We start from the raw sequence: 57671 nt of genomic DNA on the forward strand, positions 1-57671 counted from the left end.
GTGCGGGCTGCGCCAGCATCTCGCGGGCGGAGGCGTGGCCCAGCGCCTCGCTCATCTCGCCGGCGCGGATCAGCGCCGGATCGGCGGCGATGCCGTGGCGGGCCAGGGCGCCGGCATAGCCGTCGCGGCGGCGATGCGCGTAATCCATGCCGTCGGGCCCGTTGACCAGCGCGATGCGGCGATGGCCGAGCCCGATCAGCAGCTCGGTGGCGCGGTCGAAGGCGCGGCGGTTGTTCATGTCGATCCAGGAATAGGGCGCGCTGACATCCGAGGCGCGGCCATGCACCACGAAGGGCAGGCCGAGGCCGTTGAGCAGGTCGATGCGGCCGTCCGACAGCATTGGGCCGTGCACCAGGATGCCGTCGACATTGGCCTTGGCGCGGATGCGGCGGTAATGGTCCTCCTGATCGGCATCGTCGATCAGCGACAGGACCAGCTCGTAGCCCGCCTCGCGGTAGGTTTCCGAGGCGCCGGTGATGAAATCGCCGAAGACCGGGTTCACCATCTCGTATTTCTTCGAGGTCGGAATGACGTGGCCGATCGCCATGGCCCGCCCGGTGGCGAGCCCCCGGGCGCGCAGATTCGGGGTGTAGTTGAACTTGCGCGCCGCCGCCTCGACCCGGAGCCGGGTTTCCTCCTTGACCTCCGGGTAGCCGTTGAGCGCCCGGCTGACCGTGGTCTGCGACAGGTTCAGATGCGCCGCGAGCTCCTTGAGATTCATGTCCGGCCCTTCAAAGCGCTTTCAATCGGTCGGCATTCTGGCGCAAAGCGTTGGCGCGGAAAAGGGCTTTCTGACCCCCGGGCGGATCCGGAAAACCCGAAAACTTCCGTTGGCTTCCCTCGGAAACCCATTGACGTCGCCGCCCCGGCCTGAGAATGCTTGCGAAAGCCAAAGCGCTTTGGGTGTGTCAGCGCATCTGCGGGCGTCTATCTGGTGAAACCAGCGATCCAGGGAGGATGTGAGGAATGAGACGGAGTTTGACGGCAAGCGCGGCCACGCTGGCCCTGCTCACCGGGGCCGCCGCGGCGCAGGAGTTGATGACGCCGGTGGGCGAGGGCGACTACACCTGGGACGGGTTCCAGGATTTCGCCGACGCGCATGACCTCTCGGGGGAGACGCTGACCATTTCCGGGCCGTGGACCGGCAAGGAGAAGGAGAAGGTCGACAAGGTGTTGGAATACTTCACCGAGGCGACCGGCGCCGCGGTGGAATATTCAGGCTCCGACAGCTTCGAGCAGGACATCGTCATCTCCGCGCGTTCCGGCTCGGCGCCCAACCTCGCGGTGTTCCCGCAGCCCGGCCTGCTGGCCGACATGGCGAGCCAGGGCCTGCTGACGCCGGTGCCCGACGATCTCGGGCAATGGGTGGCCGAGAACTACGCCGCGGGCGAGAGCCTGGTCGACCTCGCCACCTATCCCGGCGAGGACGGCGAGGAGGATCTCTTCGGCATGTTCTGGCGCATCGATGTGAAGTCGCTGGTCTGGTACAACCCGATCACCTTCGACGAGTTCGGCTTCGACGTGCCCGAGAGCATGGAGGAGCTGAAGGAACTGACCGAGGAGATGGCCGACGAGGGCATCACGCCGTGGTGCATCGGCCTGGGCTCGGGCGCCGCGACCGGCTGGCCCGCGACCGACTGGGTCGAGGACATGATGCTCCGCCTGCACACGCCGGAGGTCTACGACCAGTGGGTCGCCAACGAGATCCCGTTCGACGATCCGCAGGTGATCGCGGCGATCGAGGAATTCGGCTGGTACGCCCGCAACGAGGACTTCGTCTCGGGCGGCGCCCAGAACGCGGCCACCACCGATTTCCGCGACAGCCCGGCGGGCCTGTTCACGATCCCGCCGGAATGCGCCATGCACCGGCAGGCCTCGTTCATTCCGGCCTTCTTCCCCGAAGATGCGGAGCTGGGCGAGAATATCGACTTCTTCTACCTGCCGGCCTTCGAGGAGAAGGATCTGGGCACGCCGCTGCTGGGCGCCGGCACGGTGGTCGGGATCACCAATCCCTCCGATGCCGCCAACGTCTTCCTCGAATTCCTCAAGCTGCCGGTGGTGCACGAGCTGTGGATGACCCAGGGCGCCTTCCTGACCGCGCATAACGGCGTCAACATCGACCTCTATGCCGACGACGCGCTGAAGCGGCAGGGCGAGATCCTGCAGGACGCCACGGTGTTCCGCTTCGACGCTTCCGACCTGATGCCGTCGGAGATCGGCGCCGGCGCGTTCTGGAGCGGCATGGTCGATTACGTCACCGGCAGCGAGGCCGCCGACGTCGCGGCGCAGATCCAGCAGCGCTGGGATTCGCTGAACTGATCCCGAGGGGCGGCCCGCGCCGGGCCGCCCCCGCCCCGCGACGGGCGCCGTCAGAGCGCCGCGCCAGCACCCGGAGGGACAGATGCCACCGCTCTTGCAAGGCTTCGTGACGATCGTGATCGGCGTCGGCGGCTGCGCGCTGTATTTCTACGCCTCGAACTGGGTGCTGGACCGGCTGATCTTCCCCGCCCGCAACGACGATCACGGCCGCAACGTGGCCCGCGCCACCTCGGTCCGGCCCTGGCTGTTCCTGTTCCCGGCGATCTTCTTTCTCGGGCTCTACCTCGTCTACCCGGTCGTGGGCTCCTTCATCCGGTCGCTCTACAACCGGTCGGGGGCGCAGTTCGTGGGGCTCGAGAACTACCTGCAGATGTTCGCCGAGGAAGGCTTCCGCACCGCCCTCTTCAACAACGTGCTGTGGGTGATCTTCGTGCCCGCGGCCTCGACCTTCTTCGGGCTTTTGGTGGCGCAGCTCACCGACCGGCTGAAATGGGGCTCGATCGCCAAGTCGATGATCTTCATGCCGATGGCGATTTCCTTCGTCGGCGCGTCGCTGATCTGGAAGTTCGTCTACGCCAACACGCCCGAGATCGGCATCATCAACGCCACCCGCGACTATTTCGGCATGGACCCGGTGGACGTGCTGCAGATCCCGTTCTGGAACAACTTCTTCATCATGTTCATCATGGTCTGGATGCAGACCGGCTTCGCCATGGTGATCCTGTCGGCGGCGCTGCGCGGCATCCCCGAGGAAACGGTCGAGGCGGCGATCATCGACGGCGCCAACCCGTTCCAGATCTTCTTCAAGATCAAGGTGCCGCAGATCATGCCCACCATCGTCGTGGTCTGGACCACGATCACCATCCTGGTGCTCAAGGTGTTCGACATCGTCTACGCCATGACCGGCGGCAACTTCGATACCGAGATCCTGCCCAGCTACATGATGGATTACATGTTCCGCGACGACGGGCGCGCCACCGCGGTGGCCTTCGTGATCATGGTCATCGTCACCCCCGTGATGGTCTGGAACATCGTCCAGGCCCGCCGGGAAATGCGCTGAGGGAGGCGGAGCAATGGACAATATCGCCGGCCAGAAAAGCGGCCTTTCCATCGTCACCAACATCAGCGTCATCCTGCTGGTGCTGGTCTGGCTGATCCCCACCGTCGGGCTGCTGGTGTCGTCGTTCCGAGAACGCGCGCAGATCTCCGAAAGCGGCTGGTGGCGCGCGCCGTTCCCGGTGGAGCAGGCCTTCCGCATCTCGCCCGCCGCCGACGGCGCGGTGCAGGAGGGCGATCTCTGGGTGCTCGAGGGCAACCTCTTCGGCCCCGAGGGCTCGGGCCGGGTCTCGGCCTTCGGCATGACCTCGCGCGATCCCGGCGCCGCCGAGCCGGGCATGACCTATGCCCGCTACGAGGTCGCGATCCTCGAGGATCGCGAGCCCGACGACACCCGCATCGAGATCGCCCACCCGGCCGACGCGGCCCCGGACTTCCCCGAAACCGACGAGGACGGCAACGAGATCCTCGCCGATCCGGCCCCGGTGCTCGACCGGGCGCTGACGGTGATGGAGAACGGCGATTTCCGCTATGTCGACGTGGACGAGATCGACCGCGCGCCCTCGGTCTACATCACCGCGGCGCAGCCGCCGGAATTCACGCTCGACAATTACGAGACCATCCTGGCCTCGGACAACATGGACCGGGCCTTCATCAACACCCTGACGGTGGCGATCCCGGCCACCATCATCCCGATCCTGGTCGCCGCCTTCGCGGCCTACGCGCTGGCCTGGATGGACTTTTCGGGCCGCGGCCTGCTGATCGCCTGCGTCGTGGGCCTTCTGGTGGTGCCGCTGCAGATCGCCCTGGTGCCGCTCCTGACGCTGCACAACGCGGTCGGCATCGGGCAGAGCTTCCTCGGCGTCTGGCTGGCGCATACCGCCTTCGGCATGCCGCTGGCGATCTACCTGCTGCGCAACTACATGATCGGCCTGCCGCGCGACATCATCGAGTGCGCCAAGGTCGACGGCGCCACCGACTTCCAGATTTTCACCCGCATCGTGCTCCCGCTCAGCTTCCCCGCTTTGGCCAGCTTCTCGATCTTCCAGTTCCTGTGGACCTGGAACGACCTGCTGGTGGCCAAGGTCTTCCTGCCCGCCAATTCCGAATCCTGGGTCATGACGGTGAAGATCGCCGACGATCTGCTGGGCTCGCGCGGGGGCGATTGGGGCATCCTCGCGGCCGCCGCCTTCGTGTCGATCGCGGTGCCGCTGGCGGTGTTCTTCGCGATGCAACGCTACCTCGTGCGCGGCCTGCTGGCCGGGTCCGTGAAGTAGAGAGGAACCACATGAACAAACCGGCGGAATTCCAACAGCCCCCCGAGGCCGGGGCCGATGTCCAGTGGTGGCGCGGCGCGGTGATCTACCAGATCTATCCGCGCAGCTTCCAGGACAGCAACGGCGACGGCATCGGCGACCTCCTGGGCGTGGCCCAGCGCCTGCCGCATGTCGCCTCGCTGGGGGTCGACGCCATCTGGATCTCGCCCTTCTTCACCTCGCCGATGAAGGATTTCGGCTACGACGTCTCGGATTACTGTGACGTCGACCCGATGTTCGGCACGCTGGCGGATTTCGACATCCTGATCTCCACCGCGCATCGTCTGGGGCTCAAGGTCTTCATCGACCTGGTGCTGTCGCACACCTCCGAGGAGCATCCCTGGTTCAAGCTGTCGCGCAGCTCCAAGGACAACGAGAAGGCCAACTGGTATGTCTGGGCCGACGCCAAGCCCGACGGCACGCCGCCCAACAACTGGCTGTCGATCTTCGGCGGCTCGGCCTGGCAATGGGACGGCACCCGCTGCCAGTACTACATGCACAACTTCCTGACCGAGCAGCCGGATCTGAACTTCCACGAACCGCAGGTCCAGGAGGCGCTGCTGAAGATCGCCCGGTTCTGGCTCGGCCGCGGCGTCGACGGCTTCCGGCTCGACACGATCAACTTCTACGTCCACGACGCGCTGCTGCGCGACAACCCGCCGCTCGCCCCGGAGGAGCGCAACCCGATCACCGCGCCGGCGGTCAACCCCTATACCTGGCAGAACCACCTTTACGACAAGACCCAGCCGGAGAACCTCGAATTCCTGCGCAAGCTGCGCAGCCTGATGAACGAGTACAACGCCGCCGCGGTGGGCGAGGTCGGCGAGGATCTGCGCGGGCTCGAGGTGCTGGGCGAATATACCGGCGGCGACGACAAGATTCACATGAGCTATGCCTTCGAGCTGCTCTCCGACCACATGCCGACAGCGCATTACATCGCCACCGTGTTCGACCAGGTGGAGGCGGTGGCGGCCCAGGGCTGGGCCTGCTGGGCGTTTTCCAACCACGACGTGCCGCGCCACATCTCGCGCTGGAACCTGACCGAGGCCGGGGCGCGCTGCTTCACCACCCTGATGATGTGCCTGCGCGGCTCCTGCTGCATCTACCAGGGCGAGGAACTGGCGCTGCCCGAGGCCGAGATCGCCTTCGAGGATCTGCAGGACCCTTACGGCAAGAAGTTCTGGCCCTCCTTCAAGGGCCGCGACGGCTGCCGCACGCCGATGGTCTGGGAGCCGACCAACCAGAATGGCGGCTTCACCTCAGGCCGGCCCTGGCTGCCGGTCAGCCACGAGCACCTGAACCGTGCGGTCTCGACCCAGGAGCAGGACCCGGCGGCGATCCTGCATCATTACCGCCGCGCCATCGGCTTCCGCCACGCCCACGAGGCGCTGCGCACCGGGGCGCAGAACGGCATGCGGGCCGAGGGCGACGTGCTGATCTTCCACCGCTCGAAGGACGAGGAGGAGATCTTCTGCGCCTTCAACCTGAGCGGCGATCCCGGCCTGATCGACCTGCCGGCGGGCGCCTGGCGTCAGATCGGCGTGGAGCTCGGCTCCACCGGGCCGGCGCCCGACGGCAAGCTGCATCTCGGCCCGTGGCAGCCGGCGCTGCTGCTGCGGACCGGCGAGCATCACTGAAGGGGAGGGAGCCTCGCGATGGCCAATCTGAAACTGACCGGCGTCGAGAAGACCTATGGCGGGGCCGTGGAGGTCCTCAAGGACATCAATCTCGACATCCGGCAGGGGGAACTGGTGGTCTTCGTCGGGCCCTCGGGCTGCGGCAAGTCGACCCTTTTGCGAATGATCGCGGGGCTGGAGAAGATCACCGGCGGCACGCTGGAGATCGACGGCCAGGTGGTCAACGAGGTGCCCCCCGCGCAGCGCGGCATCGCCATGGTGTTCCAGTCCTACGCGCTCTACCCGCACATGACGGTGCGCGACAACATGAGCTTCGCCCTGAAGCTCGCCAAGAAGTCGAAGCAGGAGATCGACGCCGCGGTCACCAAGGCGGCGCGCATCCTGCAGCTCGAGCCCTATCTCGACCGCCTGCCCAAGGCGCTGTCGGGCGGCCAGCGCCAGCGCGTGGCGATCGGCCGCTCGATCGTGCGCGATCCCAAGGTCTATCTCTTCGACGAGCCGCTCTCGAACCTCGACGCGGCGCTTCGCGTGGCGACCCGGATCGAGATCGCGCAGCTCAAGGAATCGATGCCCGACAGCACCATGATCTACGTCACCCACGACCAGATCGAGGCGATGACGCTGGCCAGCCGCATCGTCGTGCTGGCCAACAAGGGCATCGCCCAGGTCGGCGCGCCGCTCGAGCTCTACGAGCGGCCGAACAGCGAGTTCGTGGCGCAGTTCATCGGCTCGCCGGCGATGAACCTGCTGCCGGGCCGGGTGGTCGAGACCGGGGCGCGCACGGTGGTGGAGATGGCGGGCGGCGGCCGGGCGGTCTCGACGGTGCCGACCGGGGCGGAGGATATGGGGCTGACGGTGAATGTCGGGGTGCGGCCCGAAGACTTCATCGAATGCGGCCCCGAGGAGCCGCATATCTACGAGGGCCGCGTCGACATCACCGAGGCGCTGGGCGAGGTCACGCTGCTCTATTTCGAGGCCGCCGGCGGCGAGCCGGTGATCGGCAAGCTGCCGGGCGTGCATGCCGACCTGCGCGGCCGTTCGGTGCGCATGGGAGCGGCGCCGGAGAAGGTGCACCTGTTCTCCGAGGGCCGGTCGCTGCTCTACCGCTGAGCGCCGGCGGCGCCGGGGCTACTTGCCATGCGCCGCCGAGGCGCCGTTCAGCCAGTGCAGGATCTCGCCGCGATTGCCGTCGAGATCCGGGGCGGCGCCGCGCGCCGTGCGGTCGGTGGCGTCCGAGAGCTTGATCGGGTTGCCCGCCGCCTTGAAGGCCTGGCGGCCGTTGCGGTCGAGCACGTCGACGATCATGTTGCGCGCCGCCAGCTGCGGGTCGCGCAGCACCGCGGCCCGCGACTGCACCGGCGCCACCGGGATGCCTGCCGCCTCGAGCAGCGCGATCCAGTGCGCCCGCGGCTTCTCGAGTGTCACCGTCTCGATGTGACGCGTCAGCAGGCGGGCATTGCGGCAGCGCGACGGGTTGTCGGCAAAGCGCGGATCGTCGCTCAGCGGCAGCGACAGGGTCATGCAGAGCTTCTCGAACAGGCGGTCGTTGCTGGCCGCCAGAGCGAAGCGGCCATCGGCGGCCTCGACCAGCCCGGAGGGGGCGCAGGAGGGGTGGCCGGCCGGCGGCAGGTCCGGCCCCTCGGCGGCGCCGAGCCAGGCCACGGCGTGATCGGCCACCGCCAGCTGCGCATCCAGCAGCGCCACGTCGACATGGCGTCCGGGCCCGCCGCGGGCGCGGTCGAAGAGCGCCGCGAGCACCCCCTGGGCCAGGAACAGCGCCCCCGCCATGCCGGTGCCGCCGGTCCCGGTGGCGGCATCGGCCAGCGCGCCGGAGCGGGCGCGGGCGGTGACCTCGCAGCCCGGCCGGCGCGCCGCCGGCCCGGTCTGGCCATGCGCCGAGAGCGAGCCGAGGATCAGGTGCGGATGGTCGCGGTGCAGCCGGCTCCAGCCGTAGCCGAGCCGCTCCAGAACGCCCGGGCGGAAGCTTTCGAGCAGCACGTCGGCGCGCCCGATTAGGCCCTCGAGGATGGCGCAATCGGCGGCCGCGCGCAGGTCGAGCGCGATCGACGACTTGGAGTGGTTGAGCGCCGCGAAATAGGCGCTGCGGCCGTCCTTCACCGGCAGGGTCTGGCGCGCCGGGTCGCCGGTGCCGGGGCGTTCGACCTTGATTACGCGGGCGCCGAGATCGGCGAGGGTCAGCGCGGCGAAGGGGCCCACCGTGTCGCGCGTCAGGTCGAGCACGGTGACGCCGGAGAGGGTTTGGGTCATGCGGCCTCCCGACCGAATGTGTGGACTGCTCGCCCTAAGGGTGAGCGCACTCGGGGCCGGTCTCGCAAGCTCAATCTGCCGTCCCGGCCCGCGCCGCCGCATTCCGTGCGGATCCGTGTCCCGGGCGCGACTTGCCGCTTCGCGGCGGCTCTAGTATCACACCCGCCAGTCGAAAGGGCAGGTTGGATCATGCGGGCCGAAATCGAGAACATCGTCGAACGGATCGAGAAATCGCTGGACCTGCTGGGCCAGCGGCTGAACTGGGAGACCGCCCAGCACCGGCTCGAGGAATTCAACGCGCGGGTCGAGGATCCGAATCTGTGGAACGACCCCGCGGCGGCGCAGAAGCTGATGCGCGAACGCCAGATGCTGGTCGACCAGATGGAGACCTACCGGACGATCAAGCAGGATCTCTCCGACCAGGTCGAGCTGATCGAGCTCGGCGAGGCGGAGGGCGACGACGAGGTCGTCACCGAGGCCGAGGAGGCGCTTAAGGCGCTGGCCGGGACCGCGGCGACCAAGGAGCTCGAGGCGCTGCTCGACGGCGAGGCCGACGGCAACGACACCTTCCTCGAGATCAATGCCGGCGCCGGCGGCACCGAGGCCTGCGACTGGGCGCAGATGCTGCAGCGCATGTATGTCCGCTGGGCCGAGAAGAAGGGCTACGAGGTCGAGCTGCAATCCGAGGAACCGGGATCGGAAGCCGGCATCAAGTCGGTCTCCTACAAGATCTCCGGCCCCAACGCCTATGGCTGGCTGAAGACCGAGAGCGGCGTGCACCGATTGGTGCGGATCTCGCCCTTCGGCAAGGGCACGCGCGAGACCTCGTTTGCCAGCGTCTGGGTCTACCCGGTGGTCGACGACAACATCGACATCGAAGTCAACCCGGCCGATATCCGCATCGACACCTACCGCTCCTCGGGGGCCGGCGGCCAGCACGTCAACACCACCGACTCGGCGGTGCGGATCACCCACCACCCGACCGGCATCGTCGTGACCTCGTCGGAGAAGTCGCAGCACCAGAACCGCGACATCGCCATGAAGGCGCTGAAATCCCGGCTCTACCAGCTCGAGCTCGACCGCCGGCATGCCGAGATCAACGCCCAGCACGAGGCCAAGGGCGAGGCCGGCTGGGGCAACCAGATCCGCTCCTACGTGCTGCAGCCCTACCAGATGGTGAAGGATCTGCGCACCTCGGTGGAGACCTCGGACACCCAGGGCGTGCTCGACGGTGCGCTCGACCAGTTCATGGCGGCGACGCTGGCGCTCAAGGTCTCGGGCAAGAGCCGGGCCGACGCCCAGGCCGAGTGAGGCGCCGGGCGCCGGGCCTCAGCTCTCGACGGTCTCGGTCTTGAGCTGGGTGCGGTGGAACACCGGCAGCGCCTCGGCGCTGCACAGCCCGGTCTCGCGAGCCGCGCCGCGGACCCGGTCGCCACGGCGGCCGAGATATTCGTAGACCAGCCGGGTGACGCGGTGGCCGGAGGCCGATTCCGGCACCGTGCGGGTGACGTAGCCGACCCAGTAATTGTTCTCGAAGGACGGCACCCGCGACAGGAAGTTGAACGAGATGGTGAGCGCGTCGCGCCGGCTGACCAGCGCCGCGATGCCGGATTCCTGGGGCATCAGGAAGCCGCGGAACTCGCGGTTGCGCGGCGTCGGGGCCAGATCCTGCTGGCGCATCGCTTCCTTGGCCTCGTAGCCGCGGATGAAGGCGTAGCCGTCGCGGCGGTAGACGTAGACCAGCCCGCGCAGGTAGCGGTCGGGGGCGACGAAGCTCCGGCGCGAGAACCGGTAGAAGCCGGAGGGGAACTGGCTTTCGTCGAGCACCACCGAGCCGGCGCCGACGAATTCGGCGATCTCGGGATGGTGCAGCAGGTCCACCGACGTGGCGCGCAGCTTCTCCACCGGCTCGAGGAGAATGCGCGCATCGACGTCGAAATACCGGCAGATGCGGTAGAGCACGTCGGGGCGGGGGAAGCTCTCGCCGGCGCGGTAGCGGTTGAACTGGGTGCGGTTGATGCCCAGTTCGCGGCACAGCGCCGAGATCGATTCCGCCGAAGCTGCGAGCAATTGCAGGTTCGCTCCGAGCATGTCGCGCAGCTCGGCCGGGCTGCGCTCGTCAGCCATCATCCTCATCGGCGTTCTCCCCGAAACCCCATTCGGAACCATGAAACCCACTCGGTGCCGCGACGCCCCCGTTTCGACGCTGATCGGCGTCATGCCTGACGCGGTACCGCTTCAATTAAGCCCCCGTTCCGGCACAAAATGCAACCCCGCTGTTACAGGCGGCCGCCTGACTTGGCTCCCGCCGGCTCCGTAGACTGACCACGTGGCACAGGTCGGTACGGGTTGGATGTTTGGGTTGAGGGGTGCCTGGAATGGCGAAATCTCTCCTGCTTGGGGTTGTCATCTGGTGCGATGATGCGGATGGCCGCGCGGTCATCTGGTGCGACGACCATGGCGATCTTGCATATCTCGGCGCCAGTCCGCCGCTTTGCGGAACGCGCCCGACGCTGGCGCCGGGCGATCTGGTGCGGTTCCAGCTGCGCGAGGAACGCGCGCCGCGCCGGGTGATCGATCCGGAACTGGTGGAACCGGCGGGCTTTCCCGACCTGCCGGCGCGGCTGGCGCGGGTCCGCCCGGCCCCCGCCGGCACCCGGCGCAGCGCCTAGCCGTCGCAGCGCGGCGGCAACTCTCTCACAGACCGGAGCGCGCGCCCGGCGCGCGCCATGCCAGGCTCGGTCGCGCGCCCGCCATACAGGCAGAACGCGCGGTCCCGCCGGGGAGCCGCGCGCTCGTGCAGTGTGGTGGTTCGGGGCCCGGGGCAGCGCCCCGCGGGACGCGCCAGCGCTCAGGCGCCGCGGGCCAGCGCCGCGACGCCGGTCCGGGCGATCTCCTTCAGACCCAGCGGGCGCATCAGGTCGGCGAAGGCATCGACCTTTTCCGGCGTGCCGGTGATCTGGAAGACGAAGCTCTCGAGCGTCGAATCCACCGCCTGGGCGCGGAAGATGTCGGCCAGGCGCAGCGCCTCGACGCGCTTCTCGCCGCTGCCCTCGACGCGCAGCAGCGCCAGTTCGCGCTCCACCGACGGGCCTTCGGCGGTGAGGTCGTGCACGTCGTGCACCGGGATCATCCGCCCGAGCTGCGCCTTGATCTGCTCGATCACCTGGGGCGTGCCGGTGGTGACGATGGTGATGCGGCTGAGATGGCCCTGGTGGTCGACCTCGGCCACGGTGAGGCTCTCGATGTTGTAGCCGCGCCCCGAGAACAGCCCGATGACCCGCGCCAGCACCCCGGCCTCGTTGTCCACCAGCACCGCCAGCGTGTGGGTCTCGAGATTCTCCGAGAAGGTCGGGCGGAGATTGTAGGCCGAGTGTTTCGTCGAGCCCTTCTTGATGTTGAGTGCGTTCATCGCGTCGTGGTTCCTGAAATTCTGTTCGGGCAGGGCGGAGAGGGGGCGCGGCGGACCGCGCCCGGGGCGCTCAGACCAGCACCGCGCCGCCCGACTTGATGGCGTCCTTGGTCGAGGCCTCGCCGAGCAGCATCTTGTTGTGCGGCTCGCCCGACGGGATCATCGGGAAGCAGTTCTCGTGCTTCTCCACGAGACAGTCGAAGATCACCGGGCCGTCATAGGCCAGCATCTCGGCAATCGCGTCGTCGAGATCGGCGGGATCGTCGCACTTGATGCCCTTGGCGCCGAACGCCTCGGCGAGCTTGACGAAATCTGGCAGGGCCTCGGACCAGGAATGCGAATAGCGCTCGCCGTGCAGCAGCTCCTGCCATTGCCGCACCATGCCCAGCCGCTCGTTGTTGAGGATGAACTGCTTGACCGGCAGGCGGTACTGGATGGCGGTGCCCATCTCCTGCATGTTCATCAGCCACGACGCCTCGCCGGCGACGTTGATCACCAGCGCCTCGGGATGCGCCACCTGCACCCCGATCGAGGCCGGGAAGCCGTAGCCCATGGTGCCCAAGCCCCCGGAGGTCATCCAGCGGTTCGGATCCTCGAAGCCGAGATACTGCGCCGCCCACATCTGGTGCTGGCCGACCTCGGTGCAGATGTAGCGGTCGCGGCCCTTGGTCAGCGCCTCGAGCCGGGCCACGGCGTGCTGCGGCTTGATCGCGCCTTCCGAAGGCTTGAACTTCAGGCAGTCGGTCTTCTTCCAGTCCTCGATCTGCGCCCACCAGCGCTGCAGGCCCTCGCGGTTGACCTTGCGGCCGCGCGCCTTCCAGACCTTCAGCACGTCCTCGAGGATGTGGCCGACATCGCCCAGAAGCGGGATGTCGGCGCGCACCACCTTGTTGATCGAGGAGGGGTCGATGTCGATATGCGCCTTGGTCGACCGCGGCGAGAAGGCGTCGATGCGGCCGGTGATGCGGTCGTCGAAGCGGGCGCCGACGTTGATCATCAGGTCGCAGCCATGCATCGCGAGGTTGGCCTCGTAGAGCCCGTGCATGCCCAGCATGCCGAGCCAGCTGCGGCCCGAGGCCGGATAGGCGCCGAGCCCCATCAGCGTCGAGGTGATCGGAATGCCGGTGGCGTCCACCAGTTCGCGCAGCAGCTGGCTCGCCGCCGGGCCGGAATTGATCACGCCGCCGCCGGTGTAGAAGACCGGCCGCTCGGCGGTCTCCAGCGCCTCGACGAGACGGGTGATCATCTCCATGTCGCCCTTCACCTTGGGCTGGTAGCGCGCGGTCTTGGCGCGCGCCTTGGGCTGGTACTCGGCCGAGGCGAACTGCACGTCCTTGGGGATGTCGACCAGCACCGGGCCGGGCCGGCCCGACGTGGCGACGTGGAAGGCCTCGTGGATAGTCGCGGAGAGCGATCCGGTATCCTTGACCAGCCAGTTGTGCTTGGTGCAGGGCCGGGTGATGCCGACCGTGTCGGCCTCCTGGAAGCCGTCCGAGCCGATCATGAAGGTCGGGACCTGGCCGGTCAGGACGACCAGCGGGATCGAATCCATCAGCGCGTCGGTGATGCCGGTCACCGCATTGGTGGCGCCGGGGCCGGAGGTGACCAGCACGACGCCCGGCTTGCCGGTGGCGCGGGCATAGCCCTCGGCGGCATGCACCGCGGCCTGTTCGTGACGCACGAGGATGTGGCGGATGTCGTTCTGCTGGAAGATCTCGTCGTAGATCGGAAGCACCGCGCCGCCGGGATAGCCGAAGATCACCTCGACGCCCTGATCCCTGAGGGCCTGCACCACCATCTTCGCTCCGGTCATCGCCTTGGTCATCTCATCCGCTCCGTTTCAGGCGTCGTTCGCGGCATCTGGGCATCCCGCCGCGCACAAAAAAGCCCCCGAGGGTCGGTCGGGGGCGCATCGGTCCGATCAGGGGTCCGTCACCGGCCCATGCGCCACAGCCTTACATCAATTACGATAAGAGGGAACATGGACCTAACCTTTCCGTGCCATCCGTGCATACGACCGTGCTCCGGGGGCGTCAACCACGATTTGCGCGAAAAGATGTGCGCAGGGGTGGGTTTTCTTTCCATTTGTTGCGCGCGACGGGTGCGATGCGAGGAATCCGGAAATCCGCGCGCGCCGTTGCCGGCCCGGGGGCGATGCGATTCGGATGCGCCGTGCGTCGCGCCCGCGCCCGGTGCTATTCGCGCCCGCGCCCGGTGCTAGTCGGGCGCGGTGACGCGGAGCGGCAGCCGGGCGATGACGCGGTCGTCGCGGCCGAGATGGTAGCGCAGTTCGTACGCGCCGGGGATGTCCGGGGCGCGCAGCACCAGCGGGCTGTCCTGGCTGGTATAGACCGCGCGCATGGTCTCGCCGTCCGGCGCCCCGGCGCCGACCAGGCCGAGATAGTCGCGGCGGTAATCCGGGCCCTCCCAGGTCACCGCGAAGGGCGCACCGGCCGCCACCTCCGCCGGCGCCTCGAGCCGGGCGGCGACCGGGGCGAGGGTGATCGTCCGCCGCGCCAGGACCGCCTCGCCGGCGCCCGAGGCGACGTAGCGCAGCTCCCAGTCGCCCGGTTCGGTGGGCATGTCGACGATCAGCGGCGTGCCCTCGCGGGCCGGCCGGAAGACCGCGTAATCCTCGGCGTCGGGCCGCGCCACGGCGATGTAGTCGCCGTCGTAGCCCGGCCCCTCCCAGGCCACCGCCACCGGCGCCCCGGCGGCGGCCTCGGACACCGCGGACAGTTGCGCGGTGACCGCCGCGACCTCCAGCGGCCGGCGCGCCAGCACCGCCTTTTCCGGCCCCATCAGGTAGCGCAGCTCGTGCGGCCCGGCGGCCAGCGGCGCCGGCAGGCGGGCCGGCGAGCCCTGGCTGGCCGGCACCTCCGAGACCACCAGGCCGGAGCCGGGATCGACCACCGCGATGCGGTCCTCGGGATAGGCCGGGCCGTCCCAGCCGACCCGCAGCTCGGCCCCCGCGGGAATGCGGTCGGGCGCGTCGAGCATGGCCTCGACCGGCAGCACCTCGACCGGGCGGGTGGCGAGCACCTTGCGGTCCTGTGCCATGACATAGCGCAGCTCGTAGGTCCCGGGCTCCGCCGGCATGCGCAGCAGCGCCGGGCTGCCGGTCCGGGTGTAGACATAGGCCAGGTAATCCGCCGCCCCGGGACGCGCCACGGCAAGGTAGTCGTTGGGATAATCCGGCCCGGTCCAGACCAGCGGCAGCAGGGCGCCGGCATCGGCGTCTTCCTCGGCGGTCAGGCTCGCCGTCACCGCGCCGACCTCGATCGCGTGCCGGGCCAGCACCGTGCCGTCATCGCCGCGGCGGTAGCGGATCTCGTAGCGCCCGGCCTCCGATGGCAGGCGCAGCGCGAGCGGGCTGCCGTCGGCGGCATAGGTATAGGCCAGGTCGCGCTGGTTTCCGGGCAGACCGACGGCCACGTAATCGCCCCGGGCGCCGGGCCCGCTCCAGGTGACCGGGATCGTGGCCCCGGCCGTGCCGCGGCCGGCGGCCTCCAGCGTCACCTCGGGCTGCGGCGCGGGCAGCGCCAGGGCAAGGTCGCGCGGACGGTCGGGGCGCAGGATCACGTCGGCGCGGGCGCCGGCGCCGTCGGGGCGCGTGACCTCGACGCTGTAGCGCCCGGGCGGCAGGTCCCGCGCCAGCCGGGCGCCGCCGCGGGTCTCGTAGACCACGCCGCCCTCGTCGCTGATCCGCCAGTCGAGCGGCGCCTCGGCGGCCGGGCCGTTTTCCGACAGCGTGGCGCGCAGGCGCAGCTCCACCGGCTCCGCATCCTCCTGGGCCGAGACCGGCAGCGCGTACAGGGCGAGGGCGAACAACAGGCGGCGCATGCGGGGTCTCCGGTTCCGGGCGTGTCGCCCCACTAACTAGCATCGCGGCCCCGTCGCCAAGTCCCCGCCACCACTCCCCGGGGCGGCCGGAGCGCCTGCGACCGATGCGCCATTCCCGGCATCGCCCATGGCAGGACGCGGCCGGGCTTCCTATATGCCGGGCCACGGGGTTCGCCGCTGCCGGGCGGGGCGGATGCCGCAGACCGATGGCGAGGCTCCGCCGGTGACAGCGGGTTCGCGTTTCGTTCGCGGTTTTCGGTTGGCTGACCGGGCCGCATCAACTATGTCTTAACCGTTGCCGACACCGGGGGCGAGATGGCCGAGCTGAAGCATATCGAGGTGCGCGGCGCGCGCGAGCACAACCTCAAGAACATCGACGTGGACATTCCCCGGGACGAGCTGGTGGTGATCACCGGCCTGTCGGGCTCGGGCAAGTCCAGCCTCGCCTTCGACACGATCTACGCCGAGGGCCAGCGCCGCTATGTCGAGAGCCTGTCGGCCTATGCGCGGCAGTTCCTCGACATGATGGAAAAGCCAGACGTCGATCACATCTCGGGCCTCAGCCCGGCGATCTCCATCGAGCAGAAGACGACCTCGAAGAACCCGCGCTCGACGGTCGGCACGGTGACCGAGATCTACGATTACCTGCGGCTCTTGTTCGCCCGCGTCGGCACGCCCTACAGCCCGGCCACCGGCCAGCCGATCGAGGCCCAGCAGGTGCAGGACATGGTCGACCGCGTGATGGCGATGGAGGAGGGCACCCGGGGCTACCTGCTGGCCCCCATCGTGCGCGACCGCAAGGGCGAGTACCGCAAGGAATTCCTCGAACTCAGGAAGCAGGGCTTCCAGCGCGTCAAGGTCAACGGCGAGTTCCACGAACTCGACAGCCCGCCGAAGCTCGACAAGAAGTTCCGCCACGACATCGACGTGGTGGTGGACCGCATCGTGGTGCGCGAGGGCATGGAGACCCGGCTGGCGGATTCGTTCCGCACGGCGCTCGACCTGGCCTCCGGCATCGCGGTGCTGGAGACCGCGCCGCGCGCCGCCGAGGGCGAGGAGGCGCCGCAGCCCGAGCGCATCACCTTCTCGGAGAACTTCGCCTGCCCGGTCTCGGGCTTCACCATCCCCGAGATCGAACCGCGGCTGTTTTCCTTCAACGCGCCCTTCGGCGCCTGCCCGGATTGCGGCGGCCTCGGGGCGGAGCTGTTCTTCGACGAGCGGCTGGTGGTGCCGGATGCCGGGCTGAGCATCTCCAAGGGCGCCATCGCGCCGTGGCGCAAGGGCAAGTCGCCCTATTTCACCCAGACCATCCAGGCGCTGGCCCGGCATTACGAATTCGACGCCGCGACGCCGTGGAAGGATCTGCCGGCGCATGTCCAGCAGGTCTTCCTGTTCGGCTCCGGCGACGACCAGATCGCCTTCCGCTACGACGAGGGCGGGCGGGTCTACAACGTCACCCGGGTCTTCGAGGGCGTCATCCCGAACATGGAGCGGCGTTACCGCGAGACCGACTCGAACTGGATCCGCGAGGAATTCGAGCGCTACCAGAACAACAAGCCGTGCTCCTCCTGCGGCGGCTACCGGCTGCGCGAGGAGGCGCTGGCGGTGAAGATCGGCGGACTGCATATCGGCCAGGTGGTCGAGATGTCGATCAAGCAGGCCTTCGACTGGTGCGAGGGCGTGCCCGCGGACCTGACGCAACAGAAGAACGAGATCGCCCGCGCCATCCTCAAGGAGATCCGCGAGCGTCTCGGCTTTCTCAACAATGTCGGCCTCGAATACCTGACCCTGTCGCGCAATGCCGGCACGCTGTCGGGCGGCGAGAGCCAGCGCATCCGGCTGGCCAGCCAGATCGGCTCGGGTCTCACCGGCGTGCTCTACGTGCTCGACGAGCCCTCGATCGGCCTGCACCAGCGCGACAATGACCGGCTGCTCACGACGCTGAAGAACCTGCGCGACCAGGGCAACACGGTGATCGTGGTGGAGCATGACGAAGAGGCGATCCGCGAGGCCGATTACGTCTTCGACATCGGCCCCGGCGCCGGCGTGCATGGCGGCGAGGTGGTGGCCCACGGCACGCCGGCCGAAATCGCCGCCAACGCCGAGTCGGTGACCGGTCAGTACCTCGCCGGCACCCGGGAGATCTCGGTCCCCGCCAAGCGCCGCAAGGGCAACAAGAAGGCGGTGACGGTGGTCAAGGCCAGCGGCAACAACCTGCACGACGTCACCGCCAAGTTCCCGCTCGGCAAGTTCGTCTGCGTCACCGGGGTCTCCGGGGGCGGCAAGTCGACGCTGACCATCGAGACCCTGTTCAAGACCGCCTCGATGCGGCTCAACGGCGCCCGCCACACCCCGGCGCCCTGCGAGACGATCAAGGGGCTGGAGCATCTCGACAAGGTCATCGACATCGACCAGCGCCCGATCGGGCGCACGCCGCGGTCGAACCCCGCGACCTATACCGGCGCCTTCACCCCGATCCGCGACTGGTTCGCCGGGCTGCCGGAGGCGAAGGCGCGCGGCTACAAGCCGGGGCGCTTCTCGTTCAACGTCAAGGGCGGGCGCTGCGAGGCCTGCCAGGGCGACGGCCTGATCAAGATCGAGATGCACTTCCTGCCGGATGTCTACGTCACCTGCGAGACCTGCAAGGGCGCGCGCTACAACCGCGAGACGCTGGAGGTGACCTTCAAGGGCAAGTCGATCGCCGACGTGCTGGAGATGACCGTCGAGGATGCGCAGGACTTCTTCAAGGCGGTGCCGTCGATCCGCGAGAAGATGGACGCGCTGATGCGGGTCGGCCTCGGCTACATCAAGGTCGGCCAGCAGGCCACGACGCTGTCGGGCGGCGAGGCGCAGCGGGTCAAGCTGTCGAAGGAGCTGGCGCGCCGCTCCACCGGCCGCACGCTCTATATCCTCGACGAGCCCACGACGGGCCTGCATTTCGAGGATGTGCGCAAGCTCCTCGAGGTGCTCCACGAGCTGGTCGAGCAGGGCAACACGGTGGTGGTGATCGAGCACAATCTGGACGTCATCAAGACCGCCGACTGGCTCATCGACATCGGTCCCGAGGGTGGCGATGGCGGCGGCCGGATCGTGGCCGAGGGCACGCCGGAGGACGTGGTGGAGGTGGCGGAAAGCCACACCGGGAGATACCTGCGCCCGATGCTCGACCCGAAGAAGATCGCCGCCGAATGACAAAACGCCCGGCCGCTGCGGCCGGGCGCTTTGCAAAGGGGCCAGGACCGGGCCGGGGGCTCAGTCGAGAAGGCGCGAGATCGAGCCGAGCACGTCGAGCACCTCGCGCGTTTCGGGGTGGATCAGGTAGACGCGGTCGCCGACCCGGGCATATTTGAAGTCCGGGTCCAGCCGATACCGCCGGGGATCGCGCAGGATCGAGAAGGGCCCGTCGATTCGTTCCCCGACGCCGTAGCGCCGGGTGTCGGACCGGCCCGCCTTCTTGCCTTTCTGCTGCCCCACCGCGCCGGCCTGCGCGAGACCCGGCGGCGTGCAGCCATTGGCCTTCTTGGCGAGCCCCGGGGGGCAATCGTTCCCGGCCAGCACCGGCGCCGGCAGCCCTGTGACAAGGACCGCGAGCAGAGCCGTGCGCAGGGGAAGAGCGAACGCACGAGACATCAAAAATTCCTTCCGGTAGCGTAACTTGTCGGTGGCAAATGCAGCACGCGCTACCGGCGTTCCGATGCCGCCGGCGGATCGGCGGATGCCTGCCCATAGCGCGTTCAATTCAGATCCTCCAGCAATCGGCCGTACCGCTTGGTCTCGGCCAGCAGCGCGCCCAGCGTGGTGATGCCGCGCCCTTCGAGCATCGGGATCATCCGCAGCAGCGCCTGTGCCGTGGCCTCGGCATCGCCCATCGCGGTGTGCCGGCGCTCGGCCGGCAGCGCGATGCCCAGACGACGGCACAGCGCGTCCAGCGTATGCGTCTCGGTGATCCCGAACAAGACCGCCGAGACCAGCACCGTGTCGATCACCGGGTGGCTCCACTCGACACCCATGCGGTCGGCATGGCGGCGCAGGAAGGCCATGTCGAAGGGGGCGTTGTGGGCCACGATCACCGCCTCCCGGGCGAAGGCGTGCAGCCTGCGGCCGGCCATGGCGATGTCGGGCGCGCCCGCGACGGCGTGATCGCCGATCCCGTGCACCCGGGTCGCGGCCTCGGGGATCGGCCGGCCCGGATCGACCAGCGTCTCCAGCCGCTCGCCCGGCACCAGGCGGCCGTTCAGCACCCGCACCGCGCCGATCTGCACCACCTCGTCGCGGTGCGGCAGCAGCCCGGTGGTCTCGGTGTCGAAGACGCAGAAGCAGAGCCTCGACAGCGCCGTCGCCTCGAGCGCCGCCTGCGGCGCGGCGTCGAGCAGGGCGAAATCGTAGACGATGGGGCGTGCGGCCTCGGGCGGCAGCCGGGTCTCGGCATCGTCGATGACGAGCAGGTAGCCGCCATCCTCCATCGGCTTCATCTTGGCGCTGTAGCGCAGCGCGCCGTCGGCGGCGCGCAGGTGAAAATCCACCTCGAGCCCGCTGCGCTGCATCTTGGCGCGCGCCGCGCTCAGGGTGTCGGGGTCGAAATAATCCCCGGGATCGGCGAGCAGCCGCGGCGTGTGGCTCTGGGCCAGGATCTCGGCGGCCTGGCCGTCATAGAGCACGATCCGGTTGGCGGCGTTGACCATCAGGCAGGCCACCGGGATCTCGGTCAGCAGCGCCGTCAGCCGGGCCCGCTCGGCCTCCAGATGCGCGGTCTCGGCGGCCACCGCCTGCGCGGTCTCGAGCGTCGCCGCGCCCAGCGCCCGGGTCACCGCGTCGGCGGCCGGGGCGAGATCGCCCAGATGCTGCGCATCGGCAAGATCGAGGGCGCCGGAATGGCCGGCATGGGCGCGGACCCGAAGCTCGGCGGCGATCCGGTCGACCGGCCGGGCGACGCTCTGGTCGAGCACGTACCAGACCAGGGTGACGAGGCCGAGCTGCGCGAAGGCGGCGATCACGAAGGCGGTGGCCCAGCCGCCCGGGCCGCTCTGCGCGCCGATCCAGAGCGCCGCGCCGACGGCCAGGATGGCGCCCGCCGCGAGCCCGGCGCAGAGCCCGAGGATGCGCCGCCGGAGCCCGGTGCGGCGCATCACGCCGGCCCGCAGGTGGCGGCGACGATCGGGTCGTCGGGGCCGACCGTGCGCCAGACCGGCGCGGCGCCGTTCCGCAGCGGGTCGGCGCGCCGCCCGGCGCCGCAATCGACCATCATCTGCACCGCCCGAACTGGGCGCCAGCGGGCGAGGAAGTAGAGATCGGCGAGGTAGGTCTCCCCGGCCTCGGGGTGCGGGCGGCGGCCGGCCCGGTCGACCGCGACGAAGCGCGTGACCATCGGCGCGGCGTAGGTCCAAGGCCGGTACCAGACGCGTTCGCGCACCGTGTCGGCCACCGCGAAGCCCTCGGGCAGGCCGGCGCTGGTGCGCGCGTACCAGCCGTATTCGCTCGAGATGGTGGCGGCGAGCATCGCCAGCCCGGCGCCCACCGGCACCAGCCAGGCGGCGATGCGGCCGCCGGTCAGGCGGCGCAGCAGCAGCATCGCGCCGGCCCCGGCGAAGCCCGCGACGATCACCGCAAACAGTTCCAGCGCCATGCGCGCTCCTCTCCCTTCCGCGCCACGCCCCGAAGGCGCGGCGCGCTCGCTCATCCGAGCAGATGCCGGCCCTGGCCGACGGCCGATTGCATGCCCTTGACCACCACGAAGGCATCCCTGAGATGCGCCCGATCGAAATCCGAAAGGTCCGGGGGTGCAAGGAAATTGTCCGGCGGCACCCCGTCGCCGACCTGCCGGCACTGATGCGCCAGCCGGGTCTCGGCGATCAGGTCGTAGGCGTCGAGCAGGTCCTGCCCGCCGCTCTGCGACACGATGCCGGCGGCGCGCGTCACCTCAAGCCAGGCGCGCGTGTTGGCCAGCAGCAGCGTGCCTTCGAGGGCGTAGAGCCGGGCCAGGTCGATCACCGGCACCACGCCGGAATGCTTGAGGTCGATCATCCGCCGGTGCTCGCCCGAGCGGATCAGCGCGAAGCCGCGGAACAGGCCGAGCGGCGGCGTGTGCTTGAGCGCGTTGGCGGTCATGTGGGCGCGGAAGATGGAATTGCTTCGCGCCCGCTCCAGCGTCTCCTCGTGCAGGTCGGCGAAAAGCCCGACATCGCCGGCGATCGGGCGCAGGTCGAACATCACCGAGGCCAGCATCTGCGCCTCGGGGCGGGGATGCGCGATCCAGTCGCGGAAATAGCCGCGCCAGACCGAAAGCGGCTGGCACCAGCGCGGCGTCTTGGCCATCATGTCGCCGGGGCAGTAGACGTAGCCGGCGGCGTTCAGCCCGTCGCAGACGAAGCCGGCGAACTCGGCGAAATATGCCTGTTCCGCCGCGCCCGCGCCGTCCTCGAGGATCAGGCAATTGTCCTGGTCGGTGATGCCGCTCTGCTCCTGCCGGCCCTGGCTGCCGCAGGCCAGCCAGAGCCAGCGGCAGGGCGCCGGGCCGAGCCGCGCCTCGGCGAGGGTGACGAGCCGCCGCGTGGCGGCGTCGGCGATGTCGGTGACCAGCCGGGTCGTGACCTCGTGGCGCTGCCCGGAGGCCACCAGCTGGGCCAGCATCTGCGGGATCCGCGCGGTCACCCGGGCGATGTCGCCGGCGCTTTCGGCGCCGCCGATCTCGGCGGCGAGGTCGGCCGGGCGGCTGGCCTGCCAGCGCGTCAGGTCGGTCTGGGTGATCATGCCGAGCAGGCGGCCCTGCTCGGCCACCGGGACGTGGCCGATGCCGCGCTCCAGCATCAGCTTGAGCACGTCGGAACCCAGCGCCGAGGGCGGCAGGGTGACCGGGTCGCGGGTCATGACCTCGGCCAGCGGGGTCTCCGCGGGGCGGCCCTCGGCGACGATCCGGCCGGCCAGGTCGCGCTGCGTCACCAGCCCGACCAGCCGCTCGCCCTCGGTCACGCAGATCGACGAGGCGCCGGCCTCGCGCATGCGGATCGCCGCGTCGCGGACGCTCACCCCGGGCGGCGCGGTGACCAACCGGCGCGACATCAGCGTCTCGGCCCGGGTGGCGACGAGGTCGGGCCGGGCCGGGCGGATGCGGCGCTCGCGCTCGAAGAAGCGCCGGATCTCGGGCTCGCTGGCCATCAGCTCGCGGAAGGTTGCGGCGGGCAGGATCAGCAGCCTTGTGTCGCTCAGCGCCGTGGCGGTGGTGGCGGCGCGGCCGTCGCGGGCCAGCCCGCGTTCGCCGAAGATCGCGTGCGGGCCGAGCACCGAGACCGGCACGCCGTGTTCGTCACGAACCTCGATCTCGCCCCGCATGACGAGGTGCAGCCCGTCGAGCGGCGCGCCCACGGCATAGACCCGGTCGCCGGCCGCGACCCGGCGCGGCAGCACCGCCTCGACAAGCGCGGCGCGGGTCTCGGCGGGCAGGGCGGCAAAGGGGGCGAGCGTCGTCAGGAAGTCGCCGATCGCCGTCCTGTCCTGCGTCATGCCGTCCCCCGAAACGCAATGTCCCGCCCGCATCATGCAATGCGGACGGGACGGGTTCAAACGCCCCGGGCCGAACGGACGGCCCGGGTCCGGATCAATGCGTCTGGGCCGAGCCGGCGCCGCGCGGCACGCGCACGCTCTCGACCAGTTCGCGGATCTCCGCCGGCACCGGCTTGGTCATGCCGGAGACGATGTAGGCGGTGGCAAAGTTGATCAGCGCGCCCACCGCGCCGAACGAGGTCGACTTGATCGAGCCGAGCAGCGGATCGGCATCGGTGAAGGAGTTGGTGTCCGGGATGAACAGCCAGCCCTTGTGCAGGAAGATGTAGACCAGCGTGACGATCAGGCCGGCCAGCATCCCCGCCACGGCGCCGCGGTTGTTGATGCGGGTCGAGAAGATCCCCATCATCAGCGCCGGGAAGATCGACGCCGCCGCGATGCCGAAGGCCAGCGCCACGGTCTGCGCCGCGAAGCCCGGCGGGTTCATCCCGAGCCAGGTGGCGACCGCGATCGACACCGCCATGGCAATCCGCGCCCACATCAGCTCGCCCTTCTCCGAGATCCCCGGATTGAGCTGGCCCTTGATCAGGTCGTGGCTGACCGCCGAGGAGATGGCGAGCAGCAGGCCCGCCGCCGTCGACAGCGCCGCGGCCAGGCCGCCGGCCGCGACGAGGCCGATCACCCAGCCCGGCAGGTTGGCGATCTCGGGGTTGGCGAGCACCAGGATGTCGTTGTTGAAGTTGGTGAGCTCGTTGCCCTGCCAGCCTTCCGCGGCGGCGCGCTCGGCCATCGCCTCGGAGCCGTCGTTGTAGTACTGGATGCGGCCGTCGCCGTTCTTGTCCTCCCAGCCCAGCAGGCCGGTCTGCTGCCAGGTTTGCATCCAGTCATAGGCCGGATCGCTCTCGATGGTCTCGAGGCTCACCGCCTGGCCCTCGGCGCCTTCGGGCCAGAACTGGGTGGTGATGTTGAGCCGCGCCATGGCGCCGACCGCCGGGGCGGTGAGGTACAAAAGCGCGATGAAGACCAGCGCCCAGCCCGCCGACCAGCGCGCATCGGCGACGCGGGGGACGGTGAAGAAGCGCATGATCACGTGCGGCAGGCCGGCCGTGCCGATCATCAGCGACAGGGTGAAGAGCACCATGTTGAAGGTGTCGCCGTTGTGCGCCGTGTACTCGTTGAAGCCCAGATCGGTGACGATCTGGTCGAGCTGCTGCAGCAGCGGCGTGCCGGTCGCCTCGACGCTGCTGAACAGGCCGAGCCCGGGGATCGGGTTGCCGGTCAGCTGCAGCGAGATGAAGATCGCCGGGATCGTGTAGGCAAGGATCAGCACCACGTATTGCGCCACCTGGGTGTAGGTCACGCCCTTCATGCCGCCGAACACCGCGTAGGCGAAGACGATCACCGCGCCGATCAGCAGGCCGGTGGTGGCATCGACCTCGAGGAAGCGGCCGAAGGCCACGCCGACGCCGGTCATCTGGCCGATCACGTAGGTCACCGAGGCGATGATCAGGCAGATCACCGCGACGAGCCGCGCCGTGGGCGAGTAGAAGCGGTCGCCGATGAACTCCGACACGGTGTATTTGCCGAACTTGCGCAGATAGGGCGCGAGCAGCAGCGCCAGCAGCACGTAGCCGCCGGTCCATCCCATCAGGAAGGTCGAGTTGTCGTAGCCGGTGAAGGCGATCAGGCCGGCCATCGAGATGAACGAGGCCGCCGACATCCAGTCCGCCGCGGTCGCCATGCCGTTGGTCACCGGGTGCACGCCGCGGCCGGCGGCGTAGAATTCCGAGGTCGAGCCGGCGCGGGCCCAGATCGCGATGCCGATATAGAGCGCGAAGGACGCGCCCACGAAGATGAAGTTGATCGTCGTCTGATCCATGGGGTTACTCCTCGTCCACGCCGTATTGCCGGTCGAGCCGGTTCATCCGCCAGGCGTAGAAGAAGATCAGCGCCAGGAAGATCAGGATCGACCCCTGCTGGGCGAACCAGAAGCCGAGATCGGTGCCGCCCACCTCGATGCCGGAGATCAGCGGCCGCAGCAGGATGCCGAAGCCGAAGGACACCAGCGCCCAGATGATCAGGCTGATGACGATGAGACGGATATTGGCCTTCCAGTAGCCGCTTCCGTCGCTGGCGCGGGGCGCCGGGCTGTGCAGATTGTCCGCCATGACAAGCGGTTCCTCCTCCTTGAAATGCGTTCCGGGCGGGGTGCCGCCCGGGCCTCCCTGCCGCGCCGGATCAGGCGCGGGTCTCGGTCACGATGCGCGCCAGGTCCTCGGCGATGGCGTCGATCTCGCCCATCGCCGGTACCCGGTGCAGCGCGCCCGCGTGGTCGTAATGGCCGATCAGCGGCGCGGTCTCGGCGTGATAGGCCGCGAGCCGGGCCGCCACCGTCTCGGCGCGGTCGTCGGCGCGCCGGGTCATCTTGGTGCCGCCGCAGAGATCGCAGACGCCCTCCGTGGCGGGCGGCTTGAAGCTGTCGTGGTAGCCCTCGCCGCAGCCCGCGCAGGTGAAGCGGCCCGAGATCCGCTCCACCATCGCCGCGTCCTCGACCTCAAGGCTGATCGCGGCGTCGATCCTCTGGCCGCGCGCGGCCAGCAGCGCGTCGAGCGCCGCGGCTTGCGCCGCGGTGCGCGGAAAGCCGTCGAGGATCACGCCGCCGGCGCAGTCCGGGTCGGCCAGCCGGTCGCTGAGGATGGCGATGACGATCTCGTCCGAGACCAGGCCGCCGGCCTCCATCACCGCCCGCGCCTGCTGCCCGGCCGGGGTGCCCTCGCGCACCGCGGCGCGCAGCAGGTCCCCGGTGGAGAGCTGGACCAGCCCGTGGCCGGTCGCCATCAGGCGCGCCTGGGTGCCCTTGCCGGCGCCCGGCGGGCCGAGCAGGATGTAGACCGGGGCGGTCTGCGGGGTCTTGCTTCCGTCCATCGCTCTCAGCCCTTGTTCATGCGGTTGGCCACCAGGTCGTCGACGACCTCGGGATCGGCGAGGGTCGAGGTGTCGCCTAGCGAATCCGGATCGTTCTCGGCGATCTTGCGCAGGATGCGGCGCATGATCTTGCCCGACCGGGTCTTCGGCAGCCCGGGGGCGAACTGGATCAGGTCGGGCTTGGCGATCGGCCCGATCTCGGAGCGCACCCAGTCCTGCAGCTCCTTCTTCAGCCCGTCCGAGGCCTCGACGCCCGACATCAGCGTGACGTAGCAGTAGATGCCCTGTCCCTTGACGTCGTGCGGGTAGCCCACGACCGCGGCCTCGGCCACCTTGTCATGCGCCACCAGCGCGCTCTCGACCTCGGCCGTGCCCATGCGGTGGCCCGAGACGTTGATCACGTCGTCGACCCGGCCGGTGATCCAGTAATCGCCGTCGGCATCGCGGCGGCAGCCGTCGCCGGTGAAGTAATAGCCCTTGTATTGCTGGAAATAGGTCGTCTCGAAGCGGTCGTGATCGCCCCAGACGGTGCGCATCTGGCCGGGCCAGGAGGCGCGGATCGCCAGCACGCCCTCGGCCGGGCTCTCCTCGATGACCTTGCCGCTCTCGGGCTCCAGCACCACCGGCTCGACGCCGAAGAACGGCTTCATCGCGGCGCCGGGCTTGGTGGCATGGGCGCCGGGCAGGGGGGTCAGCAGGTGGCCGCCGGTCTCGGTCTGCCACCAGGTGTCGACGATCGGGCAGCGGCCGCCGCCCACCACCTCGTTGTACCAGTTCCAGGCCTCGGGATTGATCGGCTCGCCCACCGTGCCGAGGATGCGCAGCGCGGAGAGGTCGCACTTCTCCACCGGGGCCTTGCCCTGGCCCATCAGCGCCCGGATCGCCGTCGGCGCGGTGTAGAACTGGGTCACCTTGTGCTTCTCGCAGACCTGCCAGAAGCGCGAGGCGTCGGGATAGGTCGGCACGCCCTCGAACATCAGCGTGGTGGCGCCGTTGGCCAGCGGGCCGTAGACGATGTAGCTGTGCCCGGTCACCCAGCCGACATCGGCGGTGCACCAGTAGACGTCGCCGTCATGGTAGTCGAAGGTCACCTCGTGGGTCAGCGCGGCATAGACCAGGTAGCCCCCGGAGGTGTGGACGACGCCCTTGGGCTGGCCGGTGGAGCCCGACGTGTAGAGAATGAACAGCGGATCCTCGGCCGCCATCTCCTCGGCCGGGCAATCGGCGGTGGCGGCCTGCATCGCCGCCGTCAGGTCGAGATCGCGGTCGTCGTTCCACGCCGTCTGCCCGCCGGTGCGCTTGACCACCAGGCACTTCACCGAGGCATCGCAATTGGCCAGCGCCTTGTCGGCATTGGCCTTGAGCGCGGTCTTGCGGCCGCCGCGCGGCGCCTCGTCGGCGGTGATCACCGCCTTGGCCTCGCAGCCGTTGACCCGGCTGGCCAGCGCGTCCGGGGAGAAGCCGGCGAAGACCACCGAATGGATCGCGCCGATGCGGGCGCAGGCCAGCATCGCGTAGGCGGCTTCCGGGATCATCGGCAGGTAGAGCACGACGCGGTCGCCGCGGCCCACGCCCTGGTCCTTGAGCACGTTGGCGAGGCGGCAGGTCTGCTCGTGCAGTTCGCGGTAGGTGATCGCCTGCGCGGCCTCAGACGGATCGTCGGGCTCCCAGATGATCGCCGTCTGGTCGCCGCGCGCGGCGAGATGGCGGTCGATGCAGTTGGCCGCGACGTTGAGCCGGCCGTCCTCGAACCACTTGATCGAGACCTGGCCGAAATCGAAACGGGCATCGCGCGCCTTGGTCGGCGCGGTCATCCAGTCGAGCCGCCCCGCCTGTTCGAGCCAGAACCCGTCGGAATCCTCGATCGAGCGCTTGTACATCTCGTCGTACCGCGCCGCATCCACATGCGCCCGCGAGACGATCTCGTCGCGTGGGGCAAAGGTGTGGGTCTGATCGGTCATGGGACGTCCTCCTTCTGTCCGTGTCATGCCGGCGTCGTTCCTCCGCGGCGGGGCATGAGTTGCGCGGACCATAAACGCCCGCCGAAAACAAATAAACAAACCACGGAAAACACGATACTTTCCTGTAAAAACTTTTCCAGAATGCCGCGCATTCGGTCAAGTTCGTTGACTTCCGTGCGGTAAAGTCAACGCAGACATGCGTTGTTTCCGCAAACACTTTCTGTCGTCGCCGCGCGGCTTTCCGCATCATCCTGTCGTGGCGGCCGCCGAACGCGGTCCCGCAGCCTGCGACAGATAGCCCCGCATCGCGCGCGCGGCCACTCCGGCACTGCACGCGGCGCGGGAATCATCCTCCGGGCCGCCCGGGCTTGCACCCTCCGTCCCATCCTCTAGGCTCACCCCATACGGCGGGGCACACCGCCGGTCCAAGGGAGGATAGAAGATGACCAATCTCACGGCCAAACTGGCCGTCTCCGCGCTGGCGCTGGCCTTCGCGACGGAGGCTGCGGCAACCGAATGGAACGTCTCGCTCTGGGGCAAGCGCCGCGCCTTCACAGAGCACGTCCACAAGCTCGCCGAGCTGGTGGAGCAGAAGACCGACGGCGAGTTCACCATGAACATCTCCTATGGCGGCCTGTCGAAGAACACCGAGAATCTCGACGGCATCTCCATCGGCGCCTTCGAGATGGCGCAGTTCTGCGCCGGCTACCACGCCGACAAGAACCGCGCGATCACCGTGCTGGAGCTGCCCTTCATCGGCGTGCGCAACCTCGAGGAGGAGGTCGCGGTGAGCCACGCCGTCTACGACCACCCGGCGGTGGCCGAGGAGATGGCGCAGTGGAACGCGCGCATGCTGATGACCTCGCCGATGCCGCAATACAACCTCGTCGGCACCGGCGAGCCGCGCGACGAGCTGGCCGAGTTCGACGGCATGCGGGTGCGCGCCACCGGCGGCCTGGGCGAGGCGTTCCGCGCCGTCGGCGCGGTGCCGACCAGCGTGACCTCGTCGGAGGCCTACCAGGCGATGGAGGGTGGCGTCGTCGACACCGTGGCCTTCGCCCAGCACGCGCATCTGTCCTTCGGCACCATCAACGAGGCCGATTGGTGGACCGCCAACCTCAACCCCGGCACCGTGAACTGCCCGGTGGTGGTCAACATCGACGCCTATGAATCGCTCTCCGACGAGCACCGCGAGGCGCTGGACAGCTCGGTGCCCGAGGCGATCGACCATTACCTCGCCAATTACGGCGAATTGCTGAAGCGCTGGGACGAGGTGCTGGAGGAGAAGGGCGTCGAGAAGGTCGAGATCTCCGACGAGGTTCTGGCCGAGTTCCGCGAGGTCGCGGGCGAGCCGATCCAGCAGCAATGGATCGAGGAGATGAGCGCGCAGGGCCTGCCGGCGCAGGAGCTCTTCGACCTCGTGCAGTCGACCCTCGAGCAGAGCCGCGCCTCGAACTGAGGCGGCTCGGGGCCGGCCGTCCGGCCGGCCCGACCGTTGCGCAAATCGGGGGAGATCGCCGATGGCCGGTGGCGCCACCGTGCTCAAGGATGACAGCCTGCTCAGCCGGCTCGACCGCCGGCTGTTGGGGCTGGAACGCGCCATGGCGCTGATCTCGGGGATCTTCGCCTTCTCGCTGATGGGGCTCGCCGTGGTTTCGGTGACCGGGCGCAACGGCTTCAACGAACCGCTGCCCGGCTATGTCGACTGGATCGAGGCCTTCATGCCGCTGATCGCCATTCTCGGCATCGCCTACGTGCAGCGCCAGGGCGGCCATATCCGCATGGACATCGTGGTGGGCGCGCTGCGCGGCCGGGCGCTCTGGGCGGCGGAGTTTGTCACCACCTTCGCCGTGCTGCTGCTGATGCTGGCACTGGTCTGGGGCAGCTGGGCGCATTTCGACCGCAGCTTCGACATGACCAAGCCGCTCTGGTCGCGCGACAGCTCGATCGATATCGGCCTGCCGATCTGGCCGGCCAAGCTGGTGGTGCCGGTGGCCTTCTCGGTGCTCTGCCTGCGGCTGGTGCTGCAGCTCTGGGGCTACGGGCGGGCCTTCCTCGCCGGGCTCGAGCGGCCGGTGGCGGTGCCGCTGATCCAGTCGGTGGCCGAGATCGCCGCCGAGGAGGCGCGGCACGTGGCCGGGCGCGAATGAGGGAAGCTGCCTGATGGATCCGATCGAGATCGGCCTCTGGGTCACCGGCGGGCTGATGGTGCTGGTGGTGCTCGGGATGCGGGTGGCCTTCGCCGCGGCCTTTGCCGGCCTGGTGGGGCTGATCTGGATCTTCTGGGTCCGCAAGGATTACGCCCCGGACGAGTTTGCCTGGGCGCTGACCGTGGCGGTGAAGACCGCGGGGCAGGTGCCGCATGGCAAGGTGGCGAGCCAGGCCCTGAGCCTCATTCCGACCTTCATCCTGATCGGCTATCTCGCCTATTATGCCGGGCTCACCCGGGCGCTCTTCGAGGCCGCCAAGCGCTGGATCGCCTGGGTGCCGGGGGGGCTCGCGGTCTCTACCGTCTTCGCCACGGCGGGCTTCGCGGCGGTCTCCGGCGCCTCGGTCGCCACCGCGGCGGTCTTCGCCCGCATCGCCATCCCGGAAATGCTGAAGATCGGCTACGACAAGCGCTTCGCCGCCGGCGTGGTGGCCGCGGGCGGCACGCTGGCCTCGCTGATCCCGCCCTCGGCGATCCTCGTCATCTACGCCATCATCGTCGAGCAGGATGTCGGCAAGCTGCTGCTTGCGGGCTTCCTGCCGGGGGTGTTCTCGGCCTTCGTCTACGGCGCCCTGATCATCGGGCTGGCGCTGACCATCAAGGGCTTCGGGCCGCCGGTCGGCGGCTACAGCTGGCGCGAGCGCTTCGTGGCCCTGCCGCCGGCGCTGCCGATCTTCGCGGTGGTGATCATCATCATCTGCTTCGTCTACAACCCGTTCGGCGGCGATGCCTGGGGCACGCCGACCGAGGGCGGCGCGATCGGCGCCTTCATCGTCTTTTTGATGGCGCTGTGGCGCGGCATGCGGCTGCGCGAGCTGAAGGACGCGCTGATCGAGACCGCGAAGCTGTCGATCATGATCTTCTCGATCATCTGGGGGGTGCTGATCTATGTCCGCTTCCTGGGCTTCGCGGACCTGCCCTCGGCGTTTTCCGACTGGATCACCGGGCTCGACTACCCGCCGCTGATGATCCTGGTCTGCATCCTGCTGGCCTATGCGGTGCTCGGCATGTTCATGGACGCCATCGGCATGCTGCTCCTGACCCTGCCGGTGGTCTACCCAGCGGTGATGGCGCTGAACGGCGGCGAGTTCGTCTCGGCCGCGGATTCGGCCTTCGGGATGAGCGGCACGATGTGCGCCATCTGGTTCGGCATCCTGGTGGTGAAGATGGCCGAGTTCTGCCTGATCACGCCCCCCATCGGGCTCAACTGCTTCGTGGTGGCGGGGGTGCGGCCGGACCTGTCGGTGCAGGACGTGTTCCGCGGCGTGACGCCGTTCTTCATCGCCGACGCGGTGACCATCGCGCTGCTGGTGGCGTTCCCGCAGATCGTGCTCTGGCTGCCCTCGCTGGCCTGATCCGGCAGGTTCGCCGGGCCAGGGGCAGGGCGGCGGGCAGGGCGGCGGCTGGCGCCGCCCCGTGGGCGCGTCAGAGCTGCGCCATGACCTCGTCGGAGGCCTCGAAATTGGTGGTGACGCGCTGCACGTCGTCGTCATCCTCGAGCGCGTCGACCAGCTTCATCAGGCTCTGCATGCCGTCGAGGTCGAGCTCGGTCGTGGTGCCGGGCTTCCAGACCAGCTTGGTCGATTCGCTTTCGCCCAGGGTTTCCTCGAGCGCCGTCGAGACATCGTTCAGGTCGCTGTCGGCGCACCAGATCACGTGGCCGTCCTCGGAGCTCTCGACATCCTCGGCGCCGGCCTCGATCGCCGCCTCGAGCACCGCCTCGCTGTCGCCCACCGAGGCGGGGTAGACGATCTCGCCCTTGCGCTCGAACATGAAGGCCACCGACCCGGTCTCGCCCAGGTTGCCGCCGTTCTTGGAGAAGGTCGAACGCACGTTGGAGGCGGTGCGGTTGCGGTTGTCGGTCATCGCCTCGACGATCACCGCGACGCCGTTCGGGCCGTAGCCCTCGTAACGGATCTCCTCGTAATTCTCCGCGTCGCCGCCGGTCGCCTTCTTGATGGCGCGCTCGATCACGTCCTTGGGGACCGAGCTCGACTTGGCTTCCTTGACCGCCAGCCTCAGCCGCGGGTTCTTGTCGGGATCGGGATCGCCCATCTTGGCGGCGACGGTGATCTCCTTGGAGAGCTTGGAAAACAGCTTCGACCGCGCGGCGTCCTGACGCCCTTTGCGGTGCTGGATGTTCGCCCATTTGGAATGGCCGGCCATGAACGTGCCTCTCGGGGTCGTGGGTCTGTCAGAAATCGCCCGTCTCTATAGGGCAGGGGCCGGGCTGAGGGCAAGCCCGCGGCGCCGGGCCGGCGGCGGGCCGGGACCGGGGTTTTACGCCCCCACCCCCCGCTGCGCGGGCGTGCAAGCCCGCGCTTGCCCGCGCCGGGGCGGGTTGCGCTCGCCCCCGGCTCGGCGCTCTATGCCGGGATGGACATGCCGGGACAGCGCCCCCTTGCGGGCATAATGTGGATGGTCGCGACGGGATTCTGCTTCGTCGCCGTCACCGCGCTGGTGAAGACGCTGGGCGGCCGCATCCCGGCCGCCGAAAGTGCCTTCCTGCGCTATCTTCTGGGGCTGGTCTTCCTGCTGCCGGTCTGGCGCAGCCTGCTGGCGCTGCGGCTGACCGGACGCCAATGGCGGCTCTTCGCGGTGCGCGGAGCCTTCCATACCGTCGCGGTGATCTGCTGGTTCTACGCCATGACCCGCATCCCGATCGCCGAGGTGACGGCGATGAACTATCTCAACCCGGTCTATGTCAGCATCCTGGCGGTGGTGTTCCTGGGGGAGACCATCGCGCTGCGCCGCATCCTCGCGATCCTGGCGGCGCTGGCGGGCGCCCTGATCATCCTGCGCCCGGGTTTCCGCGAGCTCGATTCCGGCCATGTCGCGATGCTGTTCACCGCGGTGCTCTTCGCCGGGTCCTACCTCACCATGAAGATCCTCTCGGGTGAACAGAGCGCCAGCGCGGTGGTGGCGCTGCTCTCGGTGACGGTGACGGTCGGGCTCGCGCCGTTCGCGGCGCTCGACTGGGTGACGCCCTCAGCGGGCGAGCTGGGCATCCTGTTCGGCGTCGCCTGCTTCGCCACCGCCGGGCATTACGCCATGACCCGGGCCTTCGCGGCGGCGCCGATCACCGTGACCCAGCCGGTCACCTTCCTGCAGCTGGTCTGGTCGGTGATCGTCGGTGCGGTGTTCTTCGCCGAGCCGCCCGATCCCTGGGTGGTGGCCGGGGGCGGGGTGATCATCGCCGCGGTGACCTTCATCGCCTGGCGCGAGGCGCAGGCGCGGCGCACCCGGATCACCCCGCCGATCCACGCCACGAAGAGCTGAGACGCGAACAATCCCGCCGGAGGGGCAGGGTTCGTTGCCGGTCTCGAAATGGTCCGGGGCGCTGCATCATCGCGCCGCATTCCCCCGTAAAGGATCGGTTCAGGGAACGGCGTTAGGACGGTCCCACGCCACGGAGGGAATCCGATGTTCGCCGAGAACCGACTGACCGACAGTTTCACCGAGATCTCCGCCTTCCTGAAGTCGGAGCGCCGCAAGTCCCTCTCCGAGGCCGAGTGGCGCTTCCGCCTGCGCGGCTACGGCTACAGCCTGCGCCGCATCGAGGCGGGCTACGAGGTCGCCCGGCTGCCGCAGAACCAGGTGCTCGGGGTGATCGAACCCTGACCGGGCCGCGGTCCGACCGCCCGGAACCCGGCCCGCGCACCGGGCGCCGTGGGCGCCGCGGCCGCCGTCCGGGGAGCCGTCGGACAGGCCTGCACCGGAATTATTGATTGACGAGTCAATCAGCGACTTCTATCTCTCCCCCGAGAACGATGCGGGGGAAGCCATGGCACGGCCGAACATCCTGGTGGTGATGGTCGATCAGCTGACCGGGACGCTGTTCCCGGACGGCCCGGCGGAGTGGCTGCACGCGCCCAACCTGAAGCGGCTCGCGGCCCGCTCCACCCGCTTCGCCCAGACCTACACGGCCTCGCCGCTCTGCGCGCCGGGACGGGCCTCCTTCATGTCCGGGCAATTGCCGTCGCGCACCCGGGTCTACGACAATGCCGCGGAGTTTGCCTCCGACATCCCGACCTACGCCCATCACCTGCGCCGCGCCGGCTACCGCACCTGCCTGTCTGGCAAGATGCATTTCGTCGGCCCCGACCAGCTGCACGGCTTCGAGGAGCGGCTGACCACCGACATCTACCCGGCCGATTTCGGCTGGACGCCGGATTACCGCCGGCGCGGCCAGCGCATCGACTGGTGGTATCACAATCTCGGCTCGGTGACCGGGGCCGGCGTGGCCGAGACCTCGAACCAGATGGAATACGACGACGAGGTCGGCTTCCTGGCCGAGCAGAAGCTCTACGAGTTCGCCCGCGGCCACGATGCCCGGCCCTGGATGCTGACGGTGAGCTTCACCCATCCGCACGATCCCTATGTGGCGCGGCGGCGGTTCTGGGATCTCTATGAGGACTGCGCCTATCTCGCCCCCGAAGTGCCGGCGCTGCCCTACGAGGAGCACGACCCCCACGCGCAGCGCATCTTCGACGCCAACGACTGGCGCAGCTTCGAGATCACCGAGCGCGACGTCGCCCGGGCGCGGCGCGGCTACTTCGCCAACATCTCCTATCTCGACGACAAGATCGGCGCGCTGCTCGACGTGCTGGAGCGCACCCGGCAGGAGGCCGTGGTGGTCTTCGTCTCGGATCACGGCGACATGCTGGGCGAGCGCGGGCTGTGGTTCAAGATGAGCTTCCGCGAGGGCTCGGCCCGGGTGCCGCTGATGATCGCCGCGCCGGGCATGGCGGCGGACCGGATCGACGCGCCGGTCTCGACCATCGACCTCTGCCCGACGCTGTGCGAGCTCGCCGGCGTCTCGATGGCCGAGGTGATGCCCTGGACCGACGGCGAGAGCCTGGTGCCGCTGGCGCAGGGCGCGCAGCGCACCAGCGCGGTGGCGATGGAATATGCCGCCGAGGCCTCGATCTCGCCCCTGGTGGGCCTGGTGCAGGGGCAGTGGAAATACACCAATTGCGCGCGCGATCCCGAGCAGCTCTTCGATCTTGCCGCCGATCCGCAGGAGACGCGCAACCTCGCCGCTTCGCCCGAACACGCCGCGGTGCTCGAACGCTTCCGCCAGGCGGCGGCGGCGCGCTGGGATCTTGAAAGCTTCGACGGCCAGGTGCGCGAGAGCCAGGCGCGGCGCCATGTGGTCTACGAGGCGCTGCGCCAGGGCGGCTACTACCCCTGGGACTTCCAGCCGCTGCGCCAGGCCTCCGAGCGCTTCATGCGCAACCACATGGACCTGAACGTCGTCGAGGAGAACCAGCGGTTCCCGCGGGGAGAATGACATGAACGACACGCCCTATCCGACCCAGCCCGAGGCCAGCCATTTCGTCGCCGGCGCCTATCACGAGGACGCCTCCGGCACCCCGCTCGAGGTAATCTACCCGGCCACCGGCGAGGCCATCGCGACGCTGCACGAGGCCACCGACGCGGTGATCGACAGGGCCCTCGAGGCGGCGCGCGCGGCGCAGGCCGAATGGGCCGCGACGCCGCCGCGCGAACGCGGCCGGGTGCTGACCCGCGCGGCGCAGATCCTGCGCGAGCGCAACCGCGCGATGTCGGTGCTGGAGACCATGGATACCGGCAAGCCGCTCTCCGAGACGCTGGTGGCCGATGCCAGTTCGGGCGCCGACGCGCTGGAATATTTCGGCGGCATCGCCGCCGGGCTGACCGGCGAGCACATCCCGCTTGGGGAGGACTGGGCCTACACGATGCGCGAGCCGCTGGGCGTCTGCGTCGGCATCGGGGCGTGGAACTATCCGACGCAGATCGCCTGCTGGAAGGCCGCCCCGGCGCTGGCCTGCGGCAATGCCATGGTCTTCAAGCCCTCCGAGACGACGCCGCTCTCGACGCTGAAACTGGCCGAGATCCTGGTCGAGGCGGGGCTGCCGGCCGGGCTCTTCAACGTGGTGCAGGGCGCCGGCGCGGTGGGCGCGCGGCTGGTCACCGATCCGCGCGTCGACAAGGTGTCGCTGACCGGCTCGGTGCCCACCGGGCGCAAGGTCTACGCCGCCGCCGCCGAGAGCGTGAAGCACGTCACCATGGAGCTCGGCGGCAAGTCGCCGCTGGTAATCTTCGACGACGCCGATCTCGAGGACGCGGTGGGCGGCGCCATCCTGGCCAACTTCTACTCCTCGGGGCAGATCTGCTCCAACGGCACCCGGGTCTTCGTGCAGAAGGGCCTGCGCGCGCGCTTCGTGGCACGCCTGGCGGAACGCATGCAGGGCGCGGTGATCGGCGATCCGCTGGACGAGGCCACGACCTTCGGCCCGCTGGTCAGCGCCCGCCAGATGGAGATCGTCGAGGGCTACATCGCCAGGGGCCGGGCCGAGGGCGCGTGGCTGGTGGCGGGGGGCGAACGGCTCGACCGGCCGGGCTACTGGATCACCCCGGCGCTGTTCGACGGCGTGACCGACGAGATGACCATCGCCCGCGAGGAAATCTTCGGCCCGGTGCTTTCGGTGCTGGAGTTCGACGACGAGGACGAGGCGGTGCGGCGCGCCAATGCCACCGCCTTCGGGCTCTCGGCCGGGGTCTTCACCCGCGACCTGGCCCGCGCCCACCGGGTGATCGGGCGGCTCGAGGCCGGCACCTGCTTCATCAACTCCTACAACGACGCGCCGGTGGAGATGCCCTTCGGCGGGGTCAAGATGTCCGGCGTGGGGCGCGAGAACGCGCGCGCCGCGATCGAGCATTATTCGCAGCTGAAGTCGGTCTATGTGCGCATGGGCCGGGTCGAGGCGCCGTTCTGATGGCGGCGCGCCCCGCCCCGGAGAGCGCCCGCCCGCCCACCCCGCTCTCCGGGGCGGGGCGGGGCCCGGACGCCGCGGCGCGGCTGGCAGAGGAAAGGCGGGTTCACGGATGAGCAAGATGCAGGCGGACTACGTCATCGTCGGCGCCGGCAGCGCCGGCTGCGCCATGGCCTACCGGCTGGCCGAGGCCGGCCGCTCGGTGATCGTGATCGAGCATGGCGGCTGGGACGGCGGCCCGTTCATCCGCATGCCCGGCGCGCTCAGCTACCCGATGAACATGAAGATGTACGATTGGGGCTACCGGACCGAGCCCGAGCCGCATCTCGGCGGCCGCCGCCTGGCGGCGCCGCGCGGCAAGGTGCTGGGCGGGTCGTCCTCGATCAACGGCATGGTCTATGTGCGCGGCCATGCCCGCGATTTCGACCATTGGCGCGACCAGGGTGCCGATGGCTGGGGCTATGCCGACGTGCTGCCCTATTTCAAGCGGCTCGAGCACAGCCATGGCGGCCAGCCCGGCTGGCGCGGCAGCGACGGGCCGCTGCACGTCACCCGCGGCCGCCGCGACAACCCGCTGGTCCGCGCCTTCGTCGCCGCCGGCGCCGAGGCCGGCTACGAGACCACCGAGGATTACAACGGCGAGAAGCAGGAAGGCTTCGGCGCCATGGAGGCCACCATCCACCGCGGCGTGCGCTGGTCGGCGGTGCGCGCCTATCTCGACCCGGCCAAGCGCCGCGGCGCGCGCGTCGTGCGCGGCTTGGCCGAGCGCGTGCTGATCGAGCAGGGCCGCGCCACCGGGGTCGCGGTCTCGGGCCGCGGCGGCCGCCGGACCGTGCGGGCCAGCCGCGAGGTCATCCTCGCCGCCTCGGCCTTCAACTCGCCGAAGCTGCTGATGCTGTCGGGCATCGGGCCGGCGGCGCATCTGGCCGAGCACGGCATCCGGGTGGTGGCTGACCGCCCCGGCGTCGGCGGCAACCTGCAGGACCATCTCGAGCTCTACCTGCAGATGGCGGCGAGCCAGCCGGTCAGCCTGTTCAAGTACTGGAACCTGCTCGGCAAGGCCTATGTCGGCGCCCGCTGGCTGCTCACCGGGACCGGGCCCGGCGCCTCCAACCAGTTCGAGAGCGCGGCCTTCATCCGCTCGCGCGCAGGCGTCGAATATCCCGACATCCAGTATCATTTCCTGCCCCTCGCGGTGCGCTACGACGGCAAGGCCGCGGCCGAGGGGCACGGCTTCCAGGCCCATGTCGGGCCGATGCGCTCGGCCTCGCGCGGCGAGGTGCGGCTGGCCTCCGGCGATCCCGCCGCGGCGCCGCGCATCCGCTTCAACTACATGAGCCAGGACGACGATTGGCGCGATTTCCGCGCCTGCATCCGGCTGACCCGGGAGATCTTTGCCCAAGACGCCTTCGCGCCCTATCGCGGCCACGAGATCCAGCCCGGCGCGGACGTGCAGAGCGACGCCGAGCTCGACGGCTTCATCCGCGAGCATGTCGAGAGCGCCTACCATCCCTGCGGCACCTGCCGGATGGGCCGCGCCGACGATCCCCTTTCGGTGGTCGACCCGGAGGGCCGGGTGATCGGCGTCGAGGGCCTGCGGGTGGCCGATAGCTCGGTCTTTCCGCGCATCACCAACGGCAATCTCAACGCGCCCTCGATCATGGTGGGCGAGAAGATCGCCGACCATGTGCTGGGCCGCCGCCTGCCGGCGGAGAACGTCCAGCCCTGGATCCATCCCGACTGGCAGTCCGCGCAGCGCTGAGCGGCGCTGGAAAGGCCCGCGCCGGCGCGCTACCCTCGCGAGAGGAGGTGCCGCCATGGCCGGAGGATGGACGCGCGACGGCGCGGTACAGGAGCAGATCGACGCCTCGATCGCCGACGAGCTGGCGCGCATGCGGGCGCGCCCCGCGCCGGCGGGCGAGAGCGCGCGGGTTTGCGTGGAATGCGAGGAGCCGATCCCCGAGAAGCGCCGCGCGGCGCTGCCGGGGGTCAAGCTCTGCCGCGACTGCCAGGAGGAACGCGACGCCCGGCCGGTGGCGCGCGGCGGCATCAACCGGCGCGGCAGCAAGGATTCGCAGCTGAAATAAGGGCGCTGCGCGCGGGCGCCGGGTTCGGGGCGCGGCGCGGCGCGGCGGGGCGGACCGGGGGCGCTGCCCCCGGACCCCCGGGATATTTTCGCTCAGAAGAAGCAGGTGGCCCCTGTCAGGCTTCGAGCGCCTCGAGTTCGTCGATCAGGCCGGAGATCATCGACAGGCCCTTGTCCCAGAAGGCCGGGTCGGTGGCGTCGAGGCCGAAGGGCGCCAAGAGGTCGGTGTGGTGCTTGGCGCCGCCGGCGCGCAGCATGTCGAAATAGCGCTCCTGGAAGCCCTCGGGGCGCGCCTCGTATTCGGCGTAGAGCGCGTTCACCAACCCGTCGCCGAAGGCGTAGGCGTAAACGTAGAACGGCGTGTGGACGAAATGCGGCACGTAGGACCAGAAGGTCTCGTAGCCCTCCATGAAGTCGAAGGCGGGGCCGAGGCTCTCGGCCTGCACGCTCATCCAGAGCGCGTTGATGTCGTCCGGCGTCAGCTCGCCGCCGCGCCGCGCCTCGTGCAGCTTGCATTCGAAATCGTAGAACGCGATCTGCCGGACCACGGTGTTGATCATGTCCTCGACCTTGCCGGCCAGCAGCACCTTTTTCTCGGCGTCGTCCCGGGCATTGGCCAGCATGCGGCGGAAGGTCAGCATCTCGCCGAACACGCTCGCGGTCTCGGCCAGCGTCAGCGGCGTGTGGCTCAGCATCTCGCCCTGGCCCGCGGCCAGCACCTGGTGCACGCCGTGGCCAAGCTCGTGCGCCAGCGTCATCACGTCGCGCGGCTTGCCGAGATAGTTCAGCAGCACGTAGGGATGGACGTCGGTCACCGTGGGATGGGCGAAGGCGCCGGGCGCCTTGCCCGGGGTCACCGCGGCATCGATCCAGCCCTTGTCGAAGAACGGCTCGGCGATCTCGGCCATGCGCGGATCGAAGGCGGCATAGGCGTTCATCACCGTCTCGCGCGCCTCCTGCCAGGGCACCACGCGGTCGCTCTGCATCGGCAGCGGCGCGTTGCGGTCCCAGACCTGCATGCGCTCGAGCCCCAGCCACTTGCGCTTGAGCTCGTAATAGCGGTGCGAGAGGCGCGGATAGGCCGCCACCACGGCGTTGCGCAGCGCCTCGACCACCTCGGGCTCGACATCGTTGGCGAGGTGCCGGCCGGTCTGCGGCGTCGGCATGCCGCGCCAGCGGTCGAGCACCTCCTTCTCCTTGGCCTGGGTGTTGTGGACCCGGGCGAAGGTGCGGATATTGCCGGTGAAGACCGCGGCCAGGGCGCGGGCCGCGGCCTCGCGGCGGGCGCGGTCCTGTTCGGTCAGCAGGTTCAGCGTGGCCTCGATGCCCATGACCTCGCCGTCGACGTCGAATTCCAGCCCGGCGATGGTCTCGTCGAAGAGCCGCTCCCAAGCGTCGCCGACGACGCCCATGTCGTGCAGGAACTTCTCCATCTCGTCGGAGAGCTGGTAGGGCTTCATGGCGCGGATGCGGTCGAAGGCGGGCTTGTAGCGCGCCAGCTCGGCATTCTCGAAGAGCGTGGCATAGGTCGCGTCGGGCACCCGGTTCAACTCGAGCGCGAAGAACACCAGCGGCGTGGTGTAGACGGTGATCTTCTCCTGCATGTCGGAGAGGAACTTGGCGCGCGCCGCCTCGGTGGTGTTCTGGTAGTAGCGCAGCCCGGCATAGGACATGATCCGCCCGGCCACTGTCTCGATCGTCTCGTGGCGCTTGACCATGTCGAGGAAGGACGCGGCGTCTAGCCCGGCGATCTTGCCCTCGAAATCGGCGGCGAAGCGGCGGCAGGCCTCTTCCAGCCAGTCGAGGTCGCGCTTCACCTCGGGCGCGTCGGGCGCGGCGTAGAGGTCGCTCAGATCCCATTCGGGCAGGGCGCCCAGATCGCGGCCCCCGGCGGAGGCGTTGGCGTCGAAGGTCGGGCGGATGGTCATGCGCGTCTCCATGTCTGGTCTTGTCCGTCAGGTAGGCCCGCCGGGCCGCGATGTTCAAGGGCGCGCCGGGCGCGGGCGCGTGTCAGGCCGGCGCCGGACCGGTGCCGGGGCGGCGTCCTGCGCGGCGCGACGGGGCGCCGCGCTCAGCCATAGGCGGCGAGCAGCTGGTGCAGGTCGGCCAGCGTGTTGGCCTCCTCCTTGGGCTTGTCCTCGCGCCAGCGCGCCATGCGGGGGAAGCGCAGCGCCACGCCGGATTTGTGCCGCGGGCTCTTCTGGATGCCCTCGAAGGCGATCTCGAAGACGTGCTGCGGCTTGACCTGCCGGACCGGGCCGAAGCGCTGCAGCGTGTTGCGCCGCACCCAGGCGGTGATGCGGTTGAACTCGGCATCGGTGAGCCCGGAATAGGCCTTGGTGAAGGGCACCAGCGCTTCGCCGTCCCAGACCGCAAAGGTGAAATCGGTGAACAGGTTGGCGCGCCGTCCGGCGCCTTGCTGGGCGTAGATCAGCACCGCGTCCACGACCAGCGGATCGAGCTTCCACTTCCACCAATCGCCCTTCTTGCGGCCGGACAGGTAGGGGCTGTCGCGCCGCTTCAGCATCACCCCCTCGGCGCGCCGGTCGCGGGCCGTGGCGCGCTCCGCGGCGAGCGCCTCCCAGGTGCCGAAGGCGAGCGCCGGCGACGGGTGCAGTGGCGCCCCCTGGGGCAGGTCTTGCAGCAGCGCCTCCAGCCGGGTGCGCCGTTCGGCCAGCGGCCGGTCGCGCAGGTCGCCGCCGTCCTGCTCCAGCAGGTCGTAGGCCAGCATCGCCACCGGCGCGTCGCGGAGCAGCGCCTTGGGCACCGTCTTGCGGCCGATCCGGGCCTGCAGCGTGTTGAAGGACATCGGCGCGGCGCCGTCCCAGGCGACGATCTCGCCGTCGATCACGGTGCCGTCGGGCAGGAAATCGGCGGCGCGGGCGAATTCCGGGAACCGGTCGGTCATCAATTCCTCGCCGCGCGACCAGACATGGTGCTCGGCGCCGCGCACCACGAGCTGGCCGCGGATCCCGTCCCACTTCCACTCCGCCTGCCAATCCTCTGGGTCACCCAGAGTTTCGGGCGGATCCTCGAGCTGGTAGGCAAGGTAGAACGGGTAGGGGCGCGAGGCGTCGGCGGCGCTGTCTTCGGCCTCGATCAGGCTTTCCCAGGTGACGTCGTCCGGGGTCCAGGCCCCCATCAGCTTGTGCGCCAGGACCGGCTCGTCCTGACCGGTGGCCTGGGCCAGCGCCCGGGTCATCAGCTTGCGGCTGACGCCGATCCGCCAGCCGCCGGTCAGAAGCTTGTTGAACAGGAAGCGCTCGGTGGCGTCGAGCCGGTCCCAGGCGGCGAGGATGCGCGCCTTGCGGGCGTCGAGATCCAGCCGGGCGAGCCCGCGCAGGTCGTCGATCCAGTGCGCCAGCGGCAGGTCGGTCTCCTCGGCGGCGGGCGGCAGGATCAGCGCGATGGTTTCGGCCAGATCGCCGACCACCGGATGGCTTTCCTCGATCAGCCAGAGCGGCAGGCCGGCGCGCTCCGCCGCCCATTCGCGCAGCTGCGTCGTGGTCACCGCGCGCTTCGGCCGGCGGCCGGAGAACAGCGCCACGGTCCAGAGCTTGTCGCGGTTCGAGGCCTGCGTGAAGAATTCCGCCAAGGCTTTTGTCTTGACGGTTGTTTTCGTGGTCTGGTCGAGCGCGGTGAAGAGCCGGGCGAAGTCCTTCATGCGGCCTCCGTCACCGCGCCGTCATCGTCCTCGCCGCTGCCGAACTCAGTCGGCACGACCGCCGCGTCCCAGCCCGCATGGTTCAGCCATCGCGCGAAGATGTCGGTGTAACCATGAGTGACAAATATCTTTTCCGCGCCGGTTTCGCGGATCGCCTGGTGCAGTTCGTCCCAATCGGCGTGGTCGGAGAGCACGAAGCCGCGATCGGCGGCGCGGCGGCGGCGCACCCCGCGCATCCGCATCCAGCCGCTGGCAAAGCCGGTCGAGGCCGGACCGAAGCGCCGCGCCCAGGGCGTGCCAAGCGCCGAGGGCGGCGCGATGACCAGCGCGCCGGGATGGTCGCGGCCGCGCATCTCCGGCGTCACGTGGCGAGTCTCGGGCAGCGCGTAGCCCTGGCCGCGCAGCACCCGGTTGGTGGCCTCCACGGCGCCGTGGGTGAGGATCGGCCCGATCCCGGGATCGACGAGGGCGAGCAGGCGCTGCGCCTTGCCGAGGCTGTAGGCGCCAAGGATCGAGGTCCGGCCAGCGGCGGCATTGCCGGACCACCAGGCGTTGATCTCGGCCGCCACCTCGGTTTGCGGGCGCCACTTGAAGACCGGCAGCCCGAAGGTGCATTCGCTGACGAAGGCGTGGCAGCGCACCGGCTCGAAGGCCTCGCAGAACCCGTCGGGCGTGACCTTGTAATCGCCCGAGACGGCCCAGACCTCGCCGCGCACCGCGACGCGGATCTGCGCCGAGCCGGGGATGTGGCCGGCCGGGTGAAACGACACCTCGGCATCGCCGATGCGGCGGGTTTCGCCGTAGCGGATGGTCTCCAGCGCGATCTCGCCCAGGCGGTGGCGCATGACCGGGGCGGCGGCGTCGGTGCAGAGGTAGCGGCCATGGCCCTCCCGGGCATGGTCGGCATGGCCGTGGGTGATCAGCGCGCGCGCCACCGGGCGCCAGGGATCGATGAAGAAATCCCCCGCCGGACAATAGATGCCGCGTTCGGTGAAGGTGAGCACGGGGTCGGCCATGGCGGCGAGGTAGCGCGCCCGCGCGCCCGCGCCAGAGGCCCGGGCGTCAGGCCACCGGCTCGGCCAGGTCGCGCCCGGCGCGGTCGAACAGGGCGCAGAGCCCGTCGAGCACCTGGCAGCGGATCTCGGGGCGGTCCATGAGCACCTCGTGTTCGCCCCCCGGCACGGATTCGAGCCGGCCGCGCGGCCAGCGCGCCATGCGGGCGCGGATCCGCGCGACGTCGACGATGCGCTCGTTGCTGCCGACGAAGGTCAGCGCCGGAAGATCGGGCGAGGGCAGGCGGTCGAGGGTGCGGCATTCGGCCAGCGCCTCGTGCAGCCAGCGCAGCGACGGGCCGCCAAGCTGCAGCCGCGGGTCGGCCACCACCTGGCGCCGCATGTAGTCGAACATCTCGGTGTCCGGGGTCAGCACGTTGTTCTCGAAGGCCTCCGAGACGACGTAGGATTCCGGCCGGGTGCCGGGGGCATAGACATGGCCCAGCCCGAAGCGCGCGCCGGACCACGCCAGCGCCCAGGCCGCGGGCCGCAACGTGGCCGACATGCGGATGCCCCACATCGGTCCGGTGAAGGAAGCCGAGACCACCTCCAGCCCCTCGATCGCGGCGCGCAGCCCGATGGCGCCGCCCATGGAATGGGCCAGCAGGTGAAACGGCTCCGGCAGCCCCTCGGCCCGCGCCGCGCCCAGCAGCGCGGCCACGTCCCGCTGATAGTCGCGAAACGATTCGACATGGCCGGTGCGGGCATCCTGCAGCAGCCGGTCGGCGAGCCCCTGGCCGCGCCAGTCGATCGCCATCGTGTGATAGCCGCGCGCCGCCAGATCGGCGGCGGTGCGGCCGTATTTCTCGACATATTCGGTCCGGCCGGGAAACAGCAGCACGCTGCCCTTGGCGCGGGCCGGACCGGGATAATGCGCGACGCGCAGGCGGACGCCGTCGATGGCCCGCACCCACAGGGCGCGGGTGCCCTCGGGGCCCTCGGACAGGTCCTCGAGGAACGGCGCCGCCTTGGCCATCAGCTCAGCACGGAGGCGAGCTTCATCGCCTGGCCCATGTCGCCGTCGATCGACAGCCGGCCCGACATGAAGGCCGAGGTCGGATCGAGGCTGCCGTTGAGGATTTCCCGGAACGTGTCGGCATCGGCCTTCAGGGTCACGTCGGCCGCGCCGTCGCCTTCGCGCGCGCCGTTCGAATCGAGCAGGAAGCTGCCCTCGTCTTCGATCTCGAACCGGGCGGTGCCGTCGTAATCCGAGGCATCCACCTTGTCGTTGATCGTCTTCACCGCCTCGGCCACTACTGCGCTCATGATGGAGGGTCCTTTCCTCAAAGGCTGGTGACTGGCATTCCGCGCCCGCCACGCTAAACTCGGGACACAATGGGCACGCGCATTCCGAATATCAAATCTACCGTTGCGGCACTGGCCGCGCTCGCCCTGCTGGCCGGGCCCGCAGCGGCGCGCGCCGAGGTCGGATCGGAGCGCGCCGCCGCCCTGCTCGAGGAGCTTGCCGGGGCCGCGGATTCGGTGGCGGCCGGCAAGGCGGAGCGGGCGCTGCGGCTGGAATGGTCGAAGAGCGGCTCGGCGGCGATGGACCTGCTGCTGAAGCGCGGCCAAGACGCGCTGGAGGTCCAGGATGCCGGCACCGCGATCGAGCACCTGACCGCGCTGACCGATCACGCCCCGGATTTCGCCGAGGGCTGGCACGCCCTCGCCCAGGCCTATTTCGGCGCCGAGATGTTCGGCCCGGCGATGGCCGCGCTGGAGCGCACCCTGGCGCTCAACCCGGCGCATTTCGGCGCCCTGCGCGGGGTCGGCGCGATCTACGACCAGCTCGACGAGCCGCGGCTGGCCTATCTCGCCTATGCCCGCGCCGCCGAGATCCGCCCCCATGACGACGATCTGGCCGAGGCGATGGAGCGGCTGCGCCGCGAAGCCCGCGGCTCCCGGATCTGACCCCTCGCGACAGGAAAGGCGATCGATGCCCGAGCGCGCACGGATCGCGGCCGTTCTCGGCCCGACCAATACCGGCAAGACCCATTACGCCATCGAACGGATGCTGGGCTATCGCAGCGGCATCATCGGCCTGCCGCTGCGGCTTCTGGCGCGCGAGGTCTACGACCGCATCGTCAAGGCGCGCGGTCCCTCGGTGGTGGCGCTGGTCACCGGCGAAGAGCGCATCGTGCCGCCGCGCGCCGCCTACTGGGTCTGCACCGTCGAGGCGATGCCGGAAGGCATGGGCTGCGACTTCGCCGCCATCGACGAAATCCAGCTTTGCGCCGATCCCGAGCGCGGCCACGTCTTCACCGACCGGCTGCTCAGGATGCGCGGGCTGAAGGAGACGCTGTTTCTCGGCTCCGACACCATGCGCGGGGTGATCGGCGCGCTGGTGCCGGGGGTCGAGTTCATGCGCCGCGAGCGCATGAGCGAGCTGAGCTATACCGGCCCGAAGAAGATCAGCCGGATGAAGCCGCGCAGCGCCATCGTCGGCTTCTCGGTGGAGAACGTCTATGCCATCGCGGAGCTGATCCGGCGCCAGAAGGGCGGCGCGGCGGTGGTGATGGGGGCGCTGAGCCCGCGCACCCGCAACGCCCAGGTCGAGCTCTACCAGAACGGCGAGGTCGACTACCTGGTGGCCACCGACGCCATCGGCATGGGGCTCAACCTCGACATCGACCACGTGGCGTTCTCGTCGCTGACCAAGTTCGACGGCCGGCGGATGCGGCCGCTCGCGCCGAACGAGCTGGCGCAGATCGCCGGGCGGGCCGGGCGCGGCATGGCGAACGGCACCTTCGGCGTCACCGGCGAGGCACGGCCGCTGGACGAGGAGGTGGCCGAGGCCATCGTCGAGCACCGCTTCACGCCGATCCGCAAGCTGAACTGGCGCAATGCCGACCTGTCCTTCGGCAGCGTTGCGCGGCTGATCGCCTCGCTCGAGGCGCAGCCCAGCCACCAGATGCTCACCAAGGCGCGCGAGGCCGACGACCTGGCGGCCTTGAAGGCGCTGGCCGGGGAGGCCGAGGTGGCGGCGCGGGCTTCCGATCCGCGCTCCGTGCAGCTGCTCTGGGACGTCTGCCGGGTGCCCGATTTCCGTGGCATCAGCCATGCGGAACATGCCGGGCTGCTGAAGGTTATCTTCGGACATCTGCACGAACGCGGAGCGGTCCCCGACGACTTCGTCGCCCGCCAGGTCCACCGCATCGACCGGACCGACGGCGACATCGACACCCTGTCCAAACGGCTGGCCTACATTCGGACCTGGACATACGTGGCACAACGCCGAGGCTGGGTGGGTGACGAAGAGCATTGGCGCGACCGCACCCGCACGGTAGAAGACAGCCTGTCCGATGCGCTCCATGCGCGTTTGACGCAACGATTTGTTGACCGGCGGACGAGTGTTCTCCTCCGGCGGTTGAAGCAAAAGGAGGCCCTCTTGGCCGAAGTGAACGACAAGGGCGAAGTGACGGTCGAAGGCGAATTCGTCGGACGTCTCGAAGGATTCCGGTTCCGTCAGGACAAGGATGCGACCGCGCAGGAGGCGAAGACCCTGCGCAGCGCCGCGGTGCAGGCGCTGACGCCGCATTTCCACCTGCGCGCCGACCGCTTCTACAACGCTCCCGACACCGAGATCGACTTCACCGAACAGGGCGGGCTGATGTGGGGCGACCAGGCGGTCGGCAAGCTGGCCGCCGGCGACGACGCGCTGCGCCCCCGGATCGTCACCTTCGTCGACGACGAGGCGGGTCCGGACGTCGCCCAGAAGGTCGAGCGCCGGCTGCAGCATTTCGTCGACCGCCGCATCGCGGCGCTGTTCGAGCCGCTGCTGGGCATCCAGAAGGACGAGGCGCTGTCGGGCCTGGCCAAGGGCTTCGGCTTCCGCATGGTTGAGGCGTTGGGCATCCTGCCGCGCGCCCAGATCGCCGAGGAGGTGCGCGGGCTCGACCAGGAGGCGCGCGGCGCGCTGCGCAAGCACGGCATCCGCTTCGGCCAGTTCACCATCTTCATGCCGGCCCTCCTGAAGCCCGCGCCGACGCGGCTGCGGCTGGTGCTGTGGTCGCTGGCGCAGGGCCTCGAGACCTTCCCCGAGGCGCCGCCGCCGGGGCTCGTCACAGTGCCCGAACAGCCGGGCCTGAAGCCCGAGCATTACACCGTGATGGGCTACCGCAAGGCCGGCGCGCGGGCGATCCGCATCGACATGCTGGAGCGGCTCGCCGACCTGCTGCGCGGCGAGGACAGCCGCGGCGGCTTCGAGGCCAAGGCCGACATGCTGTCGATCACCGGCCTGACGCTGGAACAGTTCGCCGACCTGATGGAGGGGCTCGGCTACCGCGCCGAGAAGGCCGAGCGCGAAAAGGTGCGGGCGGTCGACCAGACCATCCCGACCGACGAGGGTATCGTGCATGCCGACGTGACGCCGCATCCCGACGCCGCGGGCGCCGAGGCCGAGGCGGGCCAGGCCGACGCGATCCCCGAGACCGATCCGGCGGCCGGGCCCGTGCCGGACGACGCCTCGGTGGCCGATGCCGGCCCCGACGCGCCGGATCAGCCGGTCTTCGATGCCGGCAAGGAAGCGGCGCCGGGCGCGATCACCGAACAGCCCAGCGTCGAGCCCGACTCGCCGCTCGAGGCCGAGATCGAGAACATCCCGGACGCCGATCTGGCGCCGATCGCCGAGGAGCCCCGCGACACGCCCCCGGGCCGTCCGGTGCCGGTCGACCCGAACGACGAGATCCCGGTCGGCACGCCGCCCGATGCCGATGTCGCGGCGCCGGAGATCGAGACCTACTACACCTTCACCTGGGTCGGGAACCGCGCGCCCCGCGGCGGCGCCCGGGGCGGGCCCCGCGGCGAGCGGGCCGGCCGGGGCGGCGGCGGGCAGGGCGCCCGCGGCAAGGGGCCCAAGGGCGGCAAGGGCGGGCGCAAGCCCGGCGAGGCCGGCCCGCGCGGCCCCAAGAACTTCGAATCCAAGCCGCAGAAGAAGGACCGCATCGACCCCGACAATCCCTTCGCCGCCGCGTTGATGGGACTGAAGGACAAGTCCTGAATGGCCGAGGCGCCGCGCCCGGAGAAACTGCGCCTCGACAAATGGCTGTGGCAGGCCCGGTTCTTCAAGACGCGCACGCTGGCCGCCCGGGTGATCTCGGGCGGCCAAGTGCGGCTGAACGGGCAGCGCATCGCCAAGCCTGCCCTGGCGGTGGGCGCGGGCGACGTGCTGACCTTTCCGCAGGCCCGCGAGGTGCGGGTGGTGCGGGTCTTGGCCCTGGGCGACCGGCGCGGCCCGGCACCCGAGGCCCGCACGCTCTACGAAGACCTGGCGCCGCCGGAACCGCGCGAACCGCAGCCCGCGGTGCCGCGCTACGATCAGGGCGGCCGGCCCACCAAGCGCGACCGCCGGCAGCTCGATCAAAGCCGCGGCACGGCGCTTGAATGATCCGGCGGCTTGCTCTAGCTGTCGGCCCGAAATCGCCTTCAGGACGGCCGGACCCATGACCTACATCGTCACCGACAATTGCATCGCCTGCAAATACACCGACTGCGTCGAGGTCTGCCCGGTGGACTGCTTTTACGAGGGCGAGAACATGCTGGTGATCCACCCCGACGAATGCATCGATTGCGGCGTCTGCGAGCCGGAATGCCCGGCCGACGCGATCCGCCCCGACACCGAGCCGGACATGGAGAAGTGGGTCGAGTTCAACCGGAAGTATTCCGAGGCCTGGCCGGTGATCGTCACCAAGAAGGACCCGCTGCCTGAGGCCGAAGAGCGCGACGGCGAGACGGGCAAGCTCGACAAGTACTTCTCCGAAGCGCCCGGCGAAGGCGGCTGAGCGATTCGGCAGGAACCCGCCTTGCAGCTGCAGGACGCCTCGCAAGGCCTTGAAATCACGCGATCTCCAGGGGGGCCTTGGCTGCTCTGGCAGGGAAGCGCGATTTATGTTAGATTTGTTTCATCAATGAGTACGCCCTATGCGCAGGCCGGGGTCCGGAACGGTGTGTTCCTGACCCGTTCATTCTGGACCGAATTTGAGGTGAACGGAAACGCGGTTTCCGCTCGCCTTTCGTGTCGCTGCGCTAACGGGACCGAACTGCCGAGGAAGCCTGTATGACCAAGTCCAAGACGTCCGAGTTCAGCCCCAACGACTACGTGGTCTACCCCGCCCATGGGGTCGGTCAGATCATGTCGATCGAAGAGCAGGAGATCGCCGGCATCAAGCTGGAACTGTTCGTTATCTCGTTCGAGAAGGACAAGATGACGCTGCGGGTGCCGACCCACAAGGCCTCCGAGGTCGGGATGCGCTCGCTCAGCTCGCCGGACGTGGTGAGCCAGGCGATGAAGACCCTGAAGGGCAAGGCCAAGGTGAAGCGGGCCATGTGGTCGCGCCGGGCCCAGGAATACGAACAGAAGATCAATTCCGGCGACCTGATCGCCATCGCCGAGGTGGTGCGCGATCTGCACCGCGCCGACGACCAGCGCGAGCAGAGCTATTCCGAGCGTCAGCTCTACGAGGCGGCGCTCGAGCGGCTGACCCGCGAGGTCGCCGCGGTGACCGGCGGCGACGAGGTTTCCGCCGCCAAGCAGGTGGACGAGGTTCTCGTCTCCCGCGCGGCCTGAGCCGCACAGAACTCCGGGACAGGCATTCCAGCGGCCGCACCTTCGGGTGCGGCCTTTTTCATGCCCGCCGCGGCGGGGCGATGCGGGGGCCAGGCCTCAGGCGGCGTCGGTCTTCTGCTCCAGCGCCGAGTAGAGCGCGGTCTCGAGCTCCTTCTCGAGCTCCTGCGCCCGCGCCATGTAGGCCGCGTTCTCGGTCGCGGGCACCGCCGGGTCCCAGAGCTTGGCGAGTTCGCGCACGGTGTGGCGGTCGTGGTGGTAGAAGGTCTTCTGCGCCTCCGCCGCCTCGAACTCGGTCAGGCCGACATTCTCCAGAACGTAGCGCCCGGCGCGGATCGAGCTGTCGAAGAGCTCGCGCACGATGTCGTTGGCGCCGGCGCGGTAAAGTTCGTAGACATGGCTGCGGTTGCGGGCGCGCGCGACGATGTGCAGGTCCGGCCCGCGGTGCCGTCGGGCATAGGCCACGACCTCGCTGGCTGCCTTGGCATCGTCGAGCGCCACCACCAGCACCCGCGCCGTGTCGAGCCCGGCCGCCTGCAGCAGCTCGGGCCGCGTCGGGTCGCCGAAATAGCCCTTGTAGCCGAAGCGCCGCATGACCTGGATCGTCTCCATGTCGTGGTCGAGCACCACCGTCTTGAAGCCGCAGCTCTGCACCAGCCGGTTGACGATCTGCCCGAAGCGCCCGATCCCCGCGATGATCACCGGGGCGTGGCTGTCGATGGCGTCCGGCTCCGGCGCCGCGCTGTCCTCGGCCATGCGCCGCGACAGCGCCTCGTAGGCGATGAAGAAGAGCGGCGTCAGCAGCATCGACAGCGCCACGATCATCAGCAGTTGTTCGGCCACCCCCGCCGGCAACACCGCCTGCTGGAGCGAGAAGGAGATCAGCACGAAGCCGAATTCTCCGGCCTGCGCGAGGCCGAGCGTGAACAGCCACTTGTCGCGCCCTCCGAGTCCGAAGAGCCGCGCCAGCGCGTAGAGGATGACGCCCTTGACCAGCATCACACCCGCCGCCAGGCCCAGCAGCTGGCCCGGCGCGGCGAAGAAGGTCGGCAGGTCGATGCCGGCCCCCACGGTGATGAAGAACAGCCCGAGCAGCAGGCCCTTGAACGGCTCGATGTCGGATTCCAGCTCGTGGCGGAACTCGCTGTTGGCCAGCACCACGCCGGCGAGGAAGGTGCCCAGCGCCGGCGACAGGCCGACGAGGATCATCAGGAAGGCGATGCCGAGCACGATCAGCAGCGCCACCGCGGTGAACATCTCGCGCAGCCGCGCCGAATGGATGAAGCGGAAGAGCGGCCCGGTCAGGAACATGCCGGCCAGGATGATCGCGGCGATCGCCGCCAGGGTGACCAGCGCCGCGCCCCAGCCCGGCAGCCCCTCGACCAGCGACATGCCGTGATGCGACCCGGCCTCGGCCCCGTCGCGCTGGATGGCGCCGTCGGGCCCCAGATGCGCCGCGTCGCGGGTGGTGAGCAGCGGCAGCGCCACCAGCATCGGGATCACCGCGATGTCCTGGGTCAGCAGCACCGAGAAGGCCGAGCGGCCGCCGGCGGTCTGGATCAGGTTCTTCTCCGACAGGGTCTGCAGCACGATCGCGGTGGACGAGAGCGCCAGGATCATCCCGATGGCCAGCGCCGGGCCCGGCGCGAACCCCACGGCGACGGCGCCGGTCATCATCGCGAGCGTGGTCACCACGACCTGCAGCCCGCCCAGCCCGACCAGCTTCTGGCGCATGTCCCAGAGCGTGCGCGGCTCGAGCTCCAGCCCGATCAGGAACAGCATCATCACCACCCCGAACTCGGCGAAGTGCTGCAGGTCGTCGGTCGCGGTGATGAGGCCGAGCCCCGGCCCGATGACCAGCCCCGCCGCGAGATAGCCCAGCACCGAGCCGAGCCCGAGCCGGGCGGCGATCGGCACCGCGATCACCGCGGCGAGCAGCAGGATGGAGGCCTGATAGAGAAAGCTTTCCAAGAGCGAAGTCCTTGCCGAGGGGTCGCCTCATCATGCGGCACCCGAAGGCGAAGGCAACCGCTGCGACGGTCGCAGACCCGGGGCGCCGACGATCAGATCGGAAAGGGGGCATCCGCCTTGGGCTGGTCCATGACGATCTGGCTCTGCACCCGGGAGACCGCCGGATGCGCCAGCAGCACCTCGTGCACCAGCCGGTTCAGCGCGGCGAGGTCGGGGCAGTAGACCCGGAGCAGGTAATCGGCCTCGCCGGTCATCGTCCAGGCGCTGGTGATCTCCGCCCGGGTGGAGAGCAGCCGCACGAAGCTCGGTCCCTGGTCGGGGCCGTGGGTGGCGAGGCTGACCTGCACGAAGGCCTGCACCGCCAGGCCCAGCCGCGCCGGGTCGAGCCGGGCGGTGTAGCCCCGGACATAGCCCTCGGCTTCCAGCCGCTGGCGCCGCCGGCCGATCTGGCTGGCCGAGAGATTCAGGAGGCCGGCCAGCTCCTGCGCGGTCAGGTGCGCGTCCTTCTGCAGGGCGGCCAGCAGGCGGCGGTCGGTCTCGTCGAGCAGGGTGCGGGGCGTTTGCATGGTTCTGATCTTAGGCGCGGCAGGTCCGCATGTCGATGCGCCTGAACGGTGCAGAACGCGCGGAAACCGCACGGGCCGCGCGATACATTCAGGGCAAGACAGACATGCCGAGGAGGACATCATGGGACCGTTCCCGCACGACGCACCGCGCGCCCGCATCACCGACGAGAACCCCGCCGGCACCGACGGCTTCGAGTTCGTGGAATTCGCCCATCCCGAGCCGCAGCAATTGCGCGACCTGTTCGCCAAGATGGGCTACCAGCACGTCGCGACCCACAAGCGCAAGGCGGTGGAGCTCTGGCAGCAGGGCGACATCACCTATGTCTTGAACGCCGAGCCCGGCAGCTTTGCCGCCCGCTTCGTGGAGGAGCACGGGCCCTGCGCGCCGTCGATGGCCTGGCGCGTGGTGGACGCCCAGCACGCCTATCGCCGCGCCGTGGAGCTGGGCGCCGAGCCCTATGATGCCGAGGACCGCACCATGGACGTGCCGGCAATCCGCGGCATCGGCGGCTCGCTGATCTACTTCATCGAGAATTACTACGACACCTCGCCCTACAACGAGGAGTTCGACTGGATCGCGCAATCCAAGCCCGAGGGCGTGGGCTTCTGGTATCTCGACCACCTGACCCACAACGTCTTCAAGGGCAACATGGACACCTGGTTCCGGTTCTACGGCGACCTGTTCAAGTTCAAGGAAATCCGGTTCTTCGACATCGAGGGCAAGTATTCCGGCCTGTTCAGCCGCGCCCTGACCTCGCCCTGCGGCAAGATCCGCATCCCGATCAACGAGGACCGGGGCGAGAAGGGCCAGATCGTAGCCTATCTCGAGAAGTACAACGGCGAGGGCATCCAGCACATCGCGGTGGGCGCCCGCGACATCTACGACGCCACCGACGCCATCGCCGCCAACGGGCTGAAGTTCATGCCCGGCCCCCCGGACGCCTATTACGAGCTCAGCCGCGAGCGCGTGCAGGGCCACGAGGAGCCGATCGAGCGCATGAAGAAGCACGGCATCCTGATCGACGGCGAGGGCGTGGTCGACGGCGGCGAGACGCGGATCCTGCTGCAGATCTTCTCCAAGACGGTGATCGGGCCGATCTTCTTCGAGTTCATCGAGCGCAAGGGCGATGACGGCTTCGGCGAGGGCAACTTCAAGGCGCTGTTCGAATCCATCGAGGCCGAGCAGATCGCCAATGGCGAGCTGAGCGCCGCGGAATAGGCGCGGGGCTCTTCCCCCTGGCTGGTCCGAAGACGGCCCGCTCCCTCCGGGGGCGGGCCGGTGTCGTTCCGGGGGGCGCTGTCAGGTGACCGGTCTCAGGACGGAAGGCGCCGCGCCGGACGGGCGCGGCGGAGTTCAGGGCATGCGCAGCAGCTCGCTGCGCCCGCCCTTCACATAGCGCAATTCGTCCTCACCGATCGCCGCGATGCGGCCGCCGTCGATGCGGTCGCCGACCTTGACCTTCTGGTAGCGGCCGTTCGGCAGACGCACCAGGGCACGGCGGTTGGACGGCTCGCCGTAGACCCCGATCAGGTTCAGCCCGCGCAGCGCGATGACGTTGGCTTCGGTGGCGCGCTTGCTCACCGAGGCGTTGCTCGGGATGTCGGGCTGCACCTCGCGCACCGCGGCGCTGCGGCGCGACTGGATCAGGTCCTTGACCACCGCGGCGAAATCGTTGGGCCGGGCAGCGGGCTTGGGCGATTGCGCCACCGCCCATTGCGAGGTGTCGGCCAGGGCCGCTTCCTCGACCGGGGCGGAGCTGTCGGGGGGCGTGGTCTCGGCCGGGGCGGCGCCGTCGGCGGCGAGTTCCGGGGGCACCGCATCCTCGGGGCGCGGCCGCGGCGCCACGGCGCGCAGCGCGGTCAGCGCCACGCCGCCCGGGGCCGGCTCGGTCACCGCGGCGGTGGCCGGCGGGGGGGGCTCCGACCCGGGCGCGGCATCGGGCTGCTCGGCATCGGGCGCCAGCACCGGCGCCGGTCCCGGCGCGTCAAGCGTCTCGGACGGGCCGGGCAGCGCGGTCGCGCCGTCCGGCTGCGGTTCGGTCGGCGCGCGCGCGGGCCGTTCGGCCGGGCGGATGCGCGCCAGCTCCTGCAAGGTCTCGACCTGCTCGGCGCTGTCTGGCGTGGTGCCGGCCGGAACCACCGACAGGCGGTTCGGCGGCACCGCGGGCGGGCGACCGGCGAAAATGCGCACGCGGTCGGGATTGACCGCGCCTTCGGCGGTGGCGCGCACCAGGCCGCGGGCGTCGAGGTCGAAATCGGTGCCGGCGGGCGCCGGCGGCATCGGCGCGACCGGCACGGCGTCGCGGCGCGACGCCGGCGCCGCGGCCAGCAGGGCGGCGGTGTCGAGCCGCACCGCGGGCTCCGCGGCGAGGCTGCGCGGCTGTTGGGTTTCGGCCGTCGCGATCGGCAGCGGCCCCTGCGGGGCGCGCTGCCAGATGCCGCTGGCGCTGTAGGAGGCCTCGGCCTCGTCCTGCGACAGGATCACCGGCGCATCGCTGCGCGGCGGCAGCGTCGCCGGCGCCGGAGCGGGCGCGGCGGCGCCGTCCGCCGCGGCATCGGGCGCCGGGGCCGCGTCGCCGTCAGCGGCGCGGGGCGCGTCGCGGGCGTCGTCCTGCACCGGCAGGGCGGCCTCGCGGATCGCCGGGGCGTCGCGGAACAGGCGGGCCACGCCGTCTTCGAGGAACACCGCCGCCCAGGCGGCCACGCCCACCAGAGCGAGGATCAACGCCGCGGTCAGGACCAGCCCGAGGAAGCGCGGCTTGCCGCCGATCTGGGCCTGGGCATGGCGCGCGCCGAAGACCGTCATGCGCTGGCGCTCGGCCTCGGCATCCTGTTGCGCGGTGGCGGCCGGAGAGGCCGCGGGCGCGGCCTCCGGCGCCGCCGGCTTGCGCAGCGGCACGGGGCCCGCGCCGGGGCGCAGCGCCGCCAGCCGCTCGGCGGGGTCCGGCGCCGGCATCGCCGCGTCCGGGCCTGTCACCGGGTCGGGCCGGTCGCGGTCCTCGCGGCGCCCGAAACGCGCCAGACCGCGCGCCCGCTCGGCGGCGCTGACCGCGCCACCCGGGGCTGCGGGGGCGGGCCGCGGCCGGGTCAGGCTGTCGATCGGCGCCGCGGGGTCGGGGATCGGTGCCTCGGATGCCGGCCCGCCGGGGGTGCGGGCCGCGGCCGCCGTCGGGCCGGAGGGCGTCGGGGCGGACGGCGCGCCGCGCGTCGAGCGGAACGGAACCGCGGCGTCGGAGGTCCCGGCGCCGGCCGCTCCGCCGGCCCGGTCCGGTGCCCCGTCGGTTGGGTCAGGTGCCCCGCCGGTCCGGTCAGGCGCCGAGGCATCGGCGCGGCGAGGCGCCGCATCGGTCCGGTCCGGTGTCCCGTCGGTTGGGTCAGGCGCCCCGCCAGTCCGGTCAGGCGCCGAAGCATCGGCGCGGTGAGGCGCCGCGTCAGCCCGGTCCGGTGCCCCGTTGGTCTGGGCAGGCGCCCCGCCGGTCCGGTCAGGCGCCGAGACATCGGCGCGGTGAGGCGCGTCGGTCCGGTCCGGTGTAACCTCGGTCCGGACGGGCCCGGCGTCGGTCCGGTCAGGTGTCCCGTTGCTCTGGGCAGGTCCGGCGTCGGCATCCTTCCGGGCCTCGGCGTCGTCCCCCGGGGAGAGAGCAGCGCCATGCTGCGCCGGTCCGGCCTCGGCGCTCGGTGCGGGCGCCGCCGCATCCGTCCGGGGGCCGTCTCCGGCGGCGGCGCCGCTCTGCAAGTCGGCGATCGGGGCCGCGCGGCCCGGTTCCGCGGCATCCTGAGCTGCGGGCGCCGCGTCGGAATCGGTCCCGGGCGTGGCGTCGCGCGGCGCCCGGGCAGCGGCGGCGTCGGAGCCGGCCGCGTCGGTCGCGGGTTCCGCCGCCTCGCGGGCCGGGGCGTCCGCACCGGGCCGGGCATCCGCGCCGGACGCGGGCGGGCGGGGAGCGTCCGGGGCCGCACCAGGGAGGTGGGGCGACGCGATATCCGCCTGTCCCAGTCCCTGCGCCGCCGTTCCGGACAGCGGCGGCTCGGCCGCCTCCTGATCCGGCGGCACAGGCCGGGACGGATCCGCCGCCGGCGCCGCCGGCACCGCGGCGGCGTCGAACCGCACCGGCTGCGCCTCGCGCTCCGGGCGCGCCCCGGACCAGCGCGGGGCGGCGCCGAAGAACGCCTCGCCGGGGAACACCTCCTCCGGCGGCGCGGCGGCGAGGGCCACCGGGCGGAAGCCGTGCTGGCGGGCGAACTCCTCGGCCTCCTCGAGCGTCTCGCGGGCCACCGCGGCGATCTGCACGCGATCGTCCCGCACCGCCGCGTCCCAGCGCAGATCCGCGAGCGGGTAGGGCGTGGCGCCGTCGAGCGCCCGGCGCGCCACGGCCTGCGGATCGGCGCCGTCCAGCGGCGCATCGAGGAACTTGATCTGGTCGCTCGGCAACAGCACCCGCACCTCGGTCGCCGCCGGCGAGAGGGCGAGCGCCGCCCGCCGCAGGTCGTCCATCGCCGCATCGAGATGGTCGTCGAGCCGCGCCGCGCCGACCGGGTGCCAGCCCGCCGCGTCGCGGCGCAGCAGCGTGA

Annotated in this window: 47 protein-coding genes (2 of these 47 cut by a window edge); 23 read left to right on the forward strand and 24 right to left on the reverse strand. The window is 70.0% G+C overall.

Going from position 1 to position 57671, the window contains the following annotated elements; all coding sequences use genetic code 11:
• Positions 1-721 carry the 5' portion of a LacI family DNA-binding transcriptional regulator gene (locus ACXYMW_RS05020; protein WP_459034202.1) on the reverse strand. Its footprint begins 329 nt before the window's first position, so 721 of the gene's 1050 nt are visible here — the first part of the coding sequence; it begins with the start codon at positions 719-721; its stop codon lies off the left edge, out of view.
• Between the two features lie 245 nt (positions 722-966).
• On the opposite strand from ACXYMW_RS05020, the gene ACXYMW_RS05025 reads away from it, so the two are divergent.
• From ACXYMW_RS05025 to ACXYMW_RS05045, 5 genes are all read left to right on the forward strand, one after another.
• Positions 967-2319: an ABC transporter substrate-binding protein gene (locus ACXYMW_RS05025; RefSeq protein WP_459034203.1), complete on the forward strand. Its 1353-nt coding sequence runs from the start codon at positions 967-969 to the stop codon at positions 2317-2319.
• A gap of 82 nt (positions 2320-2401) precedes the next feature.
• A complete protein-coding gene (locus ACXYMW_RS05030) occupies positions 2402-3379 on the forward strand; it encodes a carbohydrate ABC transporter permease (protein ID WP_459034204.1) in 978 nt (325 codons plus the stop codon).
• 13 nt (positions 3380-3392) lie between these two features.
• Positions 3393-4652: a carbohydrate ABC transporter permease gene (locus tag ACXYMW_RS05035; protein WP_459034205.1), complete on the forward strand. Its 1260-nt coding sequence runs from the start codon at positions 3393-3395 to the stop codon at positions 4650-4652.
• A gap of 11 nt (positions 4653-4663) precedes the next feature.
• Positions 4664-6328, forward strand: coding sequence for an alpha-amylase family glycosyl hydrolase (locus tag ACXYMW_RS05040; RefSeq protein WP_459034206.1), 1665 nt, complete (start codon positions 4664-4666; stop codon positions 6326-6328).
• An 18-nt stretch (positions 6329-6346) separates the two neighbouring features.
• Entirely contained in the window at positions 6347-7438 is a 1092-nt protein-coding gene (locus ACXYMW_RS05045) for an ABC transporter ATP-binding protein (protein WP_459034207.1), read from the forward strand.
• Between the two features lie 18 nt (positions 7439-7456).
• Here the strand turns inward: ACXYMW_RS05045 and ACXYMW_RS05050 are convergent, their stop codons facing one another.
• Positions 7457-8596, reverse strand: coding sequence for a CaiB/BaiF CoA transferase family protein (locus tag ACXYMW_RS05050; protein ID WP_459034208.1), 1140 nt, complete (start codon positions 8594-8596; stop codon positions 7457-7459).
• Positions 8597-8785: 189 nt separating this feature from the next.
• On the opposite strand from ACXYMW_RS05050, the gene prfB reads away from it, so the two are divergent.
• Entirely contained in the window at positions 8786-9907 is a 1122-nt protein-coding gene (prfB, locus tag ACXYMW_RS05055; protein ID WP_459034209.1) for a peptide chain release factor 2, read from the forward strand.
• 18 nt (positions 9908-9925) lie between these two features.
• Here prfB and ACXYMW_RS05060 read toward each other — a convergent pair whose 3' ends face one another.
• On the reverse strand, positions 9926-10732 hold the full coding sequence (locus ACXYMW_RS05060) for a helix-turn-helix domain-containing protein (protein ID WP_459034210.1): 807 nt from the start codon (positions 10730-10732) through the stop codon (positions 9926-9928).
• A 242-nt stretch (positions 10733-10974) separates the two neighbouring features.
• On the opposite strand from ACXYMW_RS05060, the gene ACXYMW_RS05065 reads away from it, so the two are divergent.
• Complete coding sequence (locus ACXYMW_RS05065) at positions 10975-11268, forward strand: hypothetical protein (protein ID WP_459034211.1); 294 nt, start codon at positions 10975-10977, stop codon at positions 11266-11268.
• Between the two features lie 179 nt (positions 11269-11447).
• On the opposite strand, the gene ilvN is transcribed toward ACXYMW_RS05065, so the two are convergent.
• From ilvN to ACXYMW_RS05080, 3 genes are all read right to left on the reverse strand, one after another.
• Complete coding sequence (gene ilvN, locus ACXYMW_RS05070) at positions 11448-12008, reverse strand: acetolactate synthase small subunit (protein WP_459034212.1); 561 nt, start codon at positions 12006-12008, stop codon at positions 11448-11450.
• Positions 12009-12078: 70 nt separating this feature from the next.
• Positions 12079-13833 carry an acetolactate synthase 3 large subunit gene (locus tag ACXYMW_RS05075; protein WP_459034213.1) on the reverse strand — a complete coding sequence of 585 codons (1755 nt, stop codon included), beginning with the start codon at positions 13831-13833 and terminating at the stop codon, positions 12079-12081.
• 392 nt (positions 13834-14225) lie between these two features.
• Positions 14226-15851, reverse strand: coding sequence for a hypothetical protein (locus tag ACXYMW_RS05080; RefSeq protein ID WP_459034214.1), 1626 nt, complete (start codon positions 15849-15851; stop codon positions 14226-14228).
• A 315-nt stretch (positions 15852-16166) separates the two neighbouring features.
• Here ACXYMW_RS05080 and uvrA point away from each other — a divergent pair, with 315 nt between their 5' ends.
• The gene (gene uvrA, locus ACXYMW_RS05085; protein WP_459034215.1) at positions 16167-19043 is read left to right on the forward strand and encodes an excinuclease ABC subunit UvrA; all 2877 of its coding nucleotides are present in this window, start codon (positions 16167-16169) and stop codon (positions 19041-19043) included.
• 60 nt (positions 19044-19103) lie between these two features.
• On the opposite strand, the gene ACXYMW_RS05090 is transcribed toward uvrA, so the two are convergent.
• From ACXYMW_RS05090 to ACXYMW_RS05130, 9 genes are all read right to left on the reverse strand, one after another.
• Positions 19104-19589: a hypothetical protein gene (locus ACXYMW_RS05090; RefSeq protein WP_459034216.1), complete on the reverse strand. Its 486-nt coding sequence runs from the start codon at positions 19587-19589 to the stop codon at positions 19104-19106.
• On the reverse strand, positions 19586-20977 hold the full coding sequence (locus tag ACXYMW_RS05095; protein ID WP_459034217.1) for a 3'-5' exonuclease: 1392 nt from the start codon (positions 20975-20977) through the stop codon (positions 19586-19588). The genes ACXYMW_RS05090 and ACXYMW_RS05095 overlap by 4 nt, the downstream gene beginning before the upstream one ends.
• Complete coding sequence (locus tag ACXYMW_RS05100; protein ID WP_459034218.1) at positions 20977-21474, reverse strand: hypothetical protein; 498 nt, start codon at positions 21472-21474, stop codon at positions 20977-20979. Before ACXYMW_RS05100 ends, ACXYMW_RS05095 begins: the two co-directional genes overlap by 1 nt.
• A 50-nt stretch (positions 21475-21524) precedes the next feature.
• Entirely contained in the window at positions 21525-23348 is a 1824-nt protein-coding gene (locus ACXYMW_RS05105; RefSeq protein WP_459034219.1) for a DUF294 nucleotidyltransferase-like domain-containing protein, read from the reverse strand.
• A 94-nt stretch (positions 23349-23442) separates the two neighbouring features.
• A complete protein-coding gene (locus tag ACXYMW_RS05110) occupies positions 23443-25227 on the reverse strand; it encodes a sodium:solute symporter family protein (protein WP_459034220.1) in 1785 nt (594 codons plus the stop codon).
• Positions 25228-25231: 4 nt separating this feature from the next.
• Positions 25232-25516: a DUF4212 domain-containing protein gene (locus ACXYMW_RS05115; RefSeq protein WP_459034221.1), complete on the reverse strand. Its 285-nt coding sequence runs from the start codon at positions 25514-25516 to the stop codon at positions 25232-25234.
• 70 nt (positions 25517-25586) lie between these two features.
• Positions 25587-26273: an adenylate kinase gene (locus ACXYMW_RS05120; RefSeq protein ID WP_459034222.1), complete on the reverse strand. Its 687-nt coding sequence runs from the start codon at positions 26271-26273 to the stop codon at positions 25587-25589.
• Positions 26274-26278: 5 nt separating this feature from the next.
• Positions 26279-28234, reverse strand: coding sequence for an acetate--CoA ligase (acs, locus tag ACXYMW_RS05125; protein ID WP_459034223.1), 1956 nt, complete (start codon positions 28232-28234; stop codon positions 26279-26281).
• A 23-nt stretch (positions 28235-28257) separates the two neighbouring features.
• Positions 28258-28386, reverse strand: coding sequence for a hypothetical protein (locus ACXYMW_RS05130; RefSeq protein WP_459034224.1), 129 nt, complete (start codon positions 28384-28386; stop codon positions 28258-28260).
• 290 nt (positions 28387-28676) lie between these two features.
• On the opposite strand from ACXYMW_RS05130, the gene ACXYMW_RS05135 reads away from it, so the two are divergent.
• The 3 genes from ACXYMW_RS05135 to ACXYMW_RS05145 all read left to right on the forward strand — a co-directional run bounded on the left by ACXYMW_RS05135 (position 28677) and on the right by ACXYMW_RS05145 (position 31798).
• Complete coding sequence (locus ACXYMW_RS05135) at positions 28677-29693, forward strand: C4-dicarboxylate TRAP transporter substrate-binding protein (protein ID WP_459034225.1); 1017 nt, start codon at positions 28677-28679, stop codon at positions 29691-29693.
• A gap of 61 nt (positions 29694-29754) precedes the next feature.
• Positions 29755-30384: a TRAP transporter small permease subunit gene (locus tag ACXYMW_RS05140; protein WP_459034226.1), complete on the forward strand. Its 630-nt coding sequence runs from the start codon at positions 29755-29757 to the stop codon at positions 30382-30384.
• Between the two features lie 13 nt (positions 30385-30397).
• Positions 30398-31798, forward strand: a complete 1401-nt coding sequence (locus ACXYMW_RS05145) for a TRAP transporter large permease (RefSeq protein WP_459034227.1) — start codon at positions 30398-30400, stop codon at positions 31796-31798.
• Positions 31799-31868: 70 nt separating this feature from the next.
• On the opposite strand, the gene ACXYMW_RS05150 is transcribed toward ACXYMW_RS05145, so the two are convergent.
• Positions 31869-32609: a YebC/PmpR family DNA-binding transcriptional regulator gene (locus ACXYMW_RS05150; RefSeq protein WP_459034228.1), complete on the reverse strand. Its 741-nt coding sequence runs from the start codon at positions 32607-32609 to the stop codon at positions 31869-31871.
• 210 nt (positions 32610-32819) lie between these two features.
• Between ACXYMW_RS05150 and ACXYMW_RS05155 the strand changes: the two genes are divergently transcribed.
• The 6 genes from ACXYMW_RS05155 (at position 32820) to ACXYMW_RS05180 (ending at position 39288) form a co-directional block, all read left to right on the forward strand.
• A complete protein-coding gene (locus ACXYMW_RS05155; protein WP_459034229.1) occupies positions 32820-33722 on the forward strand; it encodes a DMT family transporter in 903 nt (300 codons plus the stop codon).
• 144 nt (positions 33723-33866) lie between these two features.
• Entirely contained in the window at positions 33867-34064 is a 198-nt protein-coding gene (locus tag ACXYMW_RS05160; protein ID WP_459034230.1) for a hypothetical protein, read from the forward strand.
• 163 nt (positions 34065-34227) lie between these two features.
• The gene (betC, locus tag ACXYMW_RS05165) at positions 34228-35736 is read left to right on the forward strand and encodes a choline-sulfatase (RefSeq protein ID WP_459034231.1); all 1509 of its coding nucleotides are present in this window, start codon (positions 34228-34230) and stop codon (positions 35734-35736) included.
• 1 nt (position 35737) lies between these two features.
• Complete coding sequence (gene betB, locus ACXYMW_RS05170) at positions 35738-37204, forward strand: betaine-aldehyde dehydrogenase (RefSeq protein WP_459034232.1); 1467 nt, start codon at positions 35738-35740, stop codon at positions 37202-37204.
• Positions 37205-37322: 118 nt separating this feature from the next.
• A complete protein-coding gene (gene betA / locus ACXYMW_RS05175) occupies positions 37323-38963 on the forward strand; it encodes a choline dehydrogenase (RefSeq protein WP_459034294.1) in 1641 nt (546 codons plus the stop codon).
• Between the two features lie 55 nt (positions 38964-39018).
• Entirely contained in the window at positions 39019-39288 is a 270-nt protein-coding gene (locus ACXYMW_RS05180) for a DksA/TraR family C4-type zinc finger protein (protein ID WP_459034233.1), read from the forward strand.
• Between the two features lie 115 nt (positions 39289-39403).
• On the opposite strand, the gene ACXYMW_RS05185 is transcribed toward ACXYMW_RS05180, so the two are convergent.
• The 5 genes from ACXYMW_RS05185 to ACXYMW_RS05205 all read right to left on the reverse strand — a co-directional run bounded on the left by ACXYMW_RS05185 (position 39404) and on the right by ACXYMW_RS05205 (position 45269).
• Positions 39404-41215 (reverse strand): M3 family oligoendopeptidase, encoded by a 1812-nt coding sequence (locus ACXYMW_RS05185; RefSeq protein ID WP_459034234.1) that lies wholly within the window; start codon positions 41213-41215, stop codon positions 39404-39406.
• A gap of 143 nt (positions 41216-41358) precedes the next feature.
• On the reverse strand, positions 41359-42951 hold the full coding sequence (locus ACXYMW_RS05190; protein WP_459034235.1) for an ATP-dependent DNA ligase: 1593 nt from the start codon (positions 42949-42951) through the stop codon (positions 41359-41361).
• A complete protein-coding gene (locus ACXYMW_RS05195) occupies positions 42948-43967 on the reverse strand; it encodes a ligase-associated DNA damage response exonuclease (protein WP_459034236.1) in 1020 nt (339 codons plus the stop codon). Before ACXYMW_RS05195 ends, ACXYMW_RS05190 begins: the two co-directional genes overlap by 4 nt.
• A 46-nt stretch (positions 43968-44013) precedes the next feature.
• A complete protein-coding gene (locus ACXYMW_RS05200; RefSeq protein ID WP_459034237.1) occupies positions 44014-44979 on the reverse strand; it encodes an alpha/beta fold hydrolase in 966 nt (321 codons plus the stop codon).
• Complete coding sequence (locus ACXYMW_RS05205; protein ID WP_459034238.1) at positions 44979-45269, reverse strand: SCP2 sterol-binding domain-containing protein; 291 nt, start codon at positions 45267-45269, stop codon at positions 44979-44981. The genes ACXYMW_RS05200 and ACXYMW_RS05205 overlap by 1 nt, the downstream gene beginning before the upstream one ends.
• A 69-nt stretch (positions 45270-45338) precedes the next feature.
• On the opposite strand from ACXYMW_RS05205, the gene ACXYMW_RS05210 reads away from it, so the two are divergent.
• The 5 genes from ACXYMW_RS05210 to ACXYMW_RS05230 all read left to right on the forward strand — a co-directional run bounded on the left by ACXYMW_RS05210 (position 45339) and on the right by ACXYMW_RS05230 (position 50568).
• Positions 45339-45914 (forward strand): hypothetical protein, encoded by a 576-nt coding sequence (locus ACXYMW_RS05210; RefSeq protein WP_459034239.1) that lies wholly within the window; start codon positions 45339-45341, stop codon positions 45912-45914.
• A 25-nt stretch (positions 45915-45939) separates the two neighbouring features.
• Positions 45940-49002 carry a helicase-related protein gene (locus tag ACXYMW_RS05215; RefSeq protein WP_459034240.1) on the forward strand — a complete coding sequence of 1021 codons (3063 nt, stop codon included), beginning with the start codon at positions 45940-45942 and terminating at the stop codon, positions 49000-49002.
• Positions 49003-49389 carry an RNA-binding S4 domain-containing protein gene (locus ACXYMW_RS05220; protein WP_459034241.1) on the forward strand — a complete coding sequence of 129 codons (387 nt, stop codon included), beginning with the start codon at positions 49003-49005 and terminating at the stop codon, positions 49387-49389. It begins immediately after the preceding gene.
• A gap of 55 nt (positions 49390-49444) precedes the next feature.
• Positions 49445-49783, forward strand: a complete 339-nt coding sequence (fdxA, locus tag ACXYMW_RS05225; RefSeq protein ID WP_459034242.1) for a ferredoxin FdxA — start codon at positions 49445-49447, stop codon at positions 49781-49783.
• 275 nt (positions 49784-50058) lie between these two features.
• Positions 50059-50568: a CarD family transcriptional regulator gene (locus ACXYMW_RS05230; RefSeq protein WP_459034243.1), complete on the forward strand. Its 510-nt coding sequence runs from the start codon at positions 50059-50061 to the stop codon at positions 50566-50568.
• 96 nt (positions 50569-50664) lie between these two features.
• Here ACXYMW_RS05230 and ACXYMW_RS05235 read toward each other — a convergent pair whose 3' ends face one another.
• Both ACXYMW_RS05235 and ACXYMW_RS05240 read right to left on the reverse strand, forming a co-directional pair.
• The gene (locus ACXYMW_RS05235; protein ID WP_459034244.1) at positions 50665-52536 is read right to left on the reverse strand and encodes a monovalent cation:proton antiporter-2 (CPA2) family protein; all 1872 of its coding nucleotides are present in this window, start codon (positions 52534-52536) and stop codon (positions 50665-50667) included.
• Positions 52537-52628: 92 nt separating this feature from the next.
• Positions 52629-53084, reverse strand: a complete 456-nt coding sequence (locus tag ACXYMW_RS05240) for an Lrp/AsnC family transcriptional regulator (RefSeq protein ID WP_459034295.1) — start codon at positions 53082-53084, stop codon at positions 52629-52631.
• 139 nt (positions 53085-53223) lie between these two features.
• Here ACXYMW_RS05240 and hppD point away from each other — a divergent pair, with 139 nt between their 5' ends.
• A complete protein-coding gene (hppD, locus tag ACXYMW_RS05245) occupies positions 53224-54321 on the forward strand; it encodes a 4-hydroxyphenylpyruvate dioxygenase (RefSeq protein ID WP_459034245.1) in 1098 nt (365 codons plus the stop codon).
• 135 nt (positions 54322-54456) lie between these two features.
• Here the strand turns inward: hppD and ACXYMW_RS05250 are convergent, their stop codons facing one another.
• Positions 54457-57671, reverse strand: the 3' portion of a protein-coding gene (locus ACXYMW_RS05250) for a hypothetical protein (protein ID WP_459034246.1). The gene runs 40 nt beyond the window's last position; 3215 of the gene's 3255 nt are visible here — the last part of the coding sequence; its start codon lies beyond the right edge, outside the window — the gene reads right to left on this strand; it ends in the stop codon at positions 54457-54459.

The sequence above is a fragment of the Roseivivax sp. CAU 1761 genome (assembly GCF_054482755.1).

Bases quoted from the DNA above. Each gene is read 5' to 3' on its own strand.
- ACXYMW_RS05025 (WP_459034203.1), top strand. From the start codon at position 967: ATGAGACGGAGTTTGACGGCAAGCGCGGCCACGCTGGCCCTGCTCACC.
- ACXYMW_RS05030 (WP_459034204.1), top strand. From the start codon at position 2,402: ATGCCACCGCTCTTGCAAGGCTTCGTGACGATCGTGATCGGCGTCGGC.
- ACXYMW_RS05035 (WP_459034205.1), top strand. From the start codon at position 3,393: ATGGACAATATCGCCGGCCAGAAAAGCGGCCTTTCCATCGTCACCAAC.
- ACXYMW_RS05040 (WP_459034206.1), top strand. From the start codon at position 4,664: ATGAACAAACCGGCGGAATTCCAACAGCCCCCCGAGGCCGGGGCCGAT.
- ACXYMW_RS05045 (WP_459034207.1), top strand. From the start codon at position 6,347: ATGGCCAATCTGAAACTGACCGGCGTCGAGAAGACCTATGGCGGGGCC.
- ACXYMW_RS05050 (WP_459034208.1), bottom strand. From the start codon at position 8,596: ATGACCCAAACCCTCTCCGGCGTCACCGTGCTCGACCTGACGCGCGAC.
- prfB (WP_459034209.1), top strand. From the start codon at position 8,786: ATGCGGGCCGAAATCGAGAACATCGTCGAACGGATCGAGAAATCGCTG.
- ACXYMW_RS05060 (WP_459034210.1), bottom strand. From the start codon at position 10,732: ATGAGGATGATGGCTGACGAGCGCAGCCCGGCCGAGCTGCGCGACATG.
- ACXYMW_RS05065 (WP_459034211.1), top strand. From the start codon at position 10,975: ATGGCGAAATCTCTCCTGCTTGGGGTTGTCATCTGGTGCGATGATGCG.
- ilvN (WP_459034212.1), bottom strand. From the start codon at position 12,008: ATGAACGCACTCAACATCAAGAAGGGCTCGACGAAACACTCGGCCTAC.
- ACXYMW_RS05075 (WP_459034213.1), bottom strand. From the start codon at position 13,833: ATGACCAAGGCGATGACCGGAGCGAAGATGGTGGTGCAGGCCCTCAGG.
- ACXYMW_RS05080 (WP_459034214.1), bottom strand. From the start codon at position 15,851: ATGCGCCGCCTGTTGTTCGCCCTCGCCCTGTACGCGCTGCCGGTCTCG.
- uvrA (WP_459034215.1), top strand. From the start codon at position 16,167: ATGGCCGAGCTGAAGCATATCGAGGTGCGCGGCGCGCGCGAGCACAAC.
- ACXYMW_RS05095 (WP_459034217.1), bottom strand. From the start codon at position 20,977: ATGCGCCGCACCGGGCTCCGGCGGCGCATCCTCGGGCTCTGCGCCGGG.
- ACXYMW_RS05100 (WP_459034218.1), bottom strand. From the start codon at position 21,474: ATGGCGCTGGAACTGTTTGCGGTGATCGTCGCGGGCTTCGCCGGGGCC.
- ACXYMW_RS05105 (WP_459034219.1), bottom strand. From the start codon at position 23,348: ATGACGCAGGACAGGACGGCGATCGGCGACTTCCTGACGACGCTCGCC.
- ACXYMW_RS05110 (WP_459034220.1), bottom strand. From the start codon at position 25,227: ATGGATCAGACGACGATCAACTTCATCTTCGTGGGCGCGTCCTTCGCG.
- ACXYMW_RS05115 (WP_459034221.1), bottom strand. From the start codon at position 25,516: ATGGCGGACAATCTGCACAGCCCGGCGCCCCGCGCCAGCGACGGAAGC.
- ACXYMW_RS05120 (WP_459034222.1), bottom strand. From the start codon at position 26,273: ATGGACGGAAGCAAGACCCCGCAGACCGCCCCGGTCTACATCCTGCTC.
- acs (WP_459034223.1), bottom strand. From the start codon at position 28,234: ATGACCGATCAGACCCACACCTTTGCCCCACGCGACGAGATCGTCTCG.
- ACXYMW_RS05130 (WP_459034224.1), bottom strand. From the start codon at position 28,386: ATGCGCGGCATTCTGGAAAAGTTTTTACAGGAAAGTATCGTGTTTTCC.
- ACXYMW_RS05135 (WP_459034225.1), top strand. From the start codon at position 28,677: ATGACCAATCTCACGGCCAAACTGGCCGTCTCCGCGCTGGCGCTGGCC.
- ACXYMW_RS05140 (WP_459034226.1), top strand. From the start codon at position 29,755: ATGGCCGGTGGCGCCACCGTGCTCAAGGATGACAGCCTGCTCAGCCGG.
- ACXYMW_RS05145 (WP_459034227.1), top strand. From the start codon at position 30,398: ATGGATCCGATCGAGATCGGCCTCTGGGTCACCGGCGGGCTGATGGTG.
- ACXYMW_RS05150 (WP_459034228.1), bottom strand. From the start codon at position 32,609: ATGGCCGGCCATTCCAAATGGGCGAACATCCAGCACCGCAAAGGGCGT.
- ACXYMW_RS05155 (WP_459034229.1), top strand. From the start codon at position 32,820: ATGGACATGCCGGGACAGCGCCCCCTTGCGGGCATAATGTGGATGGTC.
- ACXYMW_RS05160 (WP_459034230.1), top strand. From the start codon at position 33,867: ATGTTCGCCGAGAACCGACTGACCGACAGTTTCACCGAGATCTCCGCC.
- betC (WP_459034231.1), top strand. From the start codon at position 34,228: ATGGCACGGCCGAACATCCTGGTGGTGATGGTCGATCAGCTGACCGGG.
- betB (WP_459034232.1), top strand. From the start codon at position 35,738: ATGAACGACACGCCCTATCCGACCCAGCCCGAGGCCAGCCATTTCGTC.
- betA (WP_459034294.1), top strand. From the start codon at position 37,323: ATGCAGGCGGACTACGTCATCGTCGGCGCCGGCAGCGCCGGCTGCGCC.
- ACXYMW_RS05180 (WP_459034233.1), top strand. From the start codon at position 39,019: ATGGCCGGAGGATGGACGCGCGACGGCGCGGTACAGGAGCAGATCGAC.
- ACXYMW_RS05185 (WP_459034234.1), bottom strand. From the start codon at position 41,215: ATGACCATCCGCCCGACCTTCGACGCCAACGCCTCCGCCGGGGGCCGC.
- ACXYMW_RS05190 (WP_459034235.1), bottom strand. From the start codon at position 42,951: ATGAAGGACTTCGCCCGGCTCTTCACCGCGCTCGACCAGACCACGAAA.
- ACXYMW_RS05195 (WP_459034236.1), bottom strand. From the start codon at position 43,967: ATGGCCGACCCCGTGCTCACCTTCACCGAACGCGGCATCTATTGTCCG.
- ACXYMW_RS05200 (WP_459034237.1), bottom strand. From the start codon at position 44,979: ATGGCCAAGGCGGCGCCGTTCCTCGAGGACCTGTCCGAGGGCCCCGAG.
- ACXYMW_RS05205 (WP_459034238.1), bottom strand. From the start codon at position 45,269: ATGAGCGCAGTAGTGGCCGAGGCGGTGAAGACGATCAACGACAAGGTG.
- ACXYMW_RS05210 (WP_459034239.1), top strand. From the start codon at position 45,339: ATGGGCACGCGCATTCCGAATATCAAATCTACCGTTGCGGCACTGGCC.
- ACXYMW_RS05215 (WP_459034240.1), top strand. From the start codon at position 45,940: ATGCCCGAGCGCGCACGGATCGCGGCCGTTCTCGGCCCGACCAATACC.
- ACXYMW_RS05220 (WP_459034241.1), top strand. From the start codon at position 49,003: ATGGCCGAGGCGCCGCGCCCGGAGAAACTGCGCCTCGACAAATGGCTG.
- fdxA (WP_459034242.1), top strand. From the start codon at position 49,445: ATGACCTACATCGTCACCGACAATTGCATCGCCTGCAAATACACCGAC.
- ACXYMW_RS05230 (WP_459034243.1), top strand. From the start codon at position 50,059: ATGACCAAGTCCAAGACGTCCGAGTTCAGCCCCAACGACTACGTGGTC.
- hppD (WP_459034245.1), top strand. From the start codon at position 53,224: ATGGGACCGTTCCCGCACGACGCACCGCGCGCCCGCATCACCGACGAG.